General features: G+C 53.5%; 51 protein-coding genes (1 of these 51 only partly in view). 24 read left to right on the forward strand and 27 right to left on the reverse strand.

Features of this window, described 5'->3' with window-relative positions; all coding sequences use genetic code 11:
• Positions 1–175 precede the first annotated feature (175 nt).
• The 3 genes from ACS5NO_RS25635 to ACS5NO_RS25645 form a co-directional block, all read right to left on the reverse strand.
• A complete protein-coding gene (locus ACS5NO_RS25635) occupies positions 176–637 on the reverse strand; it encodes a hypothetical protein (RefSeq protein ID WP_439417769.1) in 462 nt (153 codons plus the stop codon).
• A gap of 103 nt (positions 638–740) precedes the next feature.
• Positions 741–1,967, reverse strand: coding sequence for a GTP-binding protein (locus ACS5NO_RS25640; RefSeq protein ID WP_439417770.1), 1,227 nt, complete (start codon positions 1,965–1,967; stop codon positions 741–743).
• 34 nt (positions 1,968–2,001) lie between these two features.
• The gene (locus tag ACS5NO_RS25645) at positions 2,002–2,376 is read right to left on the reverse strand and encodes a MerC domain-containing protein (RefSeq protein ID WP_439417771.1); all 375 of its coding nucleotides are present in this window, start codon (positions 2,374–2,376) and stop codon (positions 2,002–2,004) included.
• A 245-nt stretch (positions 2,377–2,621) separates the two neighbouring features.
• On the opposite strand from ACS5NO_RS25645, the gene ACS5NO_RS25650 reads away from it, so the two are divergent.
• Positions 2,622–3,227, forward strand: a complete 606-nt coding sequence (locus tag ACS5NO_RS25650; protein ID WP_439417772.1) for an HAD family hydrolase — start codon at positions 2,622–2,624, stop codon at positions 3,225–3,227.
• 39 nt (positions 3,228–3,266) lie between these two features.
• Positions 3,267–5,093, forward strand: coding sequence for an alpha-L-rhamnosidase-related protein (locus tag ACS5NO_RS25655; protein ID WP_439417773.1), 1,827 nt, complete (start codon positions 3,267–3,269; stop codon positions 5,091–5,093).
• A gap of 12 nt (positions 5,094–5,105) precedes the next feature.
• Here the strand turns inward: ACS5NO_RS25655 and ACS5NO_RS25660 are convergent, their stop codons facing one another.
• A complete protein-coding gene (locus ACS5NO_RS25660) occupies positions 5,106–5,936 on the reverse strand; it encodes a hypothetical protein (protein ID WP_439417774.1) in 831 nt (276 codons plus the stop codon).
• 225 nt (positions 5,937–6,161) lie between these two features.
• On the opposite strand from ACS5NO_RS25660, the gene ACS5NO_RS25665 reads away from it, so the two are divergent.
• The 4 genes from ACS5NO_RS25665 to ACS5NO_RS25680 all read left to right on the forward strand — a co-directional run bounded on the left by ACS5NO_RS25665 (position 6,162) and on the right by ACS5NO_RS25680 (position 10,171).
• Positions 6,162–6,464 carry a rhodanese-like domain-containing protein gene (locus tag ACS5NO_RS25665; RefSeq protein ID WP_439417775.1) on the forward strand — a complete coding sequence of 101 codons (303 nt, stop codon included), beginning with the start codon at positions 6,162–6,164 and terminating at the stop codon, positions 6,462–6,464.
• A 108-nt stretch (positions 6,465–6,572) separates the two neighbouring features.
• Entirely contained in the window at positions 6,573–7,997 is a 1,425-nt protein-coding gene (locus tag ACS5NO_RS25670) for a tetratricopeptide repeat protein (protein WP_439417776.1), read from the forward strand.
• 108 nt (positions 7,998–8,105) lie between these two features.
• Positions 8,106–9,566, forward strand: coding sequence for a Gfo/Idh/MocA family protein (locus ACS5NO_RS25675; protein WP_439417777.1), 1,461 nt, complete (start codon positions 8,106–8,108; stop codon positions 9,564–9,566).
• Between the two features lie 284 nt (positions 9,567–9,850).
• Positions 9,851–10,171: a cupin domain-containing protein gene (locus tag ACS5NO_RS25680; protein ID WP_439417778.1), complete on the forward strand. Its 321-nt coding sequence runs from the start codon at positions 9,851–9,853 to the stop codon at positions 10,169–10,171.
• 25 nt (positions 10,172–10,196) lie between these two features.
• On the opposite strand, the gene ACS5NO_RS25685 is transcribed toward ACS5NO_RS25680, so the two are convergent.
• From ACS5NO_RS25685 to ACS5NO_RS25705, 5 genes are all read right to left on the reverse strand, one after another.
• Positions 10,197–10,457, reverse strand: a complete 261-nt coding sequence (locus ACS5NO_RS25685) for a hypothetical protein (protein ID WP_439417779.1) — start codon at positions 10,455–10,457, stop codon at positions 10,197–10,199.
• Positions 10,458–11,414, reverse strand: coding sequence for a sugar phosphate isomerase/epimerase family protein (locus ACS5NO_RS25690; RefSeq protein ID WP_439417780.1), 957 nt, complete (start codon positions 11,412–11,414; stop codon positions 10,458–10,460).
• Positions 11,415–11,572: 158 nt separating this feature from the next.
• Positions 11,573–11,977 (reverse strand): T9SS type A sorting domain-containing protein, encoded by a 405-nt coding sequence (locus ACS5NO_RS25695; protein ID WP_439417781.1) that lies wholly within the window; start codon positions 11,975–11,977, stop codon positions 11,573–11,575.
• Between the two features lie 142 nt (positions 11,978–12,119).
• Complete coding sequence (locus tag ACS5NO_RS25700) at positions 12,120–13,922, reverse strand: serine hydrolase domain-containing protein (RefSeq protein ID WP_439417782.1); 1,803 nt, start codon at positions 13,920–13,922, stop codon at positions 12,120–12,122.
• Between the two features lie 190 nt (positions 13,923–14,112).
• Positions 14,113–16,695 carry a phosphocholine-specific phospholipase C gene (locus ACS5NO_RS25705; protein ID WP_439417783.1) on the reverse strand — a complete coding sequence of 861 codons (2,583 nt, stop codon included), beginning with the start codon at positions 16,693–16,695 and terminating at the stop codon, positions 14,113–14,115.
• A gap of 227 nt (positions 16,696–16,922) precedes the next feature.
• On the opposite strand from ACS5NO_RS25705, the gene ACS5NO_RS25710 reads away from it, so the two are divergent.
• The 3 genes from ACS5NO_RS25710 to ACS5NO_RS25720 all read left to right on the forward strand — a co-directional run bounded on the left by ACS5NO_RS25710 (position 16,923) and on the right by ACS5NO_RS25720 (position 19,117).
• Positions 16,923–17,138, forward strand: coding sequence for a hypervirulence associated TUDOR domain-containing protein (locus ACS5NO_RS25710; protein WP_439417784.1), 216 nt, complete (start codon positions 16,923–16,925; stop codon positions 17,136–17,138).
• Positions 17,139–17,213: 75 nt separating this feature from the next.
• Positions 17,214–18,359: a glycoside hydrolase family 5 protein gene (locus ACS5NO_RS25715; RefSeq protein ID WP_439417785.1), complete on the forward strand. Its 1,146-nt coding sequence runs from the start codon at positions 17,214–17,216 to the stop codon at positions 18,357–18,359.
• A complete protein-coding gene (locus ACS5NO_RS25720) occupies positions 18,359–19,117 on the forward strand; it encodes a pseudouridine synthase (RefSeq protein ID WP_439417786.1) in 759 nt (252 codons plus the stop codon). Before ACS5NO_RS25715 ends, ACS5NO_RS25720 begins: the two co-directional genes overlap by 1 nt.
• On the opposite strand, the gene ACS5NO_RS25725 is transcribed toward ACS5NO_RS25720, so the two are convergent.
• The gene (locus ACS5NO_RS25725) at positions 19,101–20,393 is read right to left on the reverse strand and encodes an acetyl-CoA hydrolase/transferase family protein (RefSeq protein ID WP_439417787.1); all 1,293 of its coding nucleotides are present in this window, start codon (positions 20,391–20,393) and stop codon (positions 19,101–19,103) included. The two genes, ACS5NO_RS25720 and ACS5NO_RS25725, sit on opposite strands and share 17 nt — an antisense overlap.
• A gap of 220 nt (positions 20,394–20,613) precedes the next feature.
• Between ACS5NO_RS25725 and ACS5NO_RS25730 the strand changes: the two genes are divergently transcribed.
• Positions 20,614–21,009, forward strand: a complete 396-nt coding sequence (locus ACS5NO_RS25730; protein ID WP_439417788.1) for a DUF983 domain-containing protein — start codon at positions 20,614–20,616, stop codon at positions 21,007–21,009.
• Here ACS5NO_RS25730 and ACS5NO_RS25735 read toward each other — a convergent pair.
• Entirely contained in the window at positions 21,006–23,372 is a 2,367-nt protein-coding gene (locus ACS5NO_RS25735; RefSeq protein ID WP_439417789.1) for a TonB-dependent receptor, read from the reverse strand. The genes ACS5NO_RS25730 and ACS5NO_RS25735 overlap by 4 nt on opposite strands.
• A 99-nt stretch (positions 23,373–23,471) precedes the next feature.
• Between ACS5NO_RS25735 and ACS5NO_RS25740 the strand changes: the two genes are divergently transcribed.
• Positions 23,472–24,164 carry an endonuclease III domain-containing protein gene (locus tag ACS5NO_RS25740; RefSeq protein ID WP_439417790.1) on the forward strand — a complete coding sequence of 231 codons (693 nt, stop codon included), beginning with the start codon at positions 23,472–23,474 and terminating at the stop codon, positions 24,162–24,164.
• 81 nt (positions 24,165–24,245) lie between these two features.
• On the opposite strand, the gene ACS5NO_RS25745 is transcribed toward ACS5NO_RS25740, so the two are convergent.
• Positions 24,246–25,028, reverse strand: a complete 783-nt coding sequence (locus ACS5NO_RS25745; protein ID WP_439417791.1) for a phytanoyl-CoA dioxygenase family protein — start codon at positions 25,026–25,028, stop codon at positions 24,246–24,248.
• Between the two features lie 301 nt (positions 25,029–25,329).
• Between ACS5NO_RS25745 and ACS5NO_RS25750 the strand changes: the two genes are divergently transcribed.
• The 4 genes from ACS5NO_RS25750 (at position 25,330) to ACS5NO_RS25765 (ending at position 28,836) form a co-directional block, all read left to right on the forward strand.
• A complete protein-coding gene (locus ACS5NO_RS25750; protein ID WP_439417792.1) occupies positions 25,330–26,403 on the forward strand; it encodes an endonuclease/exonuclease/phosphatase family protein in 1,074 nt (357 codons plus the stop codon).
• Between the two features lie 96 nt (positions 26,404–26,499).
• Positions 26,500–27,528, forward strand: coding sequence for a sensor histidine kinase (locus ACS5NO_RS25755; protein WP_439417793.1), 1,029 nt, complete (start codon positions 26,500–26,502; stop codon positions 27,526–27,528).
• Complete coding sequence (locus tag ACS5NO_RS25760) at positions 27,528–28,295, forward strand: LytR/AlgR family response regulator transcription factor (protein WP_439417794.1); 768 nt, start codon at positions 27,528–27,530, stop codon at positions 28,293–28,295. Before ACS5NO_RS25755 ends, ACS5NO_RS25760 begins: the two co-directional genes overlap by 1 nt.
• A gap of 163 nt (positions 28,296–28,458) precedes the next feature.
• Entirely contained in the window at positions 28,459–28,836 is a 378-nt protein-coding gene (locus ACS5NO_RS25765; protein WP_439417795.1) for a DUF4890 domain-containing protein, read from the forward strand.
• A 74-nt stretch (positions 28,837–28,910) separates the two neighbouring features.
• Here the strand turns inward: ACS5NO_RS25765 and ACS5NO_RS25770 are convergent, their stop codons facing one another.
• Positions 28,911–29,711 carry a carboxypeptidase-like regulatory domain-containing protein gene (locus ACS5NO_RS25770; RefSeq protein ID WP_439417796.1) on the reverse strand — a complete coding sequence of 267 codons (801 nt, stop codon included), beginning with the start codon at positions 29,709–29,711 and terminating at the stop codon, positions 28,911–28,913.
• A gap of 238 nt (positions 29,712–29,949) precedes the next feature.
• On the opposite strand from ACS5NO_RS25770, the gene ACS5NO_RS25775 reads away from it, so the two are divergent.
• A complete protein-coding gene (locus ACS5NO_RS25775) occupies positions 29,950–31,179 on the forward strand; it encodes a DUF4374 domain-containing protein (RefSeq protein WP_439417797.1) in 1,230 nt (409 codons plus the stop codon).
• Between the two features lie 132 nt (positions 31,180–31,311).
• Here ACS5NO_RS25775 and ACS5NO_RS25780 read toward each other — a convergent pair whose 3' ends face one another.
• The gene (locus ACS5NO_RS25780; protein WP_439417798.1) at positions 31,312–32,103 is read right to left on the reverse strand and encodes a hypothetical protein; all 792 of its coding nucleotides are present in this window, start codon (positions 32,101–32,103) and stop codon (positions 31,312–31,314) included.
• Positions 32,104–32,171: 68 nt separating this feature from the next.
• Positions 32,172–32,690, reverse strand: coding sequence for a thioredoxin family protein (locus ACS5NO_RS25785; RefSeq protein ID WP_439417799.1), 519 nt, complete (start codon positions 32,688–32,690; stop codon positions 32,172–32,174).
• Positions 32,691–32,823: 133 nt separating this feature from the next.
• On the opposite strand from ACS5NO_RS25785, the gene ACS5NO_RS25790 reads away from it, so the two are divergent.
• Positions 32,824–33,768, forward strand: a complete 945-nt coding sequence (locus ACS5NO_RS25790) for a YihY/virulence factor BrkB family protein (protein WP_439417800.1) — start codon at positions 32,824–32,826, stop codon at positions 33,766–33,768.
• A gap of 7 nt (positions 33,769–33,775) precedes the next feature.
• Here ACS5NO_RS25790 and ACS5NO_RS25795 read toward each other — a convergent pair whose 3' ends face one another.
• The 6 genes from ACS5NO_RS25795 to ACS5NO_RS25820 all read right to left on the reverse strand — a co-directional run bounded on the left by ACS5NO_RS25795 (position 33,776) and on the right by ACS5NO_RS25820 (position 38,723).
• Positions 33,776–34,858, reverse strand: coding sequence for a Gfo/Idh/MocA family protein (locus tag ACS5NO_RS25795; protein ID WP_439417801.1), 1,083 nt, complete (start codon positions 34,856–34,858; stop codon positions 33,776–33,778).
• A 65-nt stretch (positions 34,859–34,923) separates the two neighbouring features.
• Positions 34,924–35,178, reverse strand: a complete 255-nt coding sequence (locus tag ACS5NO_RS25800) for a DUF2442 domain-containing protein (protein ID WP_439417802.1) — start codon at positions 35,176–35,178, stop codon at positions 34,924–34,926.
• An 8-nt stretch (positions 35,179–35,186) separates the two neighbouring features.
• Positions 35,187–35,417, reverse strand: coding sequence for a DUF4160 domain-containing protein (locus ACS5NO_RS25805; protein WP_439417803.1), 231 nt, complete (start codon positions 35,415–35,417; stop codon positions 35,187–35,189).
• Positions 35,418–35,527: 110 nt separating this feature from the next.
• Positions 35,528–36,181, reverse strand: coding sequence for a hypothetical protein (locus ACS5NO_RS25810; RefSeq protein ID WP_439417804.1), 654 nt, complete (start codon positions 36,179–36,181; stop codon positions 35,528–35,530).
• 21 nt (positions 36,182–36,202) lie between these two features.
• Positions 36,203–36,523: a DUF4377 domain-containing protein gene (locus ACS5NO_RS25815; protein WP_439417805.1), complete on the reverse strand. Its 321-nt coding sequence runs from the start codon at positions 36,521–36,523 to the stop codon at positions 36,203–36,205.
• A gap of 82 nt (positions 36,524–36,605) precedes the next feature.
• On the reverse strand, positions 36,606–38,723 hold the full coding sequence (locus ACS5NO_RS25820; protein WP_439417806.1) for a S9 family peptidase: 2,118 nt from the start codon (positions 38,721–38,723) through the stop codon (positions 36,606–36,608).
• Between the two features lie 194 nt (positions 38,724–38,917).
• On the opposite strand from ACS5NO_RS25820, the gene tkt reads away from it, so the two are divergent.
• The 7 genes from tkt (at position 38,918) to ACS5NO_RS25855 (ending at position 47,655) form a co-directional block, all read left to right on the forward strand.
• The gene (gene tkt, locus ACS5NO_RS25825; RefSeq protein ID WP_439417807.1) at positions 38,918–40,927 is read left to right on the forward strand and encodes a transketolase; all 2,010 of its coding nucleotides are present in this window, start codon (positions 38,918–38,920) and stop codon (positions 40,925–40,927) included.
• Positions 40,928–41,062: 135 nt separating this feature from the next.
• Entirely contained in the window at positions 41,063–41,509 is a 447-nt protein-coding gene (locus tag ACS5NO_RS25830) for an RpiB/LacA/LacB family sugar-phosphate isomerase (RefSeq protein WP_439417808.1), read from the forward strand.
• Positions 41,510–41,640: 131 nt separating this feature from the next.
• Entirely contained in the window at positions 41,641–42,744 is a 1,104-nt protein-coding gene (gene tal, locus ACS5NO_RS25835; RefSeq protein WP_439417809.1) for a transaldolase, read from the forward strand.
• 153 nt (positions 42,745–42,897) lie between these two features.
• Positions 42,898–44,325, forward strand: coding sequence for an NADP-dependent phosphogluconate dehydrogenase (gnd, locus tag ACS5NO_RS25840; protein ID WP_439417810.1), 1,428 nt, complete (start codon positions 42,898–42,900; stop codon positions 44,323–44,325).
• Positions 44,322–45,836, forward strand: a complete 1,515-nt coding sequence (gene zwf / locus ACS5NO_RS25845) for a glucose-6-phosphate dehydrogenase (RefSeq protein WP_439417811.1) — start codon at positions 44,322–44,324, stop codon at positions 45,834–45,836. The genes gnd and zwf overlap by 4 nt, the downstream gene beginning before the upstream one ends.
• Positions 45,836–46,570, forward strand: a complete 735-nt coding sequence (pgl, locus tag ACS5NO_RS25850) for a 6-phosphogluconolactonase (protein WP_439417812.1) — start codon at positions 45,836–45,838, stop codon at positions 46,568–46,570. The genes zwf and pgl overlap by 1 nt, the downstream gene beginning before the upstream one ends.
• Before the next feature lie 194 nt (positions 46,571–46,764).
• The gene (locus ACS5NO_RS25855; protein ID WP_439417813.1) at positions 46,765–47,655 is read left to right on the forward strand and encodes an alpha/beta hydrolase; all 891 of its coding nucleotides are present in this window, start codon (positions 46,765–46,767) and stop codon (positions 47,653–47,655) included.
• A 20-nt stretch (positions 47,656–47,675) separates the two neighbouring features.
• Here the strand turns inward: ACS5NO_RS25855 and ACS5NO_RS25860 are convergent, their stop codons facing one another.
• The 6 genes from ACS5NO_RS25860 to ACS5NO_RS25885 all read right to left on the reverse strand — a co-directional run.
• Positions 47,676–48,947, reverse strand: a complete 1,272-nt coding sequence (locus ACS5NO_RS25860) for a polysaccharide pyruvyl transferase family protein (protein WP_439417814.1) — start codon at positions 48,945–48,947, stop codon at positions 47,676–47,678.
• An 86-nt stretch (positions 48,948–49,033) separates the two neighbouring features.
• Positions 49,034–50,308 carry a polysaccharide pyruvyl transferase family protein gene (locus ACS5NO_RS25865; RefSeq protein ID WP_439417815.1) on the reverse strand — a complete coding sequence of 425 codons (1,275 nt, stop codon included), beginning with the start codon at positions 50,306–50,308 and terminating at the stop codon, positions 49,034–49,036.
• A 45-nt stretch (positions 50,309–50,353) separates the two neighbouring features.
• On the reverse strand, positions 50,354–51,640 hold the full coding sequence (locus ACS5NO_RS25870) for a polysaccharide pyruvyl transferase family protein (protein WP_439417816.1): 1,287 nt from the start codon (positions 51,638–51,640) through the stop codon (positions 50,354–50,356).
• 31 nt (positions 51,641–51,671) lie between these two features.
• Positions 51,672–53,114: a RagB/SusD family nutrient uptake outer membrane protein gene (locus ACS5NO_RS25875; RefSeq protein ID WP_439417817.1), complete on the reverse strand. Its 1,443-nt coding sequence runs from the start codon at positions 53,112–53,114 to the stop codon at positions 51,672–51,674.
• 13 nt (positions 53,115–53,127) lie between these two features.
• Entirely contained in the window at positions 53,128–56,523 is a 3,396-nt protein-coding gene (locus tag ACS5NO_RS25880) for a TonB-dependent receptor (protein ID WP_439417818.1), read from the reverse strand.
• A gap of 107 nt (positions 56,524–56,630) precedes the next feature.
• Positions 56,631–57,052 carry the 3' end of a FecR family protein gene (locus ACS5NO_RS25885; protein WP_439417819.1) on the reverse strand. Its footprint extends 688 nt past the window's final position, so the window shows 422 of its 1,110 coding nt (coding positions 689–1,110); its start codon lies beyond the right edge, outside the window; it ends in the stop codon at positions 56,631–56,633.

The raw sequence follows: 57,052 nt of genomic DNA on the forward strand, positions 1-57,052 counted from the left end.
CGTGCCGGAGGTACGCAACTAAGCCTGTATCGCGTACCTCCGGCACGCCTGGAGTGCTCAGCATACTCATTTGCTATTCACATTACGTGCCGCTGGCACTTAAACAACTGGTAGTAATCCTTTCATTGGTCAGGATGGCGTTGTTCTGGAAAAAGCGGAATGGACTGAACGGTAACTAGCGCAGAATCGATGTTACTTGTGAGAAAGTTGATTCGGTTCGTTCCTGAATCTGCCGGATGTTGTCGAGCATGCCCAGTTGTAACTCGCGCATTTTATCGGCGGGTAAATCTTTCAACGTGGCGTCCGCATGGTGGTGATGTTCGTGTTTGCCGTGTTCGTGGTGGTGTTCGTGCGGCATTCCCGGCACTTCGACCAGGTTTTCTTCCCATTGTTCAAATGCCTTTTTCAGACTGTCGAGCGTCGTAACGGTCGCCAGCGCAACGGGTTCCGAACGGTTTGCCAGCAGGATTTTGAGCGAATCAATTTGCTCGATTTTGGGTTCAATAACCGCCTGAATCTGAGTGGCTTCGTTGTGAAATTTCGCGGCTTCTTCGAGCAAAGGATCTTTTTGGTCCGAACGGGAACAGGCTCCCAGGCTGAAGGCAAGCGGAATGATCAGAGAAAGGGTGCATTTCATGGTGCAGGTTGTTTCAGAGGAGAAGTGGACCGAAATCTACATAAATTGCAACAAGGTTGCAAGATTGTTGCCATTTATAGCAACGGATCAACAGATTCCCGCTCTATTCCCAAACCGGAAACGGATCATTGAACCGGCCCCCGGCTGCCAGATGCATCAGCTCGGGTTCGCTACACAAACACGCCCGCAATTCCTGTGTCACCTGTTCGGCATCCAGATCCTGACCGATGATCACCAGTTCGTTTTGCCGGTCGCCAAATTGTTTGTCCCAACGGGCTTCAATCGCTTTCTGGTTTTCGATGAAACTGGCATAGCGGATTCGCTGGCTGAACGGCATTGACGCCCACCAGACGCCCGCCCGTTCGGCCCGCAGACTGCCGCCGGCCTGGCTAAAATTCAGCGCTTCATCGGGCCGGGACGCCAGCCAGAACAACCCCTTGCTGCGGAAAATGCCCGCCGGAAAATTCTCGCTTAGATACGCCCAAAACCGGGCGGGGTGGAACGGTCGCCGGTCGCGAAAAACGAAGGAGCCAATGCCATATTCTTCCGTTTCGGGCCGGTGGCCTTTGCCGGATTGGTGGTTTTGCAGTTCCTGAATCCAGCCTGCCGATTGCGACGCTTCCTCAAAATCGAACAGGCCGGTGTTCAGAATCCGGGCCGGGTCGATGCGGCCAAACTGGCTCTCGATGAGGTGGGCTTTGGGGTTCAGTTTTTTCAGGATAGCTTTCAGTTCGCCCACCTGATGCGGTTTTAACTGATCGGTTTTGTTGAGAATCAGCACATTGGCAAACTCGATCTGGTCGGTGAGCAGGTTGACGATGGTGCGGGTGTCTGCCTGGTCCTCATTCAGGTTGCGGTCGAAAACCGTTTCGACACTCCCAAAATCGCGCCCGAACTGGCTGGCATCGACCACCGTCACCAATGTATCCAGACGCGAAAACCGGGACAGGTCAACGCGGTTTCGGACATCGACCGAATCGTCGGACTGGAACGTAAACGTTTGCGCCACCGGCAGCGGTTCCGAAATTCCGGACGACTCGATGAGGAGGTAATCGAACCGGTTTTCGGAAGCCAGCCGTTCTACTTCCAGCACCAGATCTTCCCGCAGGGTGCAGCAGATGCAGCCGTTGGACATCTCCACCAGTTTTTCTTCCGTCCGCGACAGGGTGTTTTCATTCCGAACCAGTTGTGCATCGATGTTCACTTCGCTCATGTCGTTGACGATCACGGCTACTTTCAAACCGGCTTTGTTGTGCAGAACGTGGTTGAGTAAGGTGGTTTTACCGGCCCCTAAAAAACCGCTTAAAACCGTAACGGGAAGTCGTTTCATGGTGAATGATTGAATTGAAGAATGGAGGTGATCGTCAGTGCGCGTGGTGGTGTGCGTGAGCGCGCAGGTTGAGCAGGTGAAAGCCAATTAAACCGGCTGAAGCCGTGTAGGCCAGGTATTCAAACGCTTCGTGAACGTCTTCCAGCAACAGGGCTCCGGCGAAAAGACCTAGAAAAAACCATAAGCCGACTTTGACCATCCGCTGGCTGGCCCGGCGCGTGGCAAAATAAACGGCGACAATATTGACTCCGATGAAAACATAATCCAGGCTTAAAAAGCCAATCCGCAACGTTCGATCCGCCAGCAGGCTGGAGGAAATGAGCAGGATGGGTGTGATCAGGCAGTGAATAATGCAAAGCACTGAACCGGTAATGCCGATGTAATCGGCTTTTGAAGAGAAAGTGGCCATAAATTGATGTTGGCTTGTGGTTGGAAATGAACGGCACAAAAGTACGGTATTTTCTGTAAATGCAACAATGTTGCAAAAATGAATTGATAGAGATTTTATTGGGATAGTCCGTAAGAAACCGGCGGGAGCTAAGAAATCCTGAAGTCGGAAATGGGAAAGGAGAGGGTAAGCGGTATATAAAACCGATAATTTTTAAGTTATTGGGCAAAAATTGAAAAACGATTTGTCTTATAGCATTCAACGACATGATTAACACCATTGTGTTTGATTTGGGGGCGGTTTTGATCGACTGGAACCCGCATTACCTGTACGAGAAAATTTTTAAGGAAGACGAAATGCATCATTTTCTGGCGACGGTTTGCACCCCCGCGTGGAACGAAGAACAGGATGGGGGACGGTCGCTGGCCGAAGCCACGCAGGTATTGATTGCGCAGTTTCCAGAGCACGAGGAGAACATCCGGTTTTTCTATGATCGCTGGCCCGAAATGCTGCGGGGCGAAATACCGGGGACGGTGGCACTGCTGAAAACGATCAGGGAGAGTGGGAATTACAAGCTCTATGCGCTGACCAATTGGTCGTCGGAGACGTTTCCGATTGCCCTCGAACGCTTCGAATTTCTGTCCTGGTTTGATGGTATTGTGGTGTCCGGGGATGAAAAAGACCGCAAACCGTTCCCTTCTTTTTACAAAACATTATTGAACCGGTATGCTATCGAGCCATCTGAAGCCCTTTTCATCGATGATAACCTGCGGAATGTAAAAGCTGCGGAAGAACTGGGGATTCACGCCATTCACTTTATAAATCCGGAACAATTGAAAGCCACCTTACTCGCGTTCAACGTGCCGGTTTAACAATCGGCCTTTGGTTTCCTAAACCCTTCCTGTTCAATTATGAAAAAGTACATCGTCGATTTTCTGACGCTGCTATCTTCGTTGGTCCAAATCCGGGTGAATCGAGTACACCCGATGAAAGAAGCTGCTCTTCCGACTCTTTTCTTTTGCCTTATATTGATCGACTTCGCGCAGGCCCAGCTTCCGCCCGTTTTTGAAACCAGCCGCGCCAAAGAAGCCCAAACTGAAGCCACCGTCCGGCGGTTTTTGTCGCCCGTCAACATTCTGTGGCAAACCGGCACCATTCGCAATGCCGAGCGGCTGTTGAAAGTGGGAAACGGGCAGGCGGATTTGTCGGGGAAAGATATGTGTTCGCTCAAGAGTGACGCCAACGGCAAAGCAAGTCTGCTGCTCGACTTTGGGCGGGAATTGCACGGCGGTTTGCAGATCGTGACGGGGCAGTGGAAGGAAAGCAAGCCCATCACCGTCCGGATTCGGTTTGGTGAGTCGGCCAGCGAAGCGATGGCCGACATCGAACCCAAACAGAATGCCACCAATGACCACGCCATTCGGGATCTGACGGTGCAGGTGCCTTGGCTGGGCAAACTGGAAATCGGCAATACCGGTTTTCGCTTCGTTCGGATCGATCTGGTCGATGACAATACGGAGCTGCTGCTGAAGGAGTTGCGGGCCATTTTTGTGTTTCGGGATATTCCGTACCTCGGCTCGTTCCGGAGCAGCGATGAACTGCTGAATAAAATCTGGGCGACCGGCGCGTACACCGTTCACCTGAACATGCAGGATTACCTCTGGGACGGCATCAAGCGCGACCGGCTGGTGTGGGTGGGGGATATGCACCCCGAAGTGGCGACCATCAACGCCGTCTTTGGCTACAACGAGGTGGTGCCGAAAAGTCTCGATCTGGCGCGGGACATTACGCCCCTGCCCGGGTGGATGAACGGCATCAGCACCTATTCGATGTGGTGGATTCTGATTCAGAAAGACTGGTATTTGCAAAACGGCAACCTCGACTATCTGAAACAGCAGAAGGAGTATCTGGTAAAACTGGTGGATTTACTGATCCAGAAAATTGACGACAAGAACAGCGAAACGCTGGACGGAACCCGGTTTCTGGACTGGCCGTCGAGCGAAAATCCGAAAGGTATTCACGCCGGCTTGCAGTCGATGCTCGTGCTGTCGCTGAATGCCGCCGGGGATTTGAGCCGCATTCTGAACGACGGAGCCACGGCCAGGAAATGTGCTGATGCGGTCGCCCGGCTGAAGCAGTACGTTCCCGATCCCAACGACTCCAAACAGGGGGCGGCTTTGCTCGCGCTCTCCGGGTTGATGCCCGCCGAAAAAGCCAATAAGGACGTACTGGCAGTAAACGGTGCGCGCAACTTCTCGACATTTTACGGCTATTACATGCTTCAGGCGCAGGCCAAAGCGGGTGATTACAAAACCGCCCTCGCCAACATCCGCGAATTCTGGGGCGGGATGCTCAAGCTCGGGGCGACGACGTTCTGGGAAGATTTCAACCTGGATTGGGTGAAAAATGCCGGGCGCATCGACGAACTGGTGAAGGAAGGTCAAAAAGACATTCACGGCGACTGTGGGGCCTATTGCTACGTCGGGTTCCGGCACAGTCTGGCCCACGGCTGGGCGTCCGGCCCCACGCCCTGGCTGACAGAACACGTATTGGGTATCAAGGTGGTGGAGCCAGGTTGCAAAGCCATCAAAATCGAACCGCATCTGGAGGATTTAACCTTCGCCGAAGGAACCTTCCCCACGCCGTACGGGATTGTGAAGGTGAAGCACACCAAACTGGCGGGCGGCAAAATTCAGACGGAGGTGAGCGGGCCAAAGGAGGTCCGCATTATTCGGTAGCGTAACGAACTGTCAATCGCAATCCGCCAATCCAAACGTATTCACCCGCTTCGTGTTGCCTTCTTCAACCGTCTGCGAAACCGCATAGTTGTGGTTGTTTTTCACCACGTTGGTGATCTGGAACGTCTTGTGAGCGGTTATTTTTCCCGATTCGTCAAACTCGTCGCTTTCAAATCCCTTCAGGATGGTTTTCTTCCAGGGGTAGAGATTAAAAACATCAAACGGTAAACCCCGTTTGGCCAGCAGCGCTTCGGGACTTTGGGTAGAGGAATCGTAGACGTGGGCTTCCGCATAGTATTTGGTTCCGTCTTCCAGATACTGGTAGGTGCTGTTTCCGTTCGCGTCGTACGAAAAGACTTTTTCAAACGTAGGCTCGTCCTGACTCGTCGGAACGCCCTTGAAGCGCAGGATGCGCCCCTCGGCATCGTACTGGATGGTGGTGGTCAGGATGGTTTGGGTGCCAACGAGGTCTTGGATTTCCGTGAGTTTACCGTCGGTCCAGCGGCATTTCAGGCCACTGCCAATGCCCCAGTCGGTGAGTTGGTCGGGTGTTTTTCCGTCAACGGTAATCGTTGCGCCGGTTATCTGATTTGCGCTGTTGTAAGCGAAGGAATAGACGTATACATGCTCGGTACTGCCGCCGGTCGGCCCCTTGAAGTTGACAGTCAACTGGCTGATGTAGCCAGCCGCGTTGTAGGTGTACTGGTGTTTGTTGCCGTTGCCACGGTCGATGGCGGTCAGTTTGCAACGCGTTTCGGCCGGTGCGTCGACCTCCGATTTTTTGCAGTGGGTTAAACTCAGCAGGGTGAAGCCCAGCAGCAGGGTGTTCAATACGGTTTTCATGAAAAACGAGAAAGGCTGGTGTGAATGACAGTAATTGTCACAAACCTATCGGGGCCGCGCCAGTTGGCCATGGCAGTTTATACGAAAAGACGGGAACGGTATTTGAAGCGGTTTTTTTGCGATGTGACCCGGCGAGTCACGAAAAGGAGCGTAGGTGATATTTGTCACGGAACCGGTTTTTTTTAACCCGTAGTTTTGACCCATCAACTTAAAAAACGCATTTTCATGATGAATCTCATAAAAAGTCTGTTCGGCACGTCCGACACCAGCCAGTTTGACGAAATCCGCTCGCAGGGTGCCCTGATCATCGACGTTCGCTCGCCGGGCGAGTTTGCCGGTGGTCATGTGGCGGGGGCGGTCAACATTCCCCTCGACCAGCTCGAATCCAAACTCAGCACAATCAAAGGCTACCAGAAACCCCTGATTCTGTGTTGTGCATCCGGGATGCGCAGCGCCCGCGCCAAAGCCATCCTGCGGGGTAAAGGCATTGAAAATCTGCACGATGCCGGTAGCTGGCGGAATTTGTAGGAACTGGCACTGACGGAAACCGCCCGAACCGGTCACCCGGTTTTGGGCGACCCGAAATCGCTTTTGGTCGTTTCTGCGTATATATGTTGCTGTTAACCCAAGCGACGTATGAAACGCCTTTTTTCTCTGTCTATCCTATTTTTTCTGCTGATTCACGCCGGTTTTGCCCAAAAAGCCACCAGCACCGTTCAGGCCATTCGCTACATCAAACTCGCCAACACGCTTCGGGCGCTGGACAAACCGCAGGACGCCATCAGCCTGCTGGAGAGGGCGTTACCGGCCGTTCGGGGCACCAATCCCTATTGGGAAGCTTTTGCCTGCGAGCTGCTGGGACTGGCCCATTACGAAAATAACAACAGCGAAAACGCCGACTATTACCTGAAAATCGCCCGGAGCCGCTACGAGAAGCTGCGGTATGTCGCCAGTGCCTGGGGCGTCAATGAACTGATTCGGGATATTTCCGGCAAAAACCTGTATGCCGGTATTCAGTTTGGCGCTTCGGATGTGAAGCTGGCGATTTTCAAAACGCAGTACGAAAGCGATTTTTACGAAAAAGATATCAAAACCCGGTTTGAGGTTCCCAACGTTAGTTTTGTGGCCGATGCCTCGAAGTCGCTGGAAGCCGGGCAGAATGCGTTGAAAGTCTGTCTCGATACCATCAGCCGCTACAACATTCCGAATGAACGGATTTTCATTGTGTTCAGCAACGAAATGAAGGAGGGGCTGGCCAAGACCCCGGCGACGAAAAAGATGCTCTACGACCAGTTGTCGCGGGCGTTGCCGACGGGCAATCTGCGCATCGACACCACACTTTCCATCGACCGCGAAGCCGAACTCTTCACTGTCGGGTCCATTCCCCGAAAAGTCTGGCCGACGACCTCATCGCTCAACATTGGAAATGACGTGACCGTGGGCGGTTATTTCGATGCCGACAAAACGTTTCACCCGATTGAAATGCCGGTGGGAATGAACACACTGGTGAGCCAGATTGAAAGCAAGCGTTCGCTGAACACGGACGCGTTTAAAAAGGAAGCGCAACGGGTCATCAAAACCGTGGCGGATACGGCCCTGGCACCCCGTTTCAAAACCAGTGGTGCAGGACTGCAACAACGCCGGACGGTGGGGCTGGGGGGCGATGTGGCCTGGGCACTGGTGACGTACCTGCACCCCGAAAAAACCGGTACCACGGCAGTTGCCATTTCACTGGATGACGTGGAGCGGTTCAAAAAAGGGGTGATGGACGATTACCAGGCCTTGACTCACCCCAATGTGAAAGACATCACCGACACAGCTCTTCGCACCAAAGCCGAGCAGGAAATCAGCACGGTTCGGGATCAACTGAGTGAAAAGCAGCTCATTGCCGGGGCGTTGTGGCTCGAATCGATCATGAAAACCTATTCGACGCCCTCGGCTCCGAAGCGGTTTGTGTTCATCCGAAACTCGGACATTGGCTGGGTGACCGGCAAGTTCCTGGAGACCATCAGTGGCGAATACGAATCGACCATTGCCAAAGGCGCGTTGTATACCCGGTAAGCGCTGTTTGTGGTTAAATAGTGTGTTTAATAGTCCTGTTTCGGCACATTTGCGTATATTCAAACGCAAATGTGCTTTTTTTTGAACTGCCAAAACCCAATAAACCCCATGCATTCCAATCGTCGCGACTTTATCAAGGGATTGTCAGCCGCTTCGGCGCTGGTGGCTACCCAGAGTGTCGCCAAGCCTTTCAATATCATACGGGATCTGAAAAAGGTCAGCCCCAACGACAAGATCCGGATTGCCACCATCGGCATGGGGATTCAGGGGAATTTCGACACCCAGGCGGCTTTGCGCAACCCGGATGTGGAACTGGTGGCCGTAGCTGATCTCTACTCCGGGCGGCTCGAACACGCACGGACGGCTTTCGGGCAACAGGTCTATACGACGCGGGATTACCGTGAGATTCTGGCCCGCAAAGACGTGGATGCCGTTCTGGTGGTCACGCCCGACCATTGGCACGACCACATTACGATTGCCGCCCTGAAAGCCGGGAAACACGTCTATTGCGAAAAACCGATGGTCCAGCACCTCAACGAAGGCAAAGCCGTAATCGATGCCTGGAAAAAATCGGGAAAAACCATGCAGGTCGGTAGCCAGCGCATCAGCAGTGCGTCGTTTAAGGAAGCCAAGCGACTGATCGAGGCCGGTGAAATCGGGCAGATCAACTACATCGAATCCAACAGCGACCGCTTCAACGCCATCGGTGCCTGGAACTACTCCGTACCGCCCGATGCCTCACCGCAGACCGTCGACTGGGACCGGTTTCTGGGCGATGCGCCGAAACGTCCGTTCGACCCGATCCGGTTTTTCCGCTGGCGGAACTTCAAGGATTACGGCACCGGTGTGGCCGGCGACCTGTTCATTCACCTGATTACGGGCGTTCATTACGTGACCAACACGCTGGGGCCGACGCGGGTGTATTCGTCGGGCAACCTGGCCTACTGGAAGGAAAACCGGGATGTGCCGGATATCATGACGAGCATCATGGACTACCCGAAAACGGAGCAACACGAAGCGTTTCAGATGGTTTTGCGCGTCAACTTTGCCAATGCCGGCAAAATCAGCAACGTGACCCGGATCATTGGCAACGAAGGCACGGTCGAGTTTTCGGAGAACAACCTGATTCTGACCAGGAAAAAACTGCCGATTGCGCCGGGCTACGGGAATTACGACAGCTTCTTTACATTCACGGAGGATGTGCAGAAGAAATTTGTGGAGCAATACGACGCCAAATACCCGCCCGAAACCCGCACCGCCGAACCGGTAAAAGAAATTAAATTCGAAGCGCCGAAAGACGACGACGCCCACGCCAAACACTTCGCAGATTTCTTTACGAACATGCGGGCGGGTAGTCAGGGAACCATCGAGGACCCGGTTTTCGGGTTCCGCGCGGCCGCTCCGGTGCTGGCCTGCAACGAGAGTTATTTCGAGAACAAAGTCGTGCATTGGGACCCGGTGACGATGACGCAGAAATACCCCGATGGGGCGAAAAGCAAGAAACCGTCGACGGGAAAGAAACCCGTTAGCCCGGCAAAAAAAGCCGTGACCGTCGCGAAGAAATCGTAACCTTTTACGATTTTCAGTAGCTGATCCATACATTTTTGACCCGTTAGGGTCACCACAGCGCAGCGTCGGTCGAAATTGTTTCCCATATGCGGCTACGTGTGCCGTCAGGTACATAACCATTGTGTACCTGACGGCACATGGGCACGCTAGGACCGGTTTTTTCTACCGATGCTGCGCTGTGGTGACCCTAACGGGTCAAAAAAACGGGTTAAATAATCTTATTTTGCGCTGAAAATAATCCTGAATTCACGTTAAAAACGCTCCGCTAACCGAACCTTGGATCGATGAATATGGGTAATCTGTTTGCGGCCATTCCGGACTCGCTGCCTGACGAACATTTTGAGGAGCTGATGGCGGAGAAAGGCATCAAAATCGAACGCATTGTCTCCAAAGGGCATGCTTCACCGGACGGTTTCTGGTACGATCAGCCGGAGAACGAATGGGTGTTAGTCGTGCGGGGAGCGGCCCGGCTGCGGATCGAGGGCGTTGACGAACCCATTGAACTAACCGCCGGAACCTACATCAACCTGCCCGCGCACGTCAAACACCGGGTCGACTGGACGAAAGAAGACGAAGAAACCATCTGGCTGGCGGTTTTCTATTAACTTCAATAGCATAGTCCGTAAACACCTAAAGATGAGGGTAAATAAGCCACAGAGCGGCAACGATCAGCGTCTCCAGGATCCAGATCCGGAGGTTGTTTCTTTCCAGCACCCGACGAATTAAAAAATGCATTCCGGCGAAACCCAGGGCAATGGGAATGCCGAAAAAAAACTGGAGAATGTTGTTTTCCTGACCGGTGTTCACAATCCCGTAGACGATCATGACCACCCCGATCAGCGCCATCAGCATGAGTGGCGTCACAATACTGATTACCTTCGATAAAAACATTTATTTTCCCCGGCCCGGTGTCAGGCCCAACTGCTCGTTGTAATAGCGGACCGTTTGAATTACCGAAGGTAAGTTGCTGGGCTTATCCTGCGTGTCCCGCTCAATAATAATATGGCCCGTAAAGTGCTGCCGCTGTAATTCCTTAAAAACTTCCGGGAAATTGATGACGCCCGTACCAACCGGCACATCCTTCAGTTTCGGGTCGTTGTAGGCGGCAATGTCTTTCAAATGCAGGGCAATCAGGTGACCTTCCAGCTTTTTCAGCCCCTCGACCGGGTTGATGCCGCTTTTGGGCCAGTGGCCAATGTCCGCGCAAACTTTGAAATTGGGATGGTTTTTGAGAGCCGCTAACACCGAATCCGGATGCCAGTAGGCACTCACACCCTTCCAGTGGTTGTGGAGAGCGACTTTCAGGCCGTATACACCCGCCAGACTGTCCACGCTATCCCACAGATCCACCGGCGGTTCTGCCGTGACGTACTTCACATTCAATTTTTTGGCTAATTCAAATTCGTGCGTCCATTTATCGATGGTTTTGCCGCCGGTCAAATAAATGGATTCCATCAACAGCCCTTTGTCGGTGACCTGCTGCTTGAGTTTGGCAATGCCCGACCACGACAGATTCATGAGGAGCGAATCCCGGAGATCGGCTCCGGCCCGACCAAAAGTGTAGCCTTCCACAAATTTCAGACCCGCGCTGTCTGCTTTGGCGAGTTGTACGGGAAACGGAAACGGATTGAACGTATAGAGAGCAACGCCCAGTTTCCAGTTTTTGGGTCCGGCATATCCCGCAGCGGATTTAGGAGCCCGGTTTGCGGTTTTAGCGGTTACTTTCTTTTGATCCTGCGCCGACAGGTTCACCGAAACCAGCAGCCAGAGCGCCAGAAAGAAAAAACCGGTCAATTGGTTTGGTAGTGGGCGTAGCGATTGAGGGCGCGGGAAGGCAAGTGGTTTCATGGTCGGTAAATTGGGGTTAGGGGAACAAGGTACGAAAGGATTGGTGATTGGAAGAGCTTCGTCCGGATAAATCAAAAGGCTGACCGCTTGCGGGGCCAGCCTTTCGGGGTGGATATAATCAGTCTGGGGTGTTACCGCATTGAATTGTCGATGCGGTTTTACTGAAAGGCAATCAGTCGGGGCGTGGCCGTCACCGGTGGCGTAGTGGCCAGTGTTAATTCCTGCGTGGTGGTTTCTACGCCGTTGGTGATGGAGACCTGATAGACGCCGTCGGGCAGGTTGCGGACGTCCAGTTGCAGCCGGGCGTTTTGGCGGTTTTTCCCAATTTGCTTGCTGAATACCTCGGCCCCCGCCCGATTGACGATCCGAACCTCGACGGCCCCGCCGGTTTGTTTATTCAACGCAATCCGGAGTTTGCCTTCGGTGGTGGTATACATGCCACTCTGAAAAGCGACCGGTTTTTTGGGATGAACGAAGGACATGTAGACATCAGCCTTTGCAAACGAGATACTGGTCAAGGTCATCAGAAAGGCAACGAGCAGGGATTTGGAGAGCGTTTTCATGGCGTATGAAGTTTTTGTTTTGGTCCGTTTGAATGAATCAAAGGTCCGCTTCAACGCCTGAAAAGGCTGTCACAAATGAGTCAATCCCTGCTACTTTTGGGATCGACAAAGGAGCAAAAATTCCGGTAGTTTGAGGTCGGTTTTACTGTCCCTGCACTACGGCTTCGTAAAACCGGTCCAGAATCAGCGCCCGGACGTTCAGACTGGGCTTGCCGTAGGTTTTGGAATCGTCGGGATACACCCGGTTGGTCAGGCAAATGTAGACCAGGTTATACTTCGGATCAACCCAGACGTAGGTGCCGGTATAACCGCTGTGTCCGTAGGCCAGCGGAGACGGATACGCCTTGGGGCCTTGTTTGGGATTCGGTGCTTTGGCAAAACCGTATCCACGGGCGCTGGTTTTCGATTGTTCCGCCGTGAAGAGATCCACCGTAGCGGGCTGGATGTAGGTGCGACCGCCGTAAGAACCCTTATTCAGATACATCTGGTAAAGAATGGCCAGATCGTTGGCGTTGGCAAACAGCCCGGCATGGCCTTCGACACCTCCCGCCATGGCCGCACCCGGATCGTTGACGTAGCCCTGCACGCGCATGTTGCGAAACCAGTTGTCGTTTTCGGTGGTCGGAACAATGCGGGAGCGGGGAAAGCGGTTTCGGGGCAAATAGCCCGTCGACGTCATGCCCAGCGGCCGGTAAAACGCATCCTGCACAAACTCGTCGAGCTTTTGGTGAGAAACCGTTTCGATGACTTCCTTCATCATGTACATGCTGACATCACTGTACACGAATTTCCCCCGCGTCCCGCCTTTGGACTGCAAGGTGACGGGCCACATGACCTCTTCGAAATAATTGGCCCGGAGGAAAAACCGGTCGGCTACTTTGGTCGGATAGGCCGCCGAGGAGTCGAAGCTGAGATCCAGCGGTTTGAGTTGTTCGTAGAATTTGATGTACGGCGTATACCCCGCTTCATGGAGCAGGGCCTCCCGGACGGTGACCGTCGCTTTATCCGGGATCGTCCGGGTTCGGGCCACGTAGGTACTGATGGGCGTTTTCAGATCCAGCGCCTTTTGATCCAGCAGCCGCATAACCGCCGGGGTGGTCGCGCTGACCTTCGTGACCGAAGCGAGGTCGAACAGATCATCGGGTTTCGTTACGGCATCCCGCGCGTAGGTATGATGTCCATACGCCTTGTGAAAGATGACTTTGCCGTCTTTGGCCAGCAAAACCACCGCGCCGGGGGTCACGTGGTCGGCAATGGCTACGGCCATCAGCGAGTCAATCGCCTTCAGACGTTTACTGCTCACCGTTACAGCCTCCGGGACCGAATATCCCAGCCGGATTTTGGGCGTCGAATACCCGCTGCCTGCTTTGAAAAGGGTGCTAAACGTGGTTTCAAGGCGATTGGCAGAAGCCATACCGCCAAAAAGGACCTGGGCTGCGGCTGACGCACCCTCGGCGGTATTGGCCGGATACCAGAGGATGGGACAGCGCAGGGATTCCAGCCCGGCGAGGTTTTTTCCGCTTCCGGTCAGCACCACTACGACCTTGTTGATGGCCTGCTGATCGGCAATGAAATTCAGCAGTTTCGGGCCAAAGGGCGACGAATCGGATAAGGTGATGACGACCAGGTTGTACAGTTTTAGCCGGTCATGGAGGTCAAACAAAACGGAATCGGTCGGAGCCGCACCGAGTGAAAAACTGGTAACCGGGCTGTATTTGGCCGCCAGACTATCAAAAACCGCCTGCTGGGCGTAGCGACCATTCACAATGGCGGTTTTCACGTTCAGAAGGTCAGTGACCGGCACCAGTCCCGATGGGTTGTTGAGCACGACCACCTGTTTCTCAGCCTGTTGGATCGCAGCAAGGTTCGCGGGTGTGGAAAGCGGTTGGGCCAAAGCCGTGCTACAGTACAGCAGCAGAAGGAGATTCCAGATCGACGGTTTCATACGGATTGGCAAGTAACGAGATTGGGGCCGGTTTTACAAACGACTTCTTAATCCAATCCTATCGTGCTGCCTCAATGTCTATTTACTGCTAAAATAAATAAACCCTGGCCTTTGCAGATCAGGGTTTATTGGATGGAGCCTGCATTGGTTTTGATTCGGTTGCTCAAAGAATCCTCGCTTTCGATTCTCCTCAAACCAACTCCTCACCCATTACCGGATCCGAAAATCCTTCCTTTCCGGTTTCAACCCGACCGGCATACCGCTTCTCGAAAACCGGATAACCCTCAACGTTTACGCTGAAATCGTACCAGCCGAAGCTACGGCTCAGATCCAGAATCAGGCTGATCCGGCTTCCTTTCGAACCGGCTGCGGCCAGGTTTTTGGTCTGGCTGCCGGTTTGGTAGGCGTTGTCTTTCACGTCGATGGTGTAGGCCCGGGCCGGATCGAGGTTGGTGATGTTGAGTTCAACCGAACCGGTGAGCGTGTTGGCCTGCGGGGCCGTACGCTGGTAGTCGCACTGAACCGCAACCCGTGGATCGTTGCCGGTGCCGATGAACTCGCGGAAAAAACCGTTGGGGCCATTGACCCGGAACTGGTAGGTCTCGTTCCCGAATTCCCGGATGTCCCAGCGGTCGTTCAGGCGGTCTCCGGCGGCTACGGCATAATTCCGAACCTGCACATCGCGCTCGGCATTTTCGTTTTCCGACACGAAGTTATTCAGCGCATACACCGTGAAGGGCGAACCCGCCGACTTCGCGCCAAAAACGTCATTTCCAGCTTTCAGCATGATGTCAAACGCTTTTTGGTCCGGATCGAACTGTCCATCGGCGTATAATTCGTACGGAATCGCCAGGGACGACCGCAGGCCTTTCTCCTGCTTTGGCATGAGCGGAGACGTGTAGGGAGCCTTTTTGATTTTGTTGATTTCGTCGGTCGTCAGCACCTTGAAATCAGACGGCAACTCCTTAAACTGGGCTTTGTGAATGCTTTCGACAAACTCGTTTTTCTCCACAAAAGCCGGCATCGGTATTTTCTCGCCTTTGTAGGGCCGGAACACCGAGGTCAAATCCCCGCAAACCGTCCGACGCCAGGCACTGATGTTCGACTCTTCGATTTTCTTACCGGTTTTCTTGCTCAGAAACACTTCCAGAAACTGGAGAATGGACGTGTGATCGAAGACCTCCGACGACACCTTGCCGCCCCGGCTCCAGGGCGACGCAATCACGAGCGGCACGCGGTACCCCAACCCGATGGCACCAGCCCGGGCTTCTTTCCGGGCGTTCGGACTTTTGCGTTGCAACTCCTGCTCCATATAGACGTGCTCGACGCTGGTGTCGATGCCTTTGGAGACTTTGCCGGTTTCGGGCTTGTCGGGATGGGGAGCTACAAACGGTGGAACGTGGTCGAAATAACCGTCGTTTTCGTCGTAGCACAAAATGAAAACCGTCTTTTTCCAGACATCCGGATTTTGGGTCAAGATGTCGAGCATTTCGGAAATGTACCACGCTCCGTACCAGGCCGCGCCCGGGTGATCGGAGTAGTTTTCGGGGGCCACCACCCACGAAACCGTCGGCAGCGTGCGGTTTTTTACATCCGTCCGAAACTGGTGCAACACATCGCCTTTCGGAATTTCAACTTCCCGTTCCGTGCTGCCGTCGTGGTATTTCAGCTTCGTCAGTTCGTGGTAATGCGGATCATTTTTATTGGTCGTAAAGGCTTTCTCGTGCAGGTTTTTCTCCCGCTGCGACAACTTGGCGTAGTTTTCCCGACTGTATTTAACCTGGTGTTCCCGGCCCATTTTCAATTCCTGTTCTTTCCGGCTCAGTTCCCGCTTCAATTTGGGGAGTTCGCTGGCGGTTTCGGGCAACGCATTGATTTTGGCGGTCAAGGCCTGGATTTCGCCGGGCAGTTCAGGCAGTTTTTTGGTCAAATAACGCTGATAGGCTTCCGAGAAACCAACGTTGTACTGTTCGAACCACTCGATGGGATTGTCGGTAAAATTGGCCAGCCAGCCTTCTTCTTCACCTTCAAAGCCGACGGGTAAACTCAGTTCGTTCTGGTAAATTCGCCACGAGATGCCGTTTTCTTCCAGCCGCTCGGGGAAGGTTTTCCAGTGGGCCGGATCGTCGTAATCGACGTCCTCATTCCGGACGTTGGCTTTCACATTCCGGTCAGGTTTTTCCCGGATGGTGCCGGTCCAGAGGTAAAGCCGGTTGGGCGTGGTGCCGGTCAGGGACGAACAAAAATTCTGATCGCAAACCGTAAAGGCGTCGGCCAGGGCGTAGTAAAACGGAATGTCCTGCCGGTTGTAATAGCCCATTGTCAAGGGCATTTTGGCATATTCTTTCCGGCCCGACTGTTTGGAATCCAGCCACTTGTCGTATTTTCCGTCGTTGCGGGCATCCACCTGATTGGTCCAGGAGTGGGGGAGCGAACTCATCCAGGTGGCTTTGGTGTCTTTCAGATTCAGCCGGAAGGGAGCGTAGGTTTCACCGGCGGCATTGGTCTGGAGCCAAACCGGGTTTTTGTTGGGGAGCGTAATCGCCCGCGGATCGTTGAAGCCCCGAACGCCCCGCAGCGACCCGTAGCAATGGTCGAAGGAGCGGTTTTCCTGCATCAAAATAACAATGTGTTCGGCATCCTGAAAGGTACTGCCCGGCTGGGGGTCGATGGCGAGGGCTTTCTGGATCGAGTCGGGGAGAACCTGAAACAGGCTCGTGCCACCGGCTAGCAAAGCGGCTTTTTTGAGAAATTCTCTTCTGCTGTCCGTCATTTCGGGTTGAAAGTTGTAGGTTAGTAAAGATACTTTTTTTTCGCTCCGAAATGATAAAAAGCCGCTCTATTTAACAGTATGATAACTTTTCCATATTTACCGATCGCGTTTGAGTGGGGCTTTTTCGATCCCGGGATCCGGTTTAGCGCGCGTTCGACGGTTTCAAAAAAAACAAACCTTTTTTGGCACACCCGGTTACTACTTTTTTCAACGAACAGGCAGTAATCATGATTAGAAAAGGAGATCGGGTGCGCTGGAAATACGCCAGCGGTCATGCCAAAGGCAAGGTGGTGGAAGTCCACCAAGAGGAAATTGAAAAGACCATCAAAGGATCAAAGATCAAGCGAAACGGCTCCGAAGACAATCCGGCGCTGGTGATCGAACAGGAGGACAAACAGACGGTTTTGAAACTACAAAGTGAAGTAGAAAAGATTCACAACTGACGAATGTCGCCAGGATACGGGGTGATCAGGTTGGTTTTTGAGTAAGTTTGTACTGCATATATTCCACAATCCTTCATGCAACGCCGAACGTTTCTTCAAAATACCGGGCTTTTGGCCGCAGCCGTGACCACTTCCGGCCCGGCGGTTTTAGCCGCGTCGTCCGCTCCGGTGGCCAAAAATAAACTGCCGAAATGGAAAGGCTTTAACCTGCTGGATTTCTTTTCACCCAATCCGGCGCAGGGCCGGAAGCCGACCGCCGAAGAGCACTTCAAATGGATGCGCGACTGGGGTTTCGATTTTGTCCGGCTGCCGATGGCCTATCCGGCCTATCTGAAATTCGACCGGAGCCGCAACATTACGCCCGACGAGGTCTACCAGATCGACGAGTCGGCCGTGGATCGGATCGACAAGCTGGTGGCGATGGCCCACAAACACAACCTTCACGTCAGCCTGAACCTGCACCGCGCACCGGGCTACTGTGTCAACGCCGGTTTTCACGAACCCTACAACCTCTGGACCGATCAGCCCGCGCAGGATGCGTTTAATTTCCACTGGAACTTCTGGGCGAAACGGTACAAAAACGTCTCTTCTCAAAAAATCAGCTTCGATTTGCTGAACGAGCCGAGTATGCGGGAAGACATGAACGACCAGCTTTCCAAACGCAGTTCGGTGCCGGGTGCCGTATACCGGAAAGTGGCGCTGGCGGCTCTGGAAGCCATTCGCAAAGAAAACCCGAAACACCTGGTGATTGCCGATGGCAACGACGTGGGCTCGTCGGTGATTCCCGAAATCACCGATCTGGACATTGCGCAGAGTTGCCGGGGCTACAATCCGGGCATTATTTCGCACTACAAAGCCCCTTGGGCCAACAAAGATCCCGAGAATCTGCCGCTGCCGAAGTGGCCGGGACAGGTGGGCGATAAATACCTGAGCCGGGCGATGCTGGAAACGTTTTACAAACCGTGGATAGAACTGGTTAACAAGGGTGTCGGCGTGCATTGTGGCGAATGTGGTGCCTGGAACAAAACCCCGCACGACGTTTTTCTGGCCTGGTTTGGCGATGTGCTCGACATTCTGACGAGCAACGGCATCGGTTTTGCGCTCTGGGAATTCAGCGGAGATTTTGGGGTACTGGATTCCAAACGGGCCGACGTGGCATATGAAGACTGGCACGGTCATAAACTGGACCGGAAATTATTGAACCTGCTGGCGAAGTATTGATGAGCGAGGAACAACCGGTTTTGGAAGTGCCCAATGAGCGAAAACCGCTCGAAATTTTGTATCAGTCTCCTGATCTGGTGGCGATTAACAAACCGCACGGACTGCTGGTACACCGGTCGATGATCGCCAGTGACGCCAGCGAATTTGCCGTTCAACTCCTGCGCGATCAATTGGGGCAGCGGGTCTATCCGGTTCATCGGCTGGATCGTAAAACCGGGGGCGTTCTGCTCTTTGCGCTGAATGAAGCCCTGAATTCCGCCATGCAGCAGCAGTTTGCCGAAGGGAAGGTACACAAAACCTACCGGGCCATTGTGCGGGGATATACCGACGACAAACTGGAAATCGACTATCCGCTCCGGCGCGACGACGGAATCGTTCAAGAGGCTTTTACCAGACTAAAAACGCTTCAACGGACCGAAGTGGCACTGCCGTTTGGGAAACACGCCACCTCACGCTATTCATTGGTCGAACTGAAACCCACAACCGGCCGGTTTCACCAGCTCCGAAAGCACCTGGCGCACATTTTCCACCCGATCATTGGCGACCGGCCCCACGGCTGCAACAAACAGAACAAACTGTTTAAGGAGCATTTCGGGATGGAAACCATGCTGTTACACGCGCTGGAAATCCGGTTTCAACACCCGGTTTCGAACGAAGAAAGTATCATTTCGGCCCCGCTACAAACCGAATTTGAGCGGATGCTGACGGTTTTGTTTGGGATGGCTGAATTGGAAAAAACGCTTACTCAAACACTTTAAACCGCTCATGGGCCTGCCGTTCCAGCGATTCGCGGTGGTCGGGGTGGGCGATGTTGATGAGCGCCCGGGCGCGTTGGCGGAGGTTTTTGCCGTACAGATACGCCACCCCGTATTCGGTCACTATGTAGTGAACGTGGGCGCGGGTGGTCGTCACGCCAGCGCCTTCTTTCAGGAACGGCACAATCTTGCTTTCACCATATTTCGTTACGGAGGGCAGGGCAATGATCGGTTTTCCTCCTTCCGAGAGGGAAGCTCCCCGCACAAAATCCATCTGCCCGCCGACCCCGGAATACTGGTAGGTCCCAATCGTATCGGCACACACCTGACCCGTCAAATCCACCTCAATGGCGCTGTTGATGGCGGTCACTTTCGGATTCCGGCGAATGATGGCCGTATCGTTGGTGTAGGTCACTTCTTTCATCACCACGGCGGGGTTGTCGTCGATGAAATCGTATAACCGGCGCGTTCCCATCGCGAAACAGGAGACCAGCTTATACGGAATGGCTTTCTTGAGTTCGTTGGTAATGACGCCCCGCTCGACCAGATCAATGACGCCGTCGGAGAACATTTCGGTATGGATTCCCAGTTTCTGGTGGTAAATCAACTCGGCCAGCACCGCGTTCGGAATCCCGCCGATGCCCATTTGCAGCGTGGCACCGTCTTCCACCAGCTCAGCCACAAACCGGCCAATTTTCTGCTCGGTTTCCGATGCCGGTTTCAGCGGCATTTCGTACAAGGGATCGTCGCATTCGACGGCCGCGTGGATCGTTTTGACGTGGATAATGCCGTCGCCGTGGGTCCGCGGAACGTTCGGATTGATCTGGGCGATCACGTATTTGGCTGATTTAACGGCGCTTAATGAAATGTCTACCGAAGGGCCGAGCGAACAAAAACCGTGTTGATCGGGGGGCGAAACCTGAATCAGGGCGACATCGAGGGGCAGAATATGGCGTTGGAACAGCAACGGAATTTCACTCAGAAAAATCGGAACGTAATCGGCAATCCCGGCATTGACCTGCTTGCGCATGTTGGCCCCGATGAAAAACGAGTTTGGCCTGAAAATCCCGGCGTACTGCTCTTCGCAATACGGCAGATGACCTTCCGTGTGCATGTGACACACTTCAATGTCACGCAGCCCGGCAGCAGAAGCCCGCCCGACCATGGCCGCAATCAGGCGGTGGGGCGTTTGGGCAACGCTGTGAACAAACACCCGATTGCCGGATTGAATAACTTCGACGGCCTGCTCCGGGCTAACAATGGGAACCAGATTATGCATGGTATGGAAACGAAATGACGAGTGATCGGATTATTTTTTTACAAACCTACCGCCTGAATCGGATGGATTTTGTGAGTAAAATCATCTTTTTTTGAAACCATACTCGTATCATCTTTTTGGATGCAAATTTGATGGAAGGATACGGTTCATGAAATTGCCGGCAAAAATCAACTAATTTTAGGCTTTCCGGGTCTGGAAAATAGCTTCCCTTCTGATTGTCATGCGAAAAGGTACGAAACTCTACAGCATAGTATTCAACAAGTGTCCGTACTGTCACGAAGGAGACTTCTTTGTAACCAAAAGTGCGTTTAATCTGAAGAAATTCGATCAGATGCACAAGAACTGCTCTGTATGTGGCCAGAGTTTCGAGCCTGAACCCGGTTTTTATACCGGCTCGCTCTATATCAGTTATTCGTTTTACGTGGCCTGGATCATCACCACCTTCGTGTTGGTTGGCGTTTTGTTGGAAGTTGATGTAATTGCTTATCTGTGGGGACTCATACCGTCACTGATTATCCTGACGCCGTTTTTCTTCCGTTTAGCGCGTCGTGTCTGGATTAATATCTTCGTGAAATACCGCCCGTTTTCGAAAAACCAGAACGACGTAATCCGTTAAAATTCCCAGCGGTAATTCAGAATCGGAATCAACCCCAACTGGTATTTCTGGACAACTTTTCCCTGAAAAGCATCGAAGTAGCTGTAAAAAGCATTTTGTGCGTTGGTCAGGTTCTGCAAATCCAGGGAAAGGGTACGGCTGTAGCGGGCTTTGCTTTTTTTCCAGTAAATCCGCAGATCGGTGCGGAAATACGCCGGGAAATGCACGCTAAACTCCTCACTGCTGTAGACCGTCGTGCCGGCTTGCTGCGACAAAGCCGCATCGATGGGTCGGTCGCGCAAGCCACCCAGGTACGAAATCCGACCGTTGACGCCCCAGATCCGGCTTCGGGTTCCGCGGCTTTTCGTCCACTCTTTGCCCGCGGTCAGGCCCGATGTAAAACCGCCGTCGAACCGGGTGCTGCGCCAGACGCCATCGGCGGCCTGGTAACGCGAATCGTAGACCGAACCGGACGCCAGCACGTAATAATTTTTCGATAAATACTTCTGGTACGTCAGTTCAACGCCCCGGTTTTGGGCTTTCCCTGCATTGACAAGTGGCTCATATACATATGCTTCGATGAGGTTTATCGCCGAAAACTTGCTGTTCGCAATGGTGCTGATTGGTACATCGAACAGCATTTGCGAATAGCCTTCGATTTTCCAGTAACTATCCGGACTGAGTTGATGCGTGTACCCCGCGACGATGTGGTGCGCTTTGGTAAAGCCCAGGTCTTCGTTGTTAAAAAGCATTTTGTTGTCCGGATTCCGTTTCGCCAGATACACCTGCGGCAGTTGCGGCTGGCTGTGTAAACCGTAAGCGACTGTCAACGCTTTCCCCGGCCGTACTTCCCAGCGAACCGACGCCCGGGGTTCGAGCGAGCGGCTTTGGTTGAACGTGAAGGTGTTGTAAAACAAACCCGCATTCACTGTCACGTTATCTGCCGGCAACCACTGGTAATTCACATATGGCTGAATCATCCAGCCCTCCATTGATCCCGCGAACAGGGAGTTGTTCGCCGAACTGCCGATGAAAAAAGGATTCACATCTTTCCAGGCACCCACCGAATTATAGGCTCGGGTCAGATATAAACCGGCTTTAAAACTGTTCCGGGCGTTGATCCGGTAGTTCAGTGAACTGGTTAGCGAATACCGCGAGCCGGATTGATCGTCCATTTCGTAGTTTGACCGGAAGCGCGCATCGCCCGGCGATTCCAGATTCCGGGCGTTGTTGTTGGCCGACAACACCAGGGCGGTTTTCCACAACCAGCGTGTGCCGATGGGCTGGGAGAGGGTTAGGCCCCCGGCGGCCATTTTCGTCGTGAACGAGATGGTGTTGCGGTCTTTGTCCTGCGTCTGTTCGTCGGCGGCCAGGGCCGTAAAATCGTTGCTGCTATTGCCCAAAACGCCAAACGCCGTAAACCGTCCGCCTTTGCGGGTCGGAAAGGTCAGGTTGAACGACAGATCCTGAAACCGGATGTCTTCGCCCCCGAACGTGACACCCATTGCGCCGAGCAGACCCGTAAAGGAATACCGGTAATTGACCAGATACGACGACCCTTTCTGCTTCGAAATGGGTCCTTCAGCCGCCAGATCGAGGCCGATTAACCCCGCCTGGGCGATGAATTCATGGCGTTCGTTGTTGCCCGGACGCAGGCTCATGTCCATGACGCCACCGACCGAATTGCCGTATTCGGGCGAGAAAGCCCCCGTCAGAAAGCGGGTTGTGCCGAGCAACTGGGCGCTCAGCATATTGACGCCACCGCCGTTTGCCGTGGGACGGTCGCCGATGGTACCGGCGTTGCTCTGGTGGTTGGGGTTTACGATCTCAACGCCTTCCAGCCGCCAGATCAGGCTGTTGGGCGAGTTGCCGCGGACGGAAATGTTGTTGGTGCCGTCGTTGGTCGTTACTACCCCCGCATAGGCCGTCGCCAGCCGGGCCGGGTCGAGGTAACTGGCCGGAAACCGCAGCACCTGTTCGATGGTGATGTGTTCGGCACTGATCGTGCGGTCGGTGCGGGTGCCGATGGCCGTGGCTTCGCCCAGTTGGGTCACACCGGGTTGCAGGTAAATTTCCAGCACCTGCTCCTTGCCGGATTCCACCAGCACTTCATTGATAACCGATGGTTCGTACCCGATGAACGAAACACTGAGCTGATGACGGCCAATGGGAAGGTTGGTCAGCCGAAAATGGCCCTGTTCGTCCGTGATTGCACCCGATTTTGAGTTTTGTACCAGCACGGAAGCCCCGACCAGCGGCCGACTTTGGCTGGCGTCGTAGACGGTTCCGCGAATGGTCTGGGTAGGAGTTTGGGCAAAACCGGTGAGGGCTAGTAGTGTCAGCAGACACAGAAAAAGGGATTCACGAAGGAAAGTTGTCGTCATTGGGGTTCACAGAATGGGCGGTAAGGAACCGCAAAAGTACAACGACAATTAACCAAGTTGATAAACATTCGGTTGTTCTGACAAAAATCATTTTTTTCGATGATAACCCTGGATCAAAGCGAGAAAACGCGACTGGTACACGAACTCCTCAATCAACAGTACGGAATTCAGGCTATTCGCGGACGGCTTGAACCCCTGCACGAGTTGATTGCGACGGTTTTGTCGCACCGAACTACCCATGCCAATGAGGTCACGGCGTTTCGCACCATGATGGAGCGGTTTGGTTCGTGGGAAGCCATTCGGGATGCGCCGGTGGAGGAACTGACGGCGGCAATCCAAACCGCCAATTATCCGGAGGTGAAAGCACCGTATATCAAACAGATTCTGAGCCGGATCATTGCCGAACGCGGGGAAGCCAACATCGATTTTTTGCGGGACATGACCACCGAAGAAGCCATGACCTGGCTGAACGCTTTGCCCGGAGTCGGACCAAAAACCTCGACTCTGCTGTTGCTTTTCAATTTTCAGAAGCCGGTTTTGCCCGTCGATACGCATGTTCATCGGGTAACGCAGCGACTGGGAATTCTGGGGCCGAAAGTCAGCGCCGAGAAAGCCCACGCGATTTTGCTGGCCTATTTGCCGCAGGATGCGACGGTTTTATTCAATTTCCACCGACACTTTTACTGGCACGGACAACGGGTCTGCACATGGAGTTACCCCAAATGCCCGCAGTGTGTGCTGAAAACGCATTGTGATTATTTTCAAGGCGAAAATAAAAGGAATGATAAATGAAAAATGATGAATGTTAAATGTAAAAGTAGATGGACACGCCATACATTTTTACATTCGACATTCATCATTTTTCATTTGAAATTACAAAATCAAAGCCAGCCGAATGGCTTCTTCCACCGGATAATATGCCCCTTTCAATCCTTCAATCTGCAGTTCCTGCCGGAGCAGAAGTGGAGGTTGGGCTAAAAAACGGGGTTCCCGGCCGTGGTGGGGCTGGGCGGCATGGGCCAGAAAAGGGTGACAGAGATACACCGTCCCGGCTTTTCCAGTGGCCAACACTTCGTTTCGTTGCGGTAATTCCGCCAGCTTTCCGGCCAGTTCCGGAAACGATAGCCCGGCTTCGCCCGACGGTTTGAGCAGGCGGGCAACATCCTGGTGGGAGCCGACGCGGATGCGGGTCGGCGCATCGCGTTCGCTGACATCCGAAAAAAGAAAGAGCATCAGCAGCCCCCGGCCTTTTGACCGGACATTCACCCGCCACGTCCAGTAGTCAGTTGGATCGTCGCCCGGAAAACTGGCGTCGACGTGCCAGCCGGTATCGCCGGGGTCGGTATCCGATGGGAAACGAACCGGAAACGTACCCATGCTTCGGCAGGGAAGCCAACGGCCCGGCCCGACGAGTTGATCGAAGGCCTGGTGTAGAATGGGCGAGTTAGCCGCTTGAACGAACGGTTCCTGGGAATACATGCCCAGCCGAACAACCGGTTGGGTCCAGGTTGCCGGATTGTTCGGGTCCAGGTTCAGGTCTTTCCAGAGAATATTTCGGGCCTGTCGGGCGGTTTCGGAGGAGAAGGCCTGGTCGATGCTAATAAATCCATTTTGAAGGAATTGCTCGATTTCGTTCTGATTGAAAAGGACAGACATAGTCTGATTGAAAAGGGCAGACATAGGTAGAGAGCTGGGCCGGAGCCAGCCAGGTTTTTTGTGAAGACAATAGGAAAACAGGCCTAAAAAAGGCCAATGGTCGGAGCGACCGCAGAAGGGAAGATTAAAGCGTTGGTGCCATTCTCATGCTGCAAAACTATCGCAAAAGCGTTTTTTTTACAAGCCTGAGAGCCAGAAAATAGCTTACAGCCGATCTTGCCGGTTCTTAAAAATAAATTTCAGGATTAAACCTCTAACTTGCTTTCCGGTTTTATGATACGAATGGCCCACTGAACCTGAGATGAGCACGATAGACACTTTTCTGATTGGATACGCATTTGTCATAACCACCATTTCGTTCATACACCTGATTCGGGTCGATGCCTGGTGGATTCGGATCTGGGATTTTCCCCACCTGCAACTCACGGTGCTGGCAGCCATTGGCCTGCTGGGGTGGGTAGCCCTGAGCCGGAACACAGAATGGCCGATGTTACTGGGCGTGACGGGTTTACTGGCGGCTTTGGTCTACGAAGGCTGGCTGATCTACCCCTTTACGCAATTGCACCGGAAGCAGGTGAAGTATTTCGGAAAACCGACCACAGACCGTTCCGAAGACCGCAACACCATCCGAATCCTGAATGCCAACGTGTTCATGGACAACACTCACTGCCCCGACGTTTTGAAACTGGTGGACAAACACAACCCGGATGTGGTGATGATTCTGGAAGCCAACGAGCGGTGGAAAAAGGAACTGGAACCGCTGGAAGTGAAGTTTCCACACCGGATTCTGCATCCGCTCGAAAATACCTACGGACTGCTGTTTTACTCCCGGTTTGCCATTCAACACCACGAAGTGCGGTTTCTGATTCAGGACGATATTCCGTCGATTTACGCCCAGCTTGAACTGGATTCGGGGCAGGTGATTCATTTTTACGGGATTCACCCGATGCCGCCCAGCCCCACGGAACACTACCGCTCGACGGAGCGGGATGCCGAATTGCTGGTGGTGGGCAAAGAGGTGCGGGGGCGGGAGGAGCCGATCATCGTTGCCGGTGATCTGAACGACGTGGCCTGGTCGCACTCAACGCGGCTTTTTCAGCGCGTCAGTGGCCTGCTCGACCCGCGCATCGGCCGTGGACTCTACAATACCTTTCACGCCAATTATTTCTTTTTGCGGTGGCCGCTCGATCATATTTTCGTGTCCCACCATTTTAAACTGCGGTTGATCCGCCGACTGCCGAACTGCGGTTCCGACCATTTTCCGATTCTGATTTCGCTGACCTACGTCCCCGACGCGGTGCCGAAAGAAGTGCCGACGCCCGAAAAAGACGATTTGAAAGAAGCGGCTGAAATCATCGACAAGGCCACGGAATAAGAAATTTAGGGCGGTTTTTGGAGGATTGGCCGTCGAATTTTCCGGTTTCAGTTCGATTCGTTCCCGATTCGTCCCTGAAGGCGTCATCTTTGCAGCATGAATGCGCGCTTTTCTTTTCGGCAAATTTCCGGGATCGCATCGGTGATCGTGGCGGTTCTGGTGAACCTGCCGCTGATCCGGCTGGCGAACCAAACCCAACTGGCGGTTATTCCCGGTTTGCCGGACACGGTTTTTCTCGTTGTTCGGGTGCTGTTCCACATCGCGTTCACCTTTTTCTTCATTGAACTAAACCGGTATGTGCTGATTCGGAAACGCTACGAACCCTGGCTCAACCTCGCGGGCTGGTACGGTATCAACTTTCTGCTGTTTCTGGCAATCAACGCGCTCTTCGTCGCGCTGGTTTTGCCCTGGTACCCCGAGCGACCGGTTCTCGTGTTGGTTACCACCTATTTTCGCGGTTTTTTCGTGTGGGGAACAGCCCTGCTGGTGGCGAATTTTCTGACGGTTCTGCAACAAAACCGCAGCATGCAAACCGAAAACGAGCGGCTGAAACGGGAGAGTCTGCAAGCCCAGCTCGACGGCTTGCGCGCCCAGCTCAATCCTCATTTTCTGTTCAATTCCCTGAATGCCCTCAGTTCGCTGATTCGGGAGGGGAGTGCCAACACGCAGCCGTATTTGTCCAAATTATCGCAGGTGTTGCGGTATTCACTTCAGGTTCAAAACCGGTCGTTGGTTCCGTTTGCCGAAGAGATGCAGTTTACGATGGCCTATTCGTTTCTATTAACCATGCGGTTTGGTGCTAATCTGCAAATATACAACGAGTTACCAGCCGAAGCGCCCTGGCTGATTCCGCCGATGTCGTTGCAGCTTCTCATTGAAAACAGCGTTAAACACAACGTTATTTCTAACGTCAAACCGCTGACAATTCGGCTTGCCATCGACCCGTCGGGTGCCTTCATTCGGGTCAGCAACGGCTACCAGCCCAAACCCGAACCCGCCGATGGAACCGGAACCGGCCTGCCCAATCTGGAAAACCGCTACCGGCTGCTGACCGGCAAAACCATCCAGATCGTTCGAACTGAGTACGAGTTCAGTGTTGATTTACCTTTAATTCCAGCCGTCTGATGCGCGTTATACTGATCGAAGATGAAGTGCTGGCGGCAACGCACCTGGCCGCCTTGCTGCGGGAGATCGAACCTTCCCTGACGGTTCTGGCGGTCATCGACAGCGTGGCTGAGGGCCGGGAGCGGTGGGAGAGTCTGCCAACGCCCGACCTCATTTTCTCGGACATTCAACTGGCCGATGGGCTGTCGTTTTCGCTGCTGGAGCAGGTTCGGGTGCCGTGTCCGATCATTTTTACGACGGCTTTCGACGAATATGCTATCCGGGCTTTCAAGCTCAATAGCATCGATTACCTGCTGAAACCCATTGAACGGGAAGCAGTGGAAGCCAGCCTGCTGAAATACCGTTCGCTGACCCGCCCGGCCACCGACGATCTGGTGCGACAGATGCAGGAAATGCTCCGCGGCCGGGTCTTTCTGCCCAAAACCTACCGAAACAGCTTTCTGATTCAGTTTCGAGATAAACTGTTGCCGGTCAAGGTGAGCGACATCGCCTATTTTGACATTGAAGGGGGCGTGGTTTCCGCGACGCTGTTTACCAAAATCCGTTATCCCATCGATCAGAAGCTGGACGATCTGGAAATCCAGTTGGACCCGCAGCAGTTTTTTCGTGCCAATCGCCAGTTTATCGTATCCCGAAAAAGCATTCAGGAAGCAGAGTTGTATTTCAATGGCCGGTTGCAATTGCAGCTCCAGCCTCTGCCGGGCGGGTCGGTGGTGATCAGCAAAGACCGCGCACCCCAATTCAAAAAGTGGATGGAGGAGTTCTGAACTTTCACCCGGAGCCTGGGCGCTTTGACGGTCGAATTGGTCGGCTTCACAGCGTTTTTCAGGAATTCGGTCTATCCACAGGCTACGTTTGTATCGTCTTCGCGGTCGCGCAGACCATTCAACCAAAAGCCAACCCAATAAAATGAAACGCGTATCGAAAACTATGAAAACCAACCTGTCAAAAGCCGTCTGTTTCATTGCTTTCCTCTTGCTTTCAGCCTCATCATTTGCTCAGCGGGGCGAACTGGGAACACCCGAAGAACGCGCCACCCGAATGACGGCGCGGATGAAAGAAAAGCTGAATCTGTCCGCTGAACAGGAAACCCCGGTAGCCGCTATCAACCTGAAATATGCCAAACAAAACCAGGCGTTGATCGAAACCGGTGGTCGAAACCTCCGCACGGCGCGGCAGGCTCAGGCTGTGATGAAAAAGAAGGACGAGGAACTGAAAAAAGTCCTGAATTCCGATCAATACCAACAGTATCAGGCCATCAAAGAAGAGATGAGAGCCGAACTCAAAGAGCGCCGGAAACAGAAGTAAGACCGCCCGCATCGCCTTTGGGACGTGTCGCTGACGGCCTGATCGATTCGGCGACACGTCCCAAAGGCGATCCATTACCGCCGATTCGTGTAGCCAATTCCCAGTGTATTGGAGCGGGTGGCCGAATCGGTGCCTAAAAAATCGAGCGTAACCGCCGGTTTGTAGACCAGATCATCGCCCCAGGCATCGGTCACCAGCAAGGTTGCTCCCGATGGTTTATACACCGCCGAGACCTCGTAGCGGCCCATCGGAATATCCTTCAGAAAATCGTTGGTGCGTTTGGCGACCCGGAGTTTGAGCGTTTTACCGGCCGATCCGTCGATGAGTGTGCCGACGGGTTTGAAGGTAAACTCAATATTTTCGGTATCCGGCAGGTCGGTAACATTGGGGTCGCGAAACAATTCTGCCGTTCCGCCATAATACAGATCGAGACTCAGGTCGGGAACATGGCCGGTTAGTTTCCATTGAAAATTACGAACCGGTTTTTCGTTTTCCGAAAAGCTGTCCGGGTTTTCGGGATCGAGCAGGATTTTGTAGAGCCGGTTATTGTACTGCTTTAAGATAAAGCCTTTTGCCACCCACTGCCCCAGGTCTTTTACCAGTTGAATTTGGTATGTTCCATCGCTGTTGCTGGCGACTTCGGCACCGCGCCCTTTGATAACCGTATTGTCGATGTAAACCGTGGCGCGGGGTAACGGTTTACCCTCCGGATCGGTCACCTTTCCGATAACGTAACCCGCTTTTCCACCGGTTTCGCTGGGTGAGCCGGGTTCTGGTTCGGTGGAATCGGTTTTGCAGGCCGTCAGAAACGTGAGACTTCCGACCAGAAGAAGGGCTGCGCGGGTCCATCCGCGCAGAATTTGTGGTGTGTTCATTGTCGTGTTGTTGTTTGTTTTTCGATCAACAAAACTAACTGATCCCGCCCGCCCGTTTCAACCCGTTCCGGTATGGATGGCTACAACCTCCGATTGAATTGTACAATCGAACACCTGATTTGTAAAAAGGGAAACCGGTTGAACCAAGGGCTGATAGAACATAGGCGCTGTTGCAGGAGTGAAATCCTGGATTTTGCCCATAATTATCAGTAAATTGTAGCCATTATCATGCATCGTTATGTACAACAAAACCATCCTGATGCTGGTAGCTGTAGGCTGCTGGCTGTCGCTGAATTCGTGTAGCAAAGACCCGGACCCGGTTGATCCGCCAGCGGTTACTGGCGGGTATGTCGTCGCTATCCGGGATGTAGGAGCCAGTAAATCAACTGATTATCTGTTGCAAACCACGTCGATCACCAGCGGCACGCTGTCGGTGGCCGGACAGGGAATTGCGCAAACGGGAAACCGGACGTACGTGCAGGCCGGTAAAACGATCTTCAGCATCGGGGGGAGCGGAGCCAACCAGGGAACGCCCTCGGCAGTAGGTTATGTGCTGGATGCCGCGAACAAACTGGTTCAGAAAGGGAGTTTTACCTTCGAAAAATACTTCGACGTGCCGACGGTCATTGATGACAATACGCTCGGCGGTATTCAGATTCCCCGAACGGCAGCCGATAACCGGAGTGCCACATTCTACACGGCGACCGTTGCTACCCCAGCCCTATCGGGTCAGGTGAAAAACTCGCTGGCTCCCCTGTTTAAGGATGATCTGGTGTGGCCGTCGGGTATGCGGGTACGCGACGGAAAAGCGTATGTGTCGTATTACCTCCAGAACCGGACTACCTTACAGACGGCCTTTACCGACACGGCGTATGTCGCCATCTACAGCTATCCGGCTTTTACGCTGGAGAAAGTCATCAAGGATGTTCGTACGGGACCGGCGGGGTCGTCCAACAGCAGCAATGGCTTGATCAAAACCGAAAACGGCGATATTTACACCGTGGCTTCGTCGGCGTACACATTTTCACAACGGACGAAACCGGCTGGTTTTCTGCGGATTAAAAACGGAGAGACGGTTTTTGATCCCACGTATTTTTTTAACCTGGATGAGATTTCCAATAACCGAAAAATCTACTATTGCCAGTATCTGGGCAACGGACTGGTGCTGGCCGAAATGGGTCGTTTTCCGACTGTCAACGGGCAATGGGCCTACGAAGACGTCAACCTGAGCGTGGTCATCATCGACCTGAATGCCAAAACCGTGAAAGAAGTGTCGGGCGGCATACCAGCCCATGCCGGACAGGGAGGCATCACGATGTCGTTGCCGGTTGAAAACGGAAAAACTTACCTGCCGGTTACGAGCTACACCGAGGGGACCTACATCTGGGAAATCGACATTGCCACCGCCACCGCCAAACCCGGCGCCCGGGTAAACGCCAAATATGTGACGGGGATTTTTAAGCTTTGAATCGGTTTTTAATATCGAATAAAGAATGTTGAATAATGAATATCGAAGGCCATCCGGACTCTTTTTTCGATATTCGTTATTCAACATTCATTATTCGATATTTAGATCATTATTGGCACCTCATTTAGCTTATTATCTTACCTCCGAAACCACCACAAAATTATCGTTTCGGGTAATGCCATAGAGAATCAGTTTGGACTTCACGCTGCGGTCGATGGCAAAGGCTTGCCCTTCACTGATGGTAGGAATGGTTTTTACGTGTTGCAGCGTAGAGCCACGGTCAGGGAGTTTCAGGACATACAGTTCCGGTTTGTCGTGACCAGTACAGTAAATCAAACCGTCTTTTCCCCAGGTGCCGCCGGACGTACTTTTGGGGGCGAAAGCCTGCAAAACCGTCGCCGGAAACTGCCAGGATTCCAGCCGTTCCCAGTTGGCGTTGAACTTCACCAGCATCGTCCAGCGGTTGTCGCGCCCTTCCGCCGAGGCTTTGTCGGAGTAATTGGCGAAGGCGACCCACCAATAGCCCTGGTAAAAGTCGGCCCAGGTGGCCGAGCCGGGGAGCAATCCGAAGCTGTGGCTACCCGTGTGCCGGAGCGTTTCGGTATCGAAAATTTCGATGGAACTTACCATCGGCACGTCCGGGTAATTGGAATGAACGCAGTAGAGTTTGCGGTTGAGGACAACACCGCTGTTCAGGTGTTTCAATAAACCCGTCGTATCCCGCCAGGCGGCCACCTGTTTGCCGTCCGTTTTCGTATGTTTGGTGAGGGAGGTGTTGTTGATGACGTAAAAGTGAGCCGCATCGACGGCAACGCCCTGTTTTACTTCCTTCAACTGAAACCGCTGGATTTCGTGGGCTTTCTGGGCAAAAACCGGGGTGGTGTTGAAAAAAAAGGGCACCAGCAGGAGGGCTAAAAACCGCATGGAAGCAAAATGTATTTACAGATGGCAGGAATAGTGACACCGATGGAAACCCGGTACGCTCCGTTTTTTTACTTACTTTTTTTCGGGAGATACGATTTCGGATCCAGGGCTTTCGGCGACCAGCTCTGCAAAAAATCCGCTACCAGTTTCGGACTGTGGCCTTTTCCCTCTTCCAGATAGGCCGAATTCTGGGTGTGTAGCCGGTTCCCGTTTTCATCCAGCACCACAAAAACCGGAAAGCCAAACCGTTGCGGGTAGCCCAGTCGCGCCAGGGTTTCCTCGTTCTTGTTCTCCGGGCTATAGTTTACGCGCAACACAACATAATTGTCGGTCAATAAGCGGTTGAGGGTCGTGTCGGTAGTCGTCAGGGTATGGAACCGGAGACACCACACACACCAGTTGCCACCGAGTTGCAGCAGCACGTGTTTGCCTTCTTTTTGCGCCTGGGCCACCGCCTGTTGGATGTCCTGCTGCGCATTGGCATTCGGATCATAAATTTTTGGCGCGTCGGCTTTGGTGGTCGACTGTGAATAAACGGCAGTACATGCTCCAAAAAACAGAGCAAAGGCGAGTAGCAGGGTTTTCATCAGATCAGCTAGTTGATCGAAAAAGCAAAGATAAACGCTTTTCAGGTAGCGTGGGGTATCAAAAGAGTAGAGAAACGTCTAAACTATGTGCCTGAACGCAGGGTTAGTGAAGGGTATTGTTACCTGACCAACCGTGAAAAAAGCCATTCCTGTTTTTCAATTAGCATTTCGGGCTTTTTCGGATCTGAAAACGAATGACCCCATTCGCATGGCGTCAGCAACGGCTTTTTTCAGTCTGTTTGCGTTACCGCCCATCGTCATTATCCTGAGTCAGTTGTATGAAGAGTTGTTTGATGAACACGGCCAGCGCGTGAACTACCTGCTGATTCGTAAACTGGCTGAACTGGTTGGTTATCAGAGTGCCCGTCAATTGCAGGATATTTCCCGACATCTGCAACAGGAGCGGGCCAACCCGTTCTTAACCGGATTGAGTATTGTGCTTTTGCTGGGTGCTTCCACCACCTTGTTCGCCATCATCAAGAATTCATTGAATCAGCTTTGGAGGGTGAAGACCGTCGCTAAAAGACAGGTTTGGCACCTGCTGGTCGATCGGGTCATTGCGCTGGGCATCATCCTGTTTTCTGGTTTTTTATTCACGGTTTCGCTGGCCATTCGCCGGACGTTTCTACCCTTGAAAGATAGCCTGGAACAGCGCGCGATGTATGACTGGTCGACGGATGTCGGTCAGCATCTTCTGTCGATTCTGATGCTGACCGTCTGGTTTGCCGTTATTTTCAAGTATTTGCCCGACATCCGCGTTCGTTGGCGGGCGGTTTGGGTGGGCGCTTTGGTGACGGGCATTCTGGTCGAAGCCGGAGAACAGGTGCTGGACCGGTTTTTAATTACCAGTTCGGTTCGTTCCCTGTTTGGTGCTTCAGGGTCGATTATGCTGATTCTCCTGTTCGTTTTTTACTCCTCGCTGATTTTTTATTACGGCGCGAGTTTCACCCGTCACTTTGCCCAATGGATTCATCTGGAAGCCGAACCCGGCGCCCATGCCGTCGCGTATCAAATTACGGAAGTGGATCGCCCGAACGTTGCTGGTCAGGATTTGCAATCGCCGGGCGACCCCACTTGACCAGCATTTACAACATTACCGGCTGGCCGGTCCGCACCGACTCATCACAGGCAAAGGCAATGCGCAGGCTGTTGACGGCGTCCTGTAGATGATCTGTCAGGTCGATGTTTTCCCGAATGGCTTTCAGGAAATACCGTTGCTCGCGGTTGCAAAGTTCCTGGTGGTCAGGCTCGTCCTGCATGTCGATCCAGGTGTCTTCCTGCACAAACTGGTCGTTTTGGTCGAGGGGCGCGTGGTGAACCCGGAGTGATTCGGTTTTGGTGTGCGAATCCACGTTATCCGATTTACCGGCGGCTCCGGCATTTTTCGCCACAATGGAAACGCAGCCTTTCGGTCCAATCACATCTTTGACGAAAAAGGCGGTTTCGCTCATCATTGGTCCCCAACCGGCCTCATACCAGCCCACCGACCCATCTTCGAACCGGATTTGCAACTGGCCGTAGTTGTAGTTGCCCGCCGGGATTTCTTCCGTCAGCCGCGCACCGATGGCGTTTACCTGCGTCGGTTTTGAGCGCGTCATCTGGCACATCACGTCGATGTAATGGACGCCACAATCGACAATCGGGCTGAGGCTTTTCATCAGATTCCGGTGAACGGTCCACATGCCGCCGTGGCTTTGCTGGTTTAGGTTCATCCGCATCACGAGCGGTTTGCCCATTTCGTGCGCAATTTCGATGAACTTCTCCCAGGAGGGGTGCTGGCGCAGGATGTAGCCGACAACGACTTTTTTGCCGGCTTTTTCGGCGGCTGCCACCACGCGCTCGGAACCTTCGACGGTGTCTGCGAGCGGTTTTTCGATGAATACGTGGCAACCGTGTTCGAGCGCCAGAATGGCAAACGCTTCGTGGGTGTCGGGATAGGTCGAAATACAAACGGCATCGGGTTTGGTTTCGGCGAGGGCCGTGGCCAGATCGGTGAATAAAGCGTAGCCACCGCCGAGACGCTCGTTCAGAACTTCCTTGCTTTTGCCGGTGGAAACGATGCCGCAGATTTCAAAACCGTCGTTCGTTGAATACGCTATGGCGTGCGAGGAACCCATGTTGCCGCAGCCGACAACGAGAACCCGCACGGGGGAATTTGGAGTTGACATGGAATAATTGAATTAAGGGCAGCAAGTTGGGACAGGTTTGGGAATAAAAAAAGCAGTTGCCTTATTTAGCCGTTAACCTTAGCCAGTTTCTTTGAATACATTAAAAAACCGGTAGCTAACAGATCTTCGTCGAGTTGCTCCCAATGAATACCGTATCCGCCACTGACTAATTCATACTGATTGCGCTGCTCAATAGTGGCTCGTTGCAGGCGTGGAAACCATTCCAGTGGACTTCCAACAATACGGCCATCACTTAACTCTACGAAAATCCGTTCTTTATCAAACCAAACTCGTTTGACTAGTAAATCGTCGTTGTTCATTTCGTTGGCTATTTAAAAAACTCATTCCAGCGGAATTCTATAATATCTTCATTTTCTTCGATTAATCCTTCAGCAATTTTTAGATCTTTTGGCTTAATGCCTCTGTTTTCCAACAATCGAACAGGTCTTACTGAAAAACGTGCTTCACCATCACTATTCCGGACATGCACATGTATTGGTAAATGGTCATTGCTATAAAAAAGAAATCGAAACCCAAAGGCGCGGAAAATTTCTGGCATGTACCTATATCAAATTAACAAAAAAAATACGACATTATATTTGTTTGGCAAAGGTACAATTATCACGCACTAATACTTCTATCCTTGAAATAATGACCAGGTCAAATGCTCTACAACCGCCCCAGCCGGTAATTCAAACCGACAATCCCCTGCAAACCGGGAAAGGAGTTTTTCCAGTCGGTAAGGCCGATTCCCGGCTGGTGCGACATGAAAGTGTCGAACAGGAAATAGTCTGTTCGCTTTTGCAAAGCGATGAACTTCTGAACGCCAATATCCAGATTCCAGCGGGACGAAAACCGGATATTCATAGACGCCGTCAAGCCCATTCCCAACACAAAACCGCTGGCGGTTTGGGGGCGATAAATGGATGTGCCTTCGGGAAACGACTCGATGGTTCCTTCCTGCCGGTATTGCGAACCAATCAGATTGACACCGATCGGTAGGCCCACTTTGGTGGAACGACCGGTTCGACGCACCACATCAAAGCGGGAACCCACCTTGAAAAACGCCCCCGATGTTTTCAGGTTATTGACTCCGCAATCACAGGCATACCCGGAACGAAAACCGCCGAACGGATTGTGGTAGGTGTATCCGGTATGGAACGTCAGTGCCCACTGGTTCAGATTCGGACTCCAGGCCGACGTAAGTTCCAGCGACCGACCCGGTAATGTGGCTACATTGGTGCCTATCTGCCCCTGCCAGCGTTGCGCCTGGGTGGTAAAGAAGCAAAAAAGGAATAAACAGGCAAGGGTAAAGGTTTTCATGGGCGAAGCGGTTTTGCCTGGTTAGGGTTTGATTTTTTCAATCACGTTGACCAACGTATACCGGATACTGGAGCCGTCGGCCGGTGGATTTTTGATTTTCTCCCGCTTCACGGTCAGTTTATACTCGAACCCTTCTTCATAGGCAAAACCTTCAATACCCGCGTAATGAAACGTCCAGTTGGGGGCGCCGTCTATTTTGACCAACAGGCATTTCATGGGGCCAACGCCCGTGCAATCCTGGTAATGGTCGGCCACCTCCATCGTAATCAGATCGGGTTTGAGGTCACTTTTATCACAACTGGAAAACAGAACAATCAGAAACAATAAAAAGAAGCGATTCATGGGAAACAGGCATTTGGTTGATAAGGACATGCTGTAGTGACCAGTTTGAACCGCAATGCGTTGGAAGCCCTCCGGAAAGAATTTACTTGCCGGTTTTGAGCAGTTTCCGCTTGAAAAAATCCGCCGTGGCGTTGCCGACTTTCAGGGCATTGGCGTGCCGCATCCAGTGGTGCGTATCGTCCACAATGATCATCGTCTCCATCGGGACGCCCTTTGCTTCCAGCCGACGGACCAGATCGGTACTCTGGCTGACCCGGACGTTGCGGTCGTCGTCGCCGTGGATGATCAACACGGGCGAAGTCCAGGTGTTGACCACCGAAATCGGCGATGATTCAAATGCTACTTTTGCGGCCAGTTTTGCATCCGGTATCTGTTCGATCTGGTGGGAAACCTGTTCGGTTCGGTCGTTGGTCATGTCGTGGACGCCGTGAATATCGACCCCGGCGGCAAACAGTTTGGAGTCGTGACCCAGCGCCAGGGCCGTCAAATAACCGCCGTAGGAACCGCCGTATACCCCAATCCGGCTGGCGTCGATCTGGGGTTGCTTCGCCAGCCATTCGCCGGCCGCCCGGATGTCCTGATACTCGGCCGCTCCATTTTTGCCGCCCTTGGCGGGTTGGTGAAACGCGTAACCGTAGCCAATGCCGAGCCGGTAATTGACCGACAAAACCGCAAAACCGAGGCTCGTCAGATACTGGTTCCAGGCATAGGCATTGGAATAATAATCGGAATAGTTCCAGCCCAGTTGCATCTGGCGCATGGGGCCGCCGTGAATATAAATAATCGCGGGTTTTTTGGAAGGTCCGCCCGCCGGTTCGAAAAGCTGGGCGTGAACCGTTACGCCGTCGGCGGCTTTGAAAATGACCTGTTTAGGCGTCACCAACTGGCTGGTTGGGAAATTGGCAGGAATCAGATTTTGGGCGAGCAGCCGGGGCGTTCCTTTCGTAAAAGGCATCACGGCGGGCAGCGGAGGACGCTGGGCGGTGGCACTGATCAACGCGATTGTTGCCCCGTCGCCCGTTACCACCGGTGTCCACTCCAGTCCGGCTCCGGGCGTCAGCACTTCCACGGCGGCTTTGTCGACCGGAACCCGAACCACGTGCCGCCGGTCGATGTCCTGTTTGTCGGGGCCGGTGTTACCACTGAAAACGAGCCACTTGCGGTCGGGGCTTAGTTGAATGTGTTCGGCCATGAAACCGCCCGGCGTCAGCAGCAGGGGGGAACCTCCGGTGGAGGGCATCGAATACAGGTGGGGCCAGCCGTCCTGGTACGAAAGAAAAACGATTCGGTCGTTGGCGGCCCAGTGCAGGTTGGTGCCGCCGTGGGTGGGGGGCAACGACCCCGCCAGCGTTTTGGGAGCCTGCCAGAGCGGTTGAGCTTTTCCAGTGGCGACATCTGCCGTCCAGATTCCCCAGGGCTGGTGTTTGCGGGCCAGCAGGGAATCGGGTGCGCCACCCGCACCGGCTGTCCGGACGAAGGCAATTTTGGTGCCGTCGGGCGACCAGCGGGGGGAACGATCCCGCGAAAAGGAGGGAGCAAGCCATTGAATGGGTGTTTCGGAATTGGTGAAAACCCCGACGAAAGCATGATCACCCCGGTTGCAGACGAAGGCCAGCCGCAATCCATCGGGCGACCATTGAATGGAGCCGTTGTCGCCCCGGGCCGTGAAGAGGTTCTTGGCTGGCGATGATCCGTCAATGGGGGCCGTCCAGATCTGATTGCCTTTGATAAAAGCGATTTGATCATTTTTGGGCGAAATCAGGGGTTCATCCCCTTCTGATAACGACTTCGGTTCGCCACCCGCAAAGGGAAGGCTCCAGATCTGAACCTTGATGGGGTTGGGTGAGGATGATGGGTTTACCGGCAACGCTTCGTCCCAGTTAGAACCGTGGTCGCCACCGCGTACGTAAACGACCCATTTTCCGTCGGCCGAAATCGATAGACTGGTGATTTCCTGTCCGTCGTCTTCGGTGTAGCTGGTCAGTTTTCGGGGCGTAAAATCCGGGCCTTCGGCCACATAGACGTTCCGGCGGCCCTGTTCATTGAACACCCAGGCCAGCCGCGATCCCTGGGCCGAACTGGTGAGGTCGGAGGGGAAAGGATAACTTCTGACGGTTTCTAAAGAGTACGATTGCGCCTGCGTGAAAATAGGATTTAACAGAAGAAGGCTGGCAATAAGGCGGAAGAAGGCTGTTTTCATATGCTCGAAAATACAATGAAAAGCGTTATTTCGCAGAGTTGAGCGGAGAAAAAGGGAGTTTATCAGAGAAAAAAACTCCGCTTAACTCCTTTTTTCTCCGCTCAACTCTGCGAAATAACACAGCCAAAGCGAACAAACCCTTTTGGCGGGGGGTTAACTAAGTCAACCTACGTATAGCATTATCCCCCCTTTCGATGAAAACCCCAACCCAGTCCATTGAACAGTTAGGCATCAATACCGTCCGCATTCTGGCCGCCGATGCCGTGCAGAAAGCCAATTCCGGTCACCCTGGTTTGCCAATGGGAGCCGCCCCGATGGGCCATATTCTCTGGACAGAAGCCATGAACTACAATCCGAAAAATCCGGATTGGCCCAACCGCGACCGGTTTATTCTGTCGGCGGGGCATGGCTGTATGTTGCAGTACTGCTACCTGTACCTGACCGGTTATGAGCTGAGTATGAACGATCTGAAGCAGTTTCGCCAGTTGGACAGCCAGACGCCCGGCCACCCGGAATACGGTTTGTCGAAGGGCATCGAAATAACGACCGGGCCGCTGGGACAAGGGTTTGCTAACGGTGTCGGGTTTGCCATCGGGCAATATCACTTGGCCGCCCGCTACAACAAACCGGACTTTCCGCTTTTTGACTATAAAATCTATGCCATTTGCAGCGATGGCGACATGATGGAAGGCATTACGGCCGAAGCGGCTTCGCTGGCGGGGCATCTGCAACTGGGCAACCTGATTTATTTTTACGACGACAACCACATTTCCATCGAAGGTAGCACCGATCTGACGTTTACGGAAGACGTGGCCCAGCGGTTTCTGTCGTACGGATGGCACGTGCAGGTCGTCCCCGACGGCAACGATCTGGAAGCCTTGTACCAGGCTGTGAAAGCCGCTCAGGAGGAAACCAAACGGCCTTCGCTGATCAAGGTGCGGACGCATATTGGCTACGGAAGTCCCAACAAAGAAGACACCGCAGAAGCGCATGGTTCACCGTTGGGTGCCGATGAAATCAAGCTGGTGAAGGAAAAATTCGGATTCGATCCCGAAAAATCGTTTGTCGTGCCGGAAGATGTGCTGCAGTATTACCGGGGAATCGGGAAAGAGCGCGCGAAGAAAGAGGACAAATGGAACGATCTTTACAAGGCCTACAAAGCAAAATACCCCGAACTGGCGGAGGAGTATGAGCTGGTGAGCAACGGCCAATTGCCGAAAGGCTGGGAGAAAAAGATCCCGGTTTTTGCTGCCGGTGATGAGAAAATTGCGACCCGGAAAGCCTCCGGAAAAGTGCTGAATGCCATTGCCGACGCATTGCCGCACCTCATTGGCGGTTCGGCCGATCTGTCGCCGTCGACGGATACAGATCTGAAAAATTACCATTCCTTTTCGGTAGAAAACCGGGAGGGCCGCATTTTCCATTTTGGAATCCGGGAACACGCAATGGGCGCGATCCTGAACGGTCTGGCGGTAACGAAAGGGGTTATTCCGTACGGGGCGACGTTTCTGGTATTTTCGGATTACATGCGCCCCCCGATTCGGTTGGCGGCCATCATGAAAATCCGCCCGATTTTTATCTTTACGCACGACAGCATCGGTTTGGGCGAAGACGGAACGACACACCAGCCCATCGAGCAGTTGATGGCACTCCGGGCCATGCCCAATGTGGTGGTGATTCGCCCGGCGGATGCCAACGAAACCGCCCAGGCCTGGCGCGTAGCCATTCAGCATCCCGGCGGACCCGTTGTGATTGTGCTGACCCGGCAGGGATTGCCGGTCATCGATCAGGAAAAATACACCCCGGCGACGGAACTGGAAAAAGGCGCGTATATTCTGTCGGATTCTGAAAAAGAGCCGGATGTGATTCTGATGGGCACCGGTTCGGAAGTTTCTTTGTTGATCCAGGCACAGGAACAATTGAAGAAAGACGATATTTCGGCCCGGGTCGTCAGCATGCCGTCCTTCGAACTGTTCGACCGGCAGAGCGCGGCTTACAAGGAAAAAGTATTCCCGAAAGCCCTGAAAAAGCGGCTGGCGGTGGAAGCCGGTGCCGAAATGGGCTGGTATAAATACGTCACCGACGAAGGCGATATTCTGGGCATGACCTCGTATGGCGAATCCGCTCCGGCGGAGGATTTGTTCAAGAAGTTTGGCTTCACGGCGGAGAATGTGGTGAAGCGGGCGAAGGCGCTGCTCAGTTAAATTAGGTATTACGGATGAAAAGTTTACGGTTTTCAGTATTCGGTTTATGGCAGCTGAAGCGTTCCTAATTTGTGCGTTAGCCAGTATGCGTCAGCCACCGTAAACTAAAAACCGTAAACCGTAAACTAAAAACACATGAAAATAGGCATTGCCGCTGATCATGGCGGTTTCGAACTGAAGGAAACGCTGAAAGCATTTCTGACCAATCTGGGCTACGAAGTCGTTGATTTTGGTGCGTACCGGCTGGATTCTCTGGACGATTATCCCGATCTGATCATTCCGTTGGCGCAGGCGGTTTCCAGCCGCGATGTAGAGCGGGGCGTGGCGGTCTGCGGGAGTGGCGTAGGAGCGGCCATCGTCGCCAACAAGATTCCGGGTGTGCGGGCCGCATTGATCAACGACCATTTTTCGGCGCACCAGGGTGTGGAAGACGATGATATGAACTTAATTTGCCTCGGCGGACGTATTACGGGAAACCGGGTCGCCGAAGAATTTGTCCAGGCGTTTCTGGAAGCAAAATTCAGCGGTGCCGAACGGCACCTGCGGAGACTGAAGAAAGTGATTGAACTGGAAAAGAAGTAGGTTTACGGTTTTCAGTATTCGGTTTACGGTGGCTGACGCACACTTACTAACGCGTCAGCCACCGTAAACCGAATACTGAAAACCGTAAACTAAAGTCCCAAAACAACCATAAACTACAAATCCCTCAATACATGGCAAATCGCGTAAAACAAATTCACGAGTTTGGTCAGAGCATCTGGCTGGATTTTATTGACCGAAAAATTATGGATTCCGGCGAACTGCAAAAGCTGATCGACGAAGATGGCGTCCGCGGTATTACGTCGAATCCGGCGATTTTCGAGAAGGCCATCAGCAGCAGCTCTGACTATGATGAAGACATCAAAGCGCTGGCAAAAGAAGACAAAAGCAACGAAGATATATTTTACGGTTTGGCCGTCAGCGACATCCAGCGGGCGGCTGATTTGTTTAAGCCGGTGTATGAAGAAGAAGTTCGCGGAGCCGATGGATACGTGAGCCTGGAAGTGTCGCCGTTTCTGGCGCTGGATACAGAAGGCACCATCAAGCAGGCGCGTGAACTCTGGAAAGCCGTGGATCGTGACAATGTGATGATCAAAATTCCCGGAACGGCGCCCGGTTTGTCGGCTATTCAAACCGCCATCAGCGAAGGTATCAATATCAACGTAACGTTGTTGTTTGGACTGGATCGCTACGAAGCGGTAACGGATGCGTACATCTCTGGACTGGAAGCCCGCGCGGCCACCGGTCAGCCGGTCGACGGAATTGCCTCGGTGGCGAGTTTCTTCCTGAGCCGGATCGATGTGATGGTTGATCCGATTCTGGACGAAAAAGGACTGCCCGAACTGAAAGCGCAGGTAGCCATTGCCTCGGCCCGCAAAGCCTACGAAATCTACAAACGGGTGTTCAGCAGCGAACGGTTTGCGAAACTGAAGGAACTCGGTGCGAAACCGCAGCGGTTGTTGTGGGCCAGCACGAGCAGCAAAAATCCGGCGATTCCCGATACCAAATACGTGGAAGAACTGATTGGCCCCGACACTGTGGACACCATTCCGATGGAAACACTGTTGGCCTTCCGCGACCACGGCGATGCGCAAAGCCGCCTGGAAAACGATCTGGACAAGGCGACCGAAATTCTGGAAAAACTCAAAACGGCGGGGATTGACATCGACGAAATCACCCAGAAACTGGAAGACGAAGGCATCGATAAATTCAACAAGCCCTACGAAAAACTGCTGGCGGCCATCGAAACGCAGAAAAAGTCGCTCGAAACCGCTTGAGGGTTTACGGTTTTCGGTTTTCAGTATTCGGTTTACGGTGGCTGACGCATACTGGCTAACGCACAAATTAGGAACGCTTCAGCTGCCATAAACCGAATACTGAAAACCGAAAACCGTACTACCGAATACCACCTCTAAACTTGCACGAGTTCAATGGCAGAAACGAAGTATAATTTTGGAATGATCGGCCTCGGTACGATGGGCCGCAACTTGCTGCTGAACATGGCAGACCACGGCTTTCCGGTAGCCGGTTACGACATCAATCCCGACCAGGTGGCCGGTTTTGAAAAAGAAGGCGAAGGCAAACCGGTCAAAGGCTTTACGGATCTGACGGCCATGACCCAGAGCCTGACCAAGCCCCGCGCCATCATGATGCTGGTGCCCGCCGGCAAACCGGTGGACAACGTGATCGACAAACTGGTGCCGCTACTCGAACCGGGCGACATCATCATCGACGGCGGCAACTCGCACTTTACGGACACCGACATCCGCGACAAAGCGCTTGATTCCAAGGGGCTTCATTTCTTCGGAATGGGCATTTCCGGGGGCGAAGAAGGTGCGCGGAAAGGGCCGAGCATGATGCCGGGCGGTGACAAAGCCGCTTACCTGACCCTGAAACCGATTTTTGACGCCATTGCCGCCAAAGTCGATGGCGTTCCCTGCGTGACCTACATCGGGCCGGGGGCGTCGGGGCACTTTGTGAAAATGGTGCACAACGGGATCGAGTACGGTCTGATGCAGCTCATTTCCGAAACTTACGAAGTGCTGCGCAAAGGGTTGAAACTGGACAATGAGGAGATTTACGAACTTTTCAAAACCTGGAATGAGGGTCGGTTGCAATCGTTTCTGATTGAAGTGACCCGGGATATTTTCGGATTCAAGGAGCCGGACTCCGATCAGTATCTGATTGATCTGATTAAAGACCAGGCCAAATCGAAGGGAACCGGCAAATGGACCTCGCAGGTGGCGATGGATCTGGAAGTGCCGATTCCGACGATCGATATGGCGGTGTCGATGCGCAATTTGTCCAAATACAAAGTGTTGCGGGTCAAAGCGGCAACGGTGTATGGCGATGAACCGTCGCTTCTGGAAATCGACAAAGATACCTTGCTGGAAAGCCTGGAGCAGGCCTTGTATTTCAGTACGGTGATGACCTACGCGCAGGGGCTCGATCTCCTGTATCGTTCCTCGATTTCGTACGGGTATACCCTCAATCTGGCCGAAATTGCCAAAATCTGGCGGGGTGGATGCATCATTCGGGCGACCTTGCTCAATGAGATTTTCAATGCCTACGAAAACGCACCGAGCCTGGAACATTTGCTGCTTGACGAGTCGGTGCAAACGCTGGTGAACGAAACCGTTCCGGGCATGCGGTCGGTGGTGGCTTCGGCCCTGACAGCGGGCATTGCCTTGCCGGCTTTTGCGGCTTCCCTGACCTATTTTGATGCGTTTCGCAGCGAAAACATGCCCTCTAATCTGATTCAGGCGCAACGCGATTATTTTGGTGCTCACACCTATGAACTAATTGGTAAAGAAGGCGTTTTCCACACCCACTGGACGCCATTACCCGGTAAACCATGAAATCAACGCTCACACCGCAACCCACCGTATTTATCATTTTCGGCGGAACCGGCGACTTAGCCTGGCGTAAACTTGCGCCGGCATTATACAACCTGTATTTAGACGGCTGGATGCCGTCTCATTTTTCAATCATCGGAACCGGTCGGACCCAACTCAGTGATGATCAGTTCCGGGAAAAACTGCTGGAGGGCATCAACCTGTTTTCACGCAGTGGCAAAGCCAAAGCCGAGCAGTGGAATACCTTCAGCAAGAACATCTATTATCAGGTTTCGGACCTGAAAGACACGAAGACCTACCAGGAATTGGGGAGCCGGATCGAGTCGTACGAAGCCGAATGGAACGAGAAAGCCGACCTGATTTATTACCTGGCGGTGGCTCCGAATTTCTTCCCGATCATTGCGGACAACATTGCCAAAAAATGTCCGAAAGACGGTATGGAGCGCACCCGCATTGTGATTGAAAAACCGTTCGGGCATGATCTGGAATCGGCCAAAGCCCTGAATAAACAATTGCAGGATATTTTTGACGAGAAGCAGATCTACCGCATTGACCATTATCTGGGCAAGGAAACCGTTCAGAACATCATGGCCTTCCGGTTTGCCAACGCCCTGCTGGAACCGATCTGGAACCGCAACTACATCGACCACGTCCAGATTTCGGTGACCGAACAACTGGGCGTGGAAGATCGGGGCGGTTATTACGACGGTGCCGGGGCGACCCGCGACATGGTGCAGAACCACATTTTGCAGTTGCTGTGTCTGATTGCGATGGAACCGCCGATCAACCTGGACGCCGACGAAATCCGGAACCGCCGGGTGGATGTCCTGAAATCCATGCGCCGGTTCGATGCCGACGCGATCCGGTTTTCGGCCGTTCGCGGGCAGTATGGCCACGGCTGGATTGAAGGGAAAGAAGTGGCTGGTTATCGGGAAGAGCCGGAAGTGAACCCGGAGTCCAATACAGAAACGTTTGCGGCATTCAAATTTTTTGTCGACAACTGGCGCTGGCAGGACGTACCGTTTTACCTCCGGACCGGCAAGCACCTGGCGCAGTCGGCGTCCATCATTTCGATTCAGTTCAAGAACATTCCGCATTCGATTTTTCCACCCGAATCGGCCGAAAACTGGCAGCAAAACCGGCTGGTTTTCAGCATTCAGCCCGAAATGAGCATCCGCTTGCAGATGCAGGCCAAACGGCCCGGTCTGGACATGACGCTGAATCCGGTCGATCTGGTGTTCGATTACAGCGGCACCTATGCCGGAAAACCGCCCGAAGCCTACGAAACGCTGCTGCTCGACACGATGCTGGGCGACCAGACGCTGTTCATGCGGAGCGATCAGGTGGAAGCCGCCTGGGAGCTGATCATGCCGATTCTGCACGCCTGGGAAAGTAAGAAGAGCCTGAGTTTTCCGAATTATTCCGCCGGTTCGTGGGGCCCTGAAAACGCCGAAGCCCTCATTGCGCAGGACGGTTTTCACTGGTTTACCTTACCACTTAACGGAAAACATTGATGAGCCAGCCGATTCTACACGTCTCCAAAACCGCCGATCTGGCGGTTTTGGAACTGGCCGAATTTTTCATCCGAACGGCAAAGGAAACCATTGCCACGACGGGACGGTTTTCGGTCGCGCTCTCGGGCGGCAGTTCGCCCAAAAAACTGTATGAACTGCTCGCTTCGCCCGAATTCAGCAGCCAACTGGATTGGGACAAAGTCGATTTTTTCTTCGGCGACGAGCGCTACGTTCCCTCCGACGATCCGGACAGCAATGCGCTGATGGTCAAAAAAGCGTTATTCGAGCCGCTGCGGATTCCGGCAAAGAACATTTTTACGGTCGATACGAGCCTGTCGCCGGAAGAAGCCGCGCTGAAGTATACCCAAGCCATTCAGCATCGGTATCAGGCCGAACAGGTCCGCTTTGATCTGGTGTTGCTGGGTCTGGGCGACAATTCGCACACCGCGTCGTTGTTTCCGCACACGCCGGTTTTGCACGATACCTCGGTTTCGGTGAAGGCGGTTTTTCTGGACGATCAGAATGTGTACCGCATTACGATGACTGCTCCCCTGATCAATCTGGCGCATCATCTGGCCTTTCTGGTCTACGGAAAAGGGAAAGCCGAAGCCGTTGATGCGGTTCTGAATGGGGCCGAGGATATCGAAAACCACCCCGCCCAACTGATTCGGTCCGCTGAGGGCGAGGTGCACTGGTTTCTGGATGAACCGGCGGCATCGGTGCTGTCGGTTTAGAAAATTAGATAAGAATTATAAATGTAAAATGATGAACGCTAAATGTAAAAGTGCCGGATGGGTAACTACTTTTACATTTAGCGTTCATCATTTTACATTTATAATTCTTTTTAATAACAACCGAATATGTTCTGACATCCAGTTGTTTACATTTAAAAGAATGTACGGATGGCTCTTTCAAAACTACTCGTCTGATGTCCTTTCTCCGACTGCTCTGGCAAATTCCCGTTGCCTTTTTTGCCGTGAGCCTGCTCAGTCTTTTCATCCATGAATACGCCACGGCGCGACCCAGCGTACGGACCAAAGACATTCCGTACGTAAAAGCCGACGCTCCGGATTTCGATGCAGAACGTCAGGTACTCGATGTGTATGCGCCCAAACAAAAAGCCGCGCGGCCTTTTCCCGTTGTGGTTTTCATTCACGGCGGAAACTGGGACAGCGGTAGTAAAAATCTCTATTCGTTCATCGGCCGTCGCTTGGCCAAACAGGAGATGGTGGCCGTCATCATCAATTACCGCCTTTCCCCGGCGGTTTTGGTGCCCGGCATGGCCGACGATTGTGTTCGCGCCGTGCTTTGGACTTCGCAGCACATCGCCGAATTTGGCGGAGATCCCAACCGGATTTTCGTCATGGGCCACTCGGCGGGGGGCGGGCTGGCGGCTTTGTTAACGACGGACGACCGGTTGTTTCAGAAGTTCGGACTGGCCCAAAATCCCATTAAGGGCGCCATTCTCGATGATCCGGCCGGGTTGAATATGTTCGACTATCTGCAGAAAATGGAGTATCCCAATGATGAACAATACCTCGTTCCGTTCGGGAAAGATTCCACGGTTTGGCGGGCGATGTCGGCTCACTACCAGGTTACGTCCGCCAGTCCGCCGATGCTGATCTACGCCGGAAGCCGCACGTATCCGAGCATTGCCAGCAGTACTCAAAAATTCCACGAGCGGCTCCGGGAACTCGGTGTAAAGCATGATTACAAAGTTCTGCCGGGCAAAAAACACGTCGGGATGGTGACGCAGCTCTACTGGCAAAATAACCTCATTTACCGGGAGTTACGAACGTTTGTCGGCGCAAAACCGTAGGCAAAACGCGAAAGCCGCCCCTAGGCTCCGACGTTTTTCTTCACCACCGCCATCGTTTCTTTTTGTCGCTGATTGACAAACTGCTTGCCTTTCAGGGCCTTCGCTTTGGCAGCTTTGGGATCTTTGGCCATCGCCAGAACCGCCGGGACAATCCCCGCAACGTCTTTGGGCGTATCCAGATCAAAAAGCCAGTCGCCCAGACCAATATCGCGCCACATGGCCCCTTTGCTGGTCTGTTCTTCAAACCGGCAAACGATGGCCGGAATGCCCAGCGCGATGCACATGATGGGCGAATGCATTTCGATGCCGAACAATCCCGCCGAGCGAATGTATGTGCTGACGGCTTCGTCGGTGAGCCAGTAGTGATCGCGCCAGACGACTTTCGCTTTCACATCGTCCGGCAGCGGATCATACAGCATTTCCTTGCCAATCCGGACCTGGGTTTCGTTTTCGGGTACGATCAGGATTTTCATCGCCGTCTGCCGAACGACGGCAATGATGGCTTCCCGAATCGGCTTGTTATCCTGTTCTTTCATGGCTTCATTCCGGGCATGTTTTTCCGGATTGACCGACAGTTTTTTCTGCGGCAGTTCCCACCAGGGCGAAAACCGCAGTTGCGGAATTACACACAGAAACTTACCGGTTTCCAGCCCGTGTTTCTTCAAAAAAGTGTCGGCGGCTTTGTCGTTCCGGATGTCCACCGCAAACGCACCGTCGGGGCAGAACGCCATAATCGGACAGGCAACGCCCTTCGACTTGGCAAATTCCATCGAAACTGAATCCCGGAAATAGGCAAACCGGGCTTTGGTGAGTAGCTCAACATCTGCCGGATTGAACTTCAAGCGGTCTTCGGGAAAACCGTATACGCCGGGCCAGGTGATGCCGTAAATGCCGTACGGTTTTCCGGTTTCCCGCCATAGTTCAATTTCTTTCCGACCCACCAGCGACGGCCCGGAGCCGTGCAGCAGAAAACCGCATTCGGAAATGGCCGCCTTCTTTTCTTCTGCTGATTTCAGGATAATCAGTTTGGGAAACCGCTTCATCAGCATTTCCTCAACGCCGTTGCCCACATTGGATGGCCACAAACGCACCTCGACATCGGGCAGGTACTTTTCCAGCAACGTCAGAACGCCGGGCGTATGGGCAATGTCGCCGATGTTTTCCGTCTGCCACGAGGAGCGAAGAATGATGGATTTTTTGGCAGGAAATGTCGCGTTGGCGAGGGACGGCATACTGAGTAGCAACCCGATCAGTGACGGTGTTTGCTTCAGGAATTCTCTGCGGTTTGGCATGAGTACTCGGTTGGACGTTAGGGTGAGGAGTTCCGGATTACACCCGGGATTATCCATAGAAAAGCCCGGTGGGCTTGGTGGGTTGGCTAGACTGCCAGCGTTTTGCCCACGGTTGCCATGGTTTCGCGCTGGCGTTTTTCAACAAAACTTCGGGCCTTCGCGGCTTTGACCTTTGCGGTTTTTGGGTCTTTGGCCATCGCCAGAACCGTCGGAACGATGCGGGCTACTTCGGCGGGTTTGTCCATATCGAACAGCCAGTCGCCCAGACCAATATCGCGCCACATGATGCCTTTGCTGGTTTGTTCGTCGAACCGGCAGACGATGGCCGGAACGCCGTTGCCGACGCACATGATGGGCGAGTGCATTTCCAGCCCAAACAAACCCGCCGAACGCATGTAAGTACTGATGGCCTCACCAGTGAGCCAGTAGCGATCCCGCCAGACAACTTTTGCTTTGACATCGGCGGGGAGTGGATCGTACAGCATTTCTTTGCCAATCGCCACCTGCGTTTCGTCTTCCGGACAAATCAGGATTTTCATCGGCGTTTGCCGGACCACGGTGCTGATGGCTTCGCGGAGCACGGCGTGATCGTGTTCTTTCATTTCCTCATTCCGGGTGTGCTTAAACTCGTCAAAAGCGGCTTTTTTGGCGGGAATTTTCCAGTAGGGCGTATACCGCAGCCGGGGAATGACGCACATGAATTGGCCGGTTTCCAGTTGATGCGCTTCGAGAAAAGCCTTCGCCGACGCATCATCCCGCAGATCGACCGCAAAAGCGGCATCCGGACCATATTCCATGATGGGGCAGGTGATTCCTTTTTCCTTCGCAAACTTGAGCGAGGCCGAATCCCGGAAAAAGATAAACTGCGCTTTACTGATCAGTTCTACCTCAGCCGCCGAGGTGGCGTTGGAGGCCAGTGGTGTCGGGAAAACGCCGTGCAGCGAAATGCCGTAGATGCCGAACGGTTTGCCGGTTTCCCGGTGCCAGCGATCCACGTCTTTGCGGGCCACCAGCGAAGACCCGGAACTGTGCAGCAAAAAGTCGCAGTCGTTGAAGGCTGCCGAAATCTTTTCCGGGCCTTTCAGGATGATCACTTTTGGAAAGCGTTTCTGAATGAGTTCTTCCACACCGTTGCCAATGTCTGACGGCCAGAGTTGAATCGTGACGTCGGGCAGGTACCGTTCCAGCAGGGTGAGGATGCCCGGCGTGTGTCCAATGTCGCCGATGTTGACAGTTTGCCAGGCCGAACGCAGCAGAATGGTTTTTTTTGCGGCTCCAGCTGCGTTGGCAAGAGACGGAATGCTCATCAGCAGGCCGATGAGGGCGGGCGTTTGTTGGAGAAAAGATCGGCGGTTTTGCATGAGAGCAATGAGTTAGAATGTCATTCAAGTGGTTGGAGCCAATGGCTAGACCGCCAGCGTTTTGCTCAAAACGGCCATCGTTTCGCGCTGGCGTTTTTCAACAAAGCTTCGGGCTTTAGCGGCTTTGGCCTTCGCGGCTTTCGGGTCTTTGGCCATGGCCAGAACCGCCGGAACAATCCTGGCCACTTCTTCGGGCTTGTCCATGTCGAACAGCCAGTCGCCCAGACCAATATCGCGCCACATGATGCCTTTGCTGGTTTGTTCGGCAAAGCGGCAGACAATGGCCGGAATGCCGTGGCCGATGCACATGATGGGCGAGTGCATTTCGAGTCCGAACAAGCCCGCCGACAACAGATAGGTGCTGAGTGCTTCGTCGGTGAGCCAGTACCGGTCGCGCCACACCACGTTTTTCTTCACATCCTCCGGCAGTTTATCGAGCAGAATTTCCTTGCCCAGTTTGACCTGGGTCTCGTCTTCCGGAACGATCAGGATTTTCATCCCGGTCTGGCGCACCACGGCAATGATCGCTTCCCGCAGGGGGGCGTTGTCGTGCTCCTTCATCTTTTGATTGATCGCGTTTCTTTCCGCGTCGAAGGGTGTTTTCTTGGCAGGAATTTCCCAGTAAGGCGTAAACCGGGTGCGTGGAATCACGCACAGAAATTTACCCGCTTCCAATCCGTGTTTCGACAGAAAGGCGTTGGCGGCCTGGTCGTTCCGGAAGTCTACCGCGAAAGCCCCATCCGGGCAAAACGCCATCGTTGGGCTTTTTATCCCGATTTCTTTCGCTATTCCCAGCGAAACCGAATCCCGGAAAAACGCAAATCGGGCATTGTTCAACAACTCGACGTCCAGCGGATTGACTTTGCTGGCAGCCGGGCCGGGCGCATAGACACCGGGAAAGGTGATGCCATAAATCCCGTACGGTTTGCCGGTTTCCTTGTACCAGCGTTCCACATCCTTGCGGGCGACGAGCGACGGCCCGGAGCCGTGCAGCAAAAAGTCGCATTCTTTCAGGGTGGCCGCAATCTCCTCCGGTGTCTGGACGATGGCGACCTTGGGAAACCGGCGTTTGAGCAACTCCTCAACGCCATTTCCGACGCTGCTTGGCCAGAGCCGGATGCTGGCGTCGGGCAGGTATTTTTCCAGCAGCGAGAGGACGCCGGGGGTGTGTCCAATGTCGCCGATGTTGACCGTTTGCCACGACGACCGCAGCACAATGGCGGGGGCTTTTTTGCCGGAAATGCCTTTTATCGACGCCAGGAGTGACGCCGTTGCCAGGGCCGCACTTTTCAGGAAAATGCGTCGGTTAGAATGTATGGGATCAGTTGTCATACGATTTGGTGATTGGTAAACCCACACGATGTCAATAGCCGGGATTTTGAACCAGACTCGGATTGGCATCCATATCCACCTGCGGAATGGGCAGCAAAACGTGGAAAGGCTTGATGACCGGATTCCGGTTGAACGTATTGTCAGCTTTCACGGCCTCGACCAGCTTGCCCGTCCGGATGAGATCGAACCGGCGGTTGTTCTCGAACGTCAGTTCCAGTCGGCGTTCCAGCATGACCGCATCCTTAAATTGCTGGTAATTCAGGCCCGTCAACGCCGTCAGTCCGGCCCGGATTCGCACTTTGTTGATGGCCGCATACGCTTCCGTGGTCGGTCCATTGTTCACTTCATTCAGCGCTTCGGCCTGCATCAGCAATACATCGGAAAACCGCAGGATCGGAATGCTGGTGCCTTCACCGCCGTTGGTTCTGGCAGTTTTGTCCCACAGTTTCTGGAAAGAAACTGCCTTCGTGGGATCAGGGTCGGTAATGGAAAGCGTGGTCGTCACCCCGTTGTAGACATACGACGTGATGAACGTAACCGGCTTCCGTTTGTCGTTAGCGGAATAGGCATTGAATAAACTGGCACTGACCCGCGCAATGCCCGCTCCGCCACTGGGGTAAATAAGGGCCGCCCGGACGCCAAAACCGCGCCCAATGTTGTGGCCACGCACATCGGTCAGGTATTGCACTTCAAAGATATTCTCCTTGCCACCCCGCGCCGTGAGCGCAAACGCATCAGCATAATTGTCATACAGTGCATAAACGCCCTGGTCGATTACTTCCTTCGCTTTGGCTGCCGCCTGCGTCCAGAAAGGCGAGCCCGCGGTCGTTCCGGCCCGCCAGAGGTAGAGTTTCGCCAGCATCCCTTTGGCCGCTCCCTGCGTAGCCCGGCCCGACTCGCTGGCCGGAAAGGTAACCGGCAAAACGCTCTCGGCTTCTTTCAGATCAGCTTCAATCAGGGCGTAGATGTCGTTGGCCGGTGACCGGGGGAGTTCCAGGCCTTCCAGTGAGGTGGTTTCTTTCGTTACCAGCGGCACATCGCCGTAGAGCCGCACGAGATTGAAATAATGCAACGCCCGCAGGAATTTCGCTTCGGCGATATACCGTTTTTTCAGTGTTTCATCCATCGCAATACCGGGCAAGCGGTCGATGACGGTATTGGAGCGGTTGATGCCTCGGTAGGCCGGTGAATACAGGCTGACGAAGGAATTGGCGGGCGTGATGTCATACCGCCAAAGCAACGGCCGGTTGGCGTCACCCGTCAGAAAGGGAATGGCGTCGTCGGTGGTGGTGATGTCCAGGTTCGGGTCCAGATTCCCAATGGCATTGTAACACGCTCCCAGTGCCGCTTTGGCATCGTCGGCGGTTTTGTAATAAGTGGCATTGGTCAGGTTCGTTACGGGAGACAGGTCGAGCTGGCTCTCGCAGGCGGTTGCCAGCAGGGCCACAAAAAGGAGTAAGGTGTTGGTTTTCATAGAGATCTATGCATTAAAATTTCAGGTTCAGTCCTACTAATACGGTTTTTGCGGACGGGTATCCGCCGTAGTCGATCCCCTGGCTCAGTGACGAACTTCCGTAGCGATTTACTTCCGGATCATAGCCTGAATAGGAGGTTAGGGTGATGAAATTCTGGGCGGTTACATATACTTTGGCCGAGCCAACCGACAGGCGGTTCAACAGGCTTTTGGGCAGGTTATAGCCCAGCGAAATGTTTTTGAAACGCAGGTACGAACCGTCTTCGACGTGCAGCGATGACAGCAGCCGGGAGCCGCCCCCGGCGTTGGCGCGGGGAATGGTGTTGCTCGGATTGGTGGGCGTCCAGCGGTCCAACGCCCGGGCCGACTGGTTGTTGCCCCCTGTCAGGTTCAACTGGTCGAAGGTGGCAAAATTCAGGATTTCGTTTCCGTACGAGCCTTGCACAAAAATGTTCAGGTCGAAACCTTTGTAGGAAAACGTGTTGTTCAGCCCGCCGAAGAAATCCGGGTTGCTGTTGCCGATAATATCGCGGTCGGCATCGTTGATCACGCCATCGCCGTTCCGGTCCACATACCGGAGATCACCCGGTTTGGCCGTTTTCTGAGCCGACCCGTCGACTTCCGCCTGGTTCTGGAAAATGCCGTTGGTAACCAGCCCGAAGAAATTGCCCAGCGGACTATCGACCCGCAGCAAAATCGGGTTTTGGGTGGTGTTGGAAATGGTGGCATCCGAACCCGTTCTGAATTCTTTCCGGCCATCCAGGAACAGGATTTTATTCCGGTTGAAGGAGATATTGAATTCCGACGTCCAGCGAAAACCGCCCTGGTCCACATTGATCGTGTTCATCGAAAATTCGAACCCTTTGTTGCGAACACTGCCCAGGTTTTTCAGTGTGGTGGAAAAACCGGAGGAAGTAGGGACACCCACGTTAAAGAGCAGATCAGAGGTCTTTTTGATGTAATAATCGGCCGATACCTGGATGCGGTTATTGAGCAATCCGACGTCAAAACCGACGTCAAATTGGGCGTTTTTTTCCCAGCGTAAATCGGGGTTGCCAATGCCCGCCGTGGCCGATCCGACGTTTAGCGCCCCGCCGATGACGTAAGGGGCCGAGCTGATGTTGGCCAGGTACTGGTAGTTCCCGATTTCCTGATTCCCCGACAGACCGTAGCTGGCCCGCAGTTTGGCATCGGAAATAAACGTGAGGTCTTTTAGCCAGGGTTCGTTGGCGAGTTTCCAGGCGATGGCACCCGACGGAAAGAAGCCGAATTTGTTGTTCGGACCAAACCGCGATGACCCATCCCGGCGACCGGTCAGCGTCAGCAGAAAGCGATCGTCGAAGCCGTAATTGACCCGCGCCAGGTACGAAATCAGCCGCCAGTCGCTGCTGCGTGAACTGGGTGCCACCAGCGTCGAACCCGCAGCCAGGTTATTATACGTCGCAAAGTCGTCGGAAAAGGTATTGGCATTTGCCGCCACGGTTTCGACGGCCAGCCCCTGAATCGTATACCCCAAAACCGCATTCAGGCTGTGTTTGGGAGCCAGTTGGCGGGTGTAATTCAGGATGTTTTCGTTCAGCCAGTTGACGCTTTGGGAATTGGAAACGGACGCACTACCGCCCACACTCGCGCCCAGAACCGCCTGCCGAGTGACGTAATAATTGTTTTTCGAGCTTTGCAAATCCGTTCCGAAGCTGGTCCGGAAGGTTAGTCCTTCGATGATTTTGTAGTCGACGTAGGCATTGGCCAGGATGCGGATGAGGGCGGTTTTGTCCGTAAACTCATTGGCAACGGCCAGCGGATTATCCGCACCCAGACCGTTCAGCGCCCCCTGGTTTTTGTAATAACTTCCGTCGGCATTCCGCACCGGAAACGTGGGGGAATAATTCAGGGCCGAGCTGATGATGCCACTCACGGCCAGGTTGCCATCGGTCTCGGTGCGCGGGTTGTTGGTCAGCGTATAGGCGCCCTGCATGGTGACACCCACTTTCAGGCGCGACGTCAGATCGTTGTCGAGGTTGGCCCGCAGCGTGTAGCGTTTGAAATCTGATTTCAGCAGAATACCATCCTGGCCGTAATAGCCGAAGGATACCGCATACCGGGATTTTTCGGCACCCCCCGAAACCGAAAGCTGGTGGTTCTGGATGGGCGCATCGCGCATGACGATGCTCTGCCAGTCGGTGCCTTCGCCCAGGGTTGAAACCAGCGGACGATCCGCCGTGCTGCCGTCAAAATAGGCCTTGCCGCCGTTGTTGATCTGGGCGTCGTTGACCAGTTCGGCAAACTGGCGGGCGTTGAGCATCGGGAGCTTCCGGCGCACGGACTGGTTGCCGTAATAGCCTTCATAGCTAATTACCGCCTTGCCGGCCTTGCCGCGTTTGGTCGTAACCAGAACGACCCCGTTGGAACCCCGGGAACCGTAAATGGCGGTTGCCGAAGCATCTTTCAGGATTTCGATGGACTCAATGTCGTCGGTATTGATGGAGTTCAGACCGGTGGTCGGAAAACCGTCGATGACGTAGAGCGGATCATTGCCGGCATTGACCGAACCCGATCCTCGAATCCGGATGGTGGAGTTTCCGCCGGGCCGGGCCGAATTAGACACCACCTGAACCCCCGCAGCGCGGCCCTGCATGGCCCGGTCGAGCGACGGAATGGGCGTGGCCTTGATGTTGGCTTCGCCAACCTTGGCAACCGAACCCGTCAGATCCGATTTCTTGACGGTTCCGTAGCCCACCACGACGACTTCCTCCAGGCTTTTGTTATCGGTTTTCAAGGAAATGTTGAGGGTGGTGCGTTTCTCCACGGCCATTTCCTGCGAAACAAACCCGACAAAGCTAAAAACCAGGACGGCCGATTCATTGGGAACCACAATCTGGTATTTCCCGTCGCCGTTGGTCGTTGTGCCGCGCGTTGTGCCTTTCACCAGCACGCTGACGCCCGGTAAGCCTTCGCCTTTTTCGTCCGAAACCGTACCGGATACGGCCAGATCGGCCAGAACGTCGCTGGTAGTTAGGGTGGTCGGCGGGAGTGTGCTGCCGGTGTTGTTCATTTTGAAAAGCGCGATTTGCTTCCCGCTCACTTCGTAGCGAATATGAAGCGGAGTCAGCAAATCGTTGAGCGTTTCCTTGAGGGTCACAAACCGGTTTTCCAGTGTCACCTTCTGGTTGACCTGAATTTCGCGAGGATTGTAGATAAATAGAACATTGGCATTACGCTCCAGAAACGCCAATGCTTTTTTCAGGTTAGTGGTTTCGGCTTTCACCGCGATGCGTTGATCCAGCACTTCCTGGCCGTTGGCATCGTGGGCATACGTCGCACCCACAAACAGGATCGTCATCAGAAGCTGAATAACCGATAGTTTCATGAGGGTCCGGAAGGAAAGGGGCTTTTTATAAAGTCTATCCATGAGAAAAGGGGTTTGCTCTTGGATAGCGACAGCGGTGGTTGCATACTGGTTTCCAGTAATTTTTTTAGAAAAAATTTACTGGAATTGCCTAATCGGTTCAATTATAACTACTTATTTTCACACCCTTCGCTGTGAATTACGATCTGCCCGTCCACCATTTCGTAGGACGAGCGGGTAATTTTGCAGATCAGATTCAGTTTTTCAAACAGCGATTCACCGGCGAGATTGGCCGTCAGATAGCAGTCTTTCAGGTTGGCCGCATCGTAAATGAACGTCAGTCCGTACGTTTTTTCCAGCAACGAAAACACCTCCGAAACCGGTGCTTCTTCAAAAATGTAAGCCTCTTTGGTGACCTTCTGAAGCGTAATCGGTTGTTCGACGACGGATTTCACCAGGCGTTTTTCGGTCGTCGAGAACACCACCTGCTGGTTGGGCGTCAGTACCATGCCGACCGACTCGTTCTTGCGGGCGGGCTGTTCTTTTTCCACATCTTTCCGCATATACACCGACACCCGGCCCGACCGAACCT

The sequence above is a fragment of the Larkinella fluvii genome (genome assembly GCF_051857545.1).
GTDB lineage: Bacteria > Bacteroidota > Bacteroidia > Cytophagales > Spirosomataceae > Larkinella.

Excerpts from the sequence above, each read along its gene's own strand:
- ACS5NO_RS25745 (WP_439417791.1), bottom strand. The coding sequence starts at position 25,028 with ATGTCTGTCCTTTTCAATCAGAACGAAATCGAGCAATTCCTTCAAAAT.
- ACS5NO_RS25780 (WP_439417798.1), bottom strand. The coding sequence starts at position 32,103 with ATGCGGTTTTTAGCCCTCCTGCTGGTGCCCTTTTTTTTCAACACCACC.
- ACS5NO_RS25830 (WP_439417808.1), top strand. The coding sequence starts at position 41,063 with ATGAAAATAGGCATTGCCGCTGATCATGGCGGTTTCGAACTGAAGGAA.
- ACS5NO_RS25715 (WP_439417785.1), top strand. The coding sequence starts at position 17,214 with ATGCAACGCCGAACGTTTCTTCAAAATACCGGGCTTTTGGCCGCAGCC.
- ACS5NO_RS25810 (WP_439417804.1), bottom strand. The coding sequence starts at position 36,181 with ATGAAAACCTTTACCCTTGCCTGTTTATTCCTTTTTTGCTTCTTTACC.
- tal (WP_439417809.1), top strand. The coding sequence starts at position 41,641 with ATGGCAAATCGCGTAAAACAAATTCACGAGTTTGGTCAGAGCATCTGG.
- gnd (WP_439417810.1), top strand. The coding sequence starts at position 42,898 with ATGGCAGAAACGAAGTATAATTTTGGAATGATCGGCCTCGGTACGATG.
- ACS5NO_RS25875 (WP_439417817.1), bottom strand. The coding sequence starts at position 53,114 with ATGAAAACCAACACCTTACTCCTTTTTGTGGCCCTGCTGGCAACCGCC.
- ACS5NO_RS25680 (WP_439417778.1), top strand. The coding sequence starts at position 9,851 with ATGAATATGGGTAATCTGTTTGCGGCCATTCCGGACTCGCTGCCTGAC.
- ACS5NO_RS25765 (WP_439417795.1), top strand. The coding sequence starts at position 28,459 with ATGAAAACCAACCTGTCAAAAGCCGTCTGTTTCATTGCTTTCCTCTTG.
- ACS5NO_RS25770 (WP_439417796.1), bottom strand. The coding sequence starts at position 29,711 with ATGAACACACCACAAATTCTGCGCGGATGGACCCGCGCAGCCCTTCTT.
- ACS5NO_RS25800 (WP_439417802.1), bottom strand. The coding sequence starts at position 35,178 with ATGAACAACGACGATTTACTAGTCAAACGAGTTTGGTTTGATAAAGAA.
- ACS5NO_RS25665 (WP_439417775.1), top strand. The coding sequence starts at position 6,162 with ATGATGAATCTCATAAAAAGTCTGTTCGGCACGTCCGACACCAGCCAG.
- ACS5NO_RS25735 (WP_439417789.1), bottom strand. The coding sequence starts at position 23,372 with ATGACGACAACTTTCCTTCGTGAATCCCTTTTTCTGTGTCTGCTGACA.
- ACS5NO_RS25760 (WP_439417794.1), top strand. The coding sequence starts at position 27,528 with ATGCGCGTTATACTGATCGAAGATGAAGTGCTGGCGGCAACGCACCTG.
- ACS5NO_RS25855 (WP_439417813.1), top strand. The coding sequence starts at position 46,765 with ATGTCCTTTCTCCGACTGCTCTGGCAAATTCCCGTTGCCTTTTTTGCC.
- ACS5NO_RS25685 (WP_439417779.1), bottom strand. The coding sequence starts at position 10,457 with ATGTTTTTATCGAAGGTAATCAGTATTGTGACGCCACTCATGCTGATG.
- ACS5NO_RS25815 (WP_439417805.1), bottom strand. The coding sequence starts at position 36,523 with ATGAATCGCTTCTTTTTATTGTTTCTGATTGTTCTGTTTTCCAGTTGT.
- ACS5NO_RS25775 (WP_439417797.1), top strand. The coding sequence starts at position 29,950 with ATGTACAACAAAACCATCCTGATGCTGGTAGCTGTAGGCTGCTGGCTG.
- ACS5NO_RS25785 (WP_439417799.1), bottom strand. The coding sequence starts at position 32,690 with ATGAAAACCCTGCTACTCGCCTTTGCTCTGTTTTTTGGAGCATGTACT.
- ACS5NO_RS25750 (WP_439417792.1), top strand. The coding sequence starts at position 25,330 with ATGAGCACGATAGACACTTTTCTGATTGGATACGCATTTGTCATAACC.
- ACS5NO_RS25880 (WP_439417818.1), bottom strand. The coding sequence starts at position 56,523 with ATGGATAGACTTTATAAAAAGCCCCTTTCCTTCCGGACCCTCATGAAA.
- ACS5NO_RS25695 (WP_439417781.1), bottom strand. The coding sequence starts at position 11,977 with ATGAAAACGCTCTCCAAATCCCTGCTCGTTGCCTTTCTGATGACCTTG.
- ACS5NO_RS25660 (WP_439417774.1), bottom strand. The coding sequence starts at position 5,936 with ATGAAAACCGTATTGAACACCCTGCTGCTGGGCTTCACCCTGCTGAGT.
- ACS5NO_RS25865 (WP_439417815.1), bottom strand. The coding sequence starts at position 50,308 with ATGCAAAACCGCCGATCTTTTCTCCAACAAACGCCCGCCCTCATCGGC.
- ACS5NO_RS25870 (WP_439417816.1), bottom strand. The coding sequence starts at position 51,640 with ATGACAACTGATCCCATACATTCTAACCGACGCATTTTCCTGAAAAGT.
- ACS5NO_RS25860 (WP_439417814.1), bottom strand. The coding sequence starts at position 48,947 with ATGCCAAACCGCAGAGAATTCCTGAAGCAAACACCGTCACTGATCGGG.
- ACS5NO_RS25640 (WP_439417770.1), bottom strand. The coding sequence starts at position 1,967 with ATGAAACGACTTCCCGTTACGGTTTTAAGCGGTTTTTTAGGGGCCGGT.
- ACS5NO_RS25740 (WP_439417790.1), top strand. The coding sequence starts at position 23,472 with ATGATAACCCTGGATCAAAGCGAGAAAACGCGACTGGTACACGAACTC.
- pgl (WP_439417812.1), top strand. The coding sequence starts at position 45,836 with ATGAGCCAGCCGATTCTACACGTCTCCAAAACCGCCGATCTGGCGGTT.
- ACS5NO_RS25720 (WP_439417786.1), top strand. The coding sequence starts at position 18,359 with ATGAGCGAGGAACAACCGGTTTTGGAAGTGCCCAATGAGCGAAAACCG.
- ACS5NO_RS25805 (WP_439417803.1), bottom strand. The coding sequence starts at position 35,417 with ATGCCAGAAATTTTCCGCGCCTTTGGGTTTCGATTTCTTTTTTATAGC.
- ACS5NO_RS25820 (WP_439417806.1), bottom strand. The coding sequence starts at position 38,723 with ATGAAAACAGCCTTCTTCCGCCTTATTGCCAGCCTTCTTCTGTTAAAT.
- ACS5NO_RS25645 (WP_439417771.1), bottom strand. The coding sequence starts at position 2,376 with ATGGCCACTTTCTCTTCAAAAGCCGATTACATCGGCATTACCGGTTCA.
- ACS5NO_RS25690 (WP_439417780.1), bottom strand. The coding sequence starts at position 11,414 with ATGAAACCACTTGCCTTCCCGCGCCCTCAATCGCTACGCCCACTACCA.
- zwf (WP_439417811.1), top strand. The coding sequence starts at position 44,322 with ATGAAATCAACGCTCACACCGCAACCCACCGTATTTATCATTTTCGGC.
- ACS5NO_RS25755 (WP_439417793.1), top strand. The coding sequence starts at position 26,500 with ATGAATGCGCGCTTTTCTTTTCGGCAAATTTCCGGGATCGCATCGGTG.
- ACS5NO_RS25705 (WP_439417783.1), bottom strand. The coding sequence starts at position 16,695 with ATGACGGACAGCAGAAGAGAATTTCTCAAAAAAGCCGCTTTGCTAGCC.
- ACS5NO_RS25700 (WP_439417782.1), bottom strand. The coding sequence starts at position 13,922 with ATGAAACCGTCGATCTGGAATCTCCTTCTGCTGCTGTACTGTAGCACG.
- ACS5NO_RS25725 (WP_439417787.1), bottom strand. The coding sequence starts at position 20,393 with ATGCATAATCTGGTTCCCATTGTTAGCCCGGAGCAGGCCGTCGAAGTT.
- tkt (WP_439417807.1), top strand. The coding sequence starts at position 38,918 with ATGAAAACCCCAACCCAGTCCATTGAACAGTTAGGCATCAATACCGTC.
- ACS5NO_RS25730 (WP_439417788.1), top strand. The coding sequence starts at position 20,614 with ATGCGAAAAGGTACGAAACTCTACAGCATAGTATTCAACAAGTGTCCG.
- ACS5NO_RS25670 (WP_439417776.1), top strand. The coding sequence starts at position 6,573 with ATGAAACGCCTTTTTTCTCTGTCTATCCTATTTTTTCTGCTGATTCAC.
- ACS5NO_RS25635 (WP_439417769.1), bottom strand. The coding sequence starts at position 637 with ATGAAATGCACCCTTTCTCTGATCATTCCGCTTGCCTTCAGCCTGGGA.
- ACS5NO_RS25655 (WP_439417773.1), top strand. The coding sequence starts at position 3,267 with ATGAAAAAGTACATCGTCGATTTTCTGACGCTGCTATCTTCGTTGGTC.
- ACS5NO_RS25650 (WP_439417772.1), top strand. The coding sequence starts at position 2,622 with ATGATTAACACCATTGTGTTTGATTTGGGGGCGGTTTTGATCGACTGG.
- ACS5NO_RS25710 (WP_439417784.1), top strand. The coding sequence starts at position 16,923 with ATGATTAGAAAAGGAGATCGGGTGCGCTGGAAATACGCCAGCGGTCAT.
- ACS5NO_RS25795 (WP_439417801.1), bottom strand. The coding sequence starts at position 34,858 with ATGTCAACTCCAAATTCCCCCGTGCGGGTTCTCGTTGTCGGCTGCGGC.
- ACS5NO_RS25675 (WP_439417777.1), top strand. The coding sequence starts at position 8,106 with ATGCATTCCAATCGTCGCGACTTTATCAAGGGATTGTCAGCCGCTTCG.